This window comes from Achromobacter sp. Bel (genome assembly GCF_012928505.1).
Classification (GTDB): Bacteria; Pseudomonadota; Gammaproteobacteria; order Burkholderiales; family Burkholderiaceae_B; genus Achromobacter.
The window spans coordinates 1-56,265 of sequence record NZ_JABBJN010000026.1 but is presented as its reverse complement, the minus strand read 5'-3'; the positions used below and the strand labels follow the sequence as shown (position 1 = coordinate 56,265).

The window sequence follows — 56,265 nt, the reverse complement described above, 5'->3', positions numbered from 1 at the left end:
AAGCTGCCCAACCTGGCGCATGCGATCGACGCGTTGAAGACGGCGTATTCGATCCCGCACATCTTCAGCGCGATGACGCTGGTCTACAACACCGAGAAATTCCCGACGCCGCCAGACTCCCTGGAAGCGCTGCTGGACCCCAAGCTGAAGGGCCAGGTCGGCTTTTCGGACATTCTCTACCTGTACAACGCCGTCTTCGTGGGCCTGGGGGCGGGCGGCGACACCAAGAGCTTCGACGGCGGCAAGCGTTTCCTGACCAAACTCAAGGCCAACGCGCCGCGCATCTACCCGTCCAACGAGGCGGTCGCGTCCGCCTTCAAATCCGGTGAAATCGCCATCGCGTGCATGTGGAAGGCGCGCGCGCTGCAGTGGAAGGACAGCGGCTTGCCGCTGGGCTTCGTGATCCCCAAGGAGGGCTCGGTGCCCGTGTCGTTCGAGGCCGGGATCGCCAAGAACAGCCGCAACAAGGACGCCGCCTGGGAATACCTGAACGCGATGCTGGACCCGCAAGGCCAGATTGGCTTCGCCGAGAAAATGGGCTACGCGCCCACGGTCACGAATGCGTCGCTGCCCGACAACCTGAAGCGCGTGGGCTTCTCGGAGGCGGAAGTGAAGCTGCTGCACGCCTATGACTTGAAGCGGCTGACGGAAGGCAAGGCCGACATGCTGGAATTCTGGAACAAGGAATTTAAGGCGGGTTAAGGCGGCGGGGCCGGCACGGCCGGCCCTGTCGACGGCCTGGGTCAACCGCGCACGGCCGCCTCGATCTTGGCGACATCGATCTTGCCCATGTGCATCATCGCCTCGAAGGCCCGCTTTGCGGCGGCGCGGTCCGCGCTCGTGTAGGCGTCTGTCAGCACACGCGGCGTGATTTGCCAGGATATGCCCCACTTGTCCTTGCACCAGCCGCACTCGCTTTCCTGGCCGCCATTGCTGACGATGGCGTTCCATAAACGGTCGGTTTCCGCCTGGTCGTCGGTGGCCACCTGGAACGAGAACGACTCGTTGTGCCGGAACGCGGGCCCGCCGTTCAATCCCAGGCAGGGAATGCCCATCACCGTGAATTGCACCGTTAGCACGTCGCCTTCCATGCCCGAGGGGTAGTCGGATGGCGCTTTGTGGACGGCGTCCACCGTGCTGTCGGGAAACGTCTTCGCGTAGAACTGGGCGGCTTCCAACGCGGTGCCGTCGTACCAAAGGCAAATCGTGTTCTTGGGAATCATGAGGGGTCTCCTGTTGGCGGCCACCCGTCACCGCTCGACATCCGATCAACCGGCGCGTAGGGCGTCAACGGGTTTCGAATATTGAGGATACTGCCGTCCATTCCGTGCGTCGCCGTTGCCAAATCCCCGTTTCAAAAGTCACGTTCTTGCCAAAAATCCTTGTGTTGAATATGAAATGTTATATCATTTATCAGCTATTTGTAATGATATAACATCCAAGAGAGCAAAGATGAAAGGCAAGAAACTAGGGGCGGTTGAGGGAAGAGGCGGGGCCAAGGGCCTGATGGCCGGCCGCCGGGGGGCGTTGAAACCCCTGGTCTGCTCACTGATGCTGATCGCCCCGGCCGCGCAGGCCGAGGGCGAAGCGGAATCCCATCGCGCCAAGACGCTGGCCCCCATTACCGTGTCCGCCAACCCGCTGGGGCTGGACTTGAACAGCACGACCTTGCCTGCCTCGGTGCTGGAAGGCGATGCGCTGATCGAGCAGCGCGCGGGCACGTTGGGCGAGACCCTGAAGAACCTGCCCGGCGTCAACAGCGACACCTTCGGCGGCGGCGCAAGCCGGCCGGTGATTCGCGGCCAGACCGCGCCGCGGGTCAAGGTGCTGTCCGACGGCTCGGAAGTCATGGATGCGTCGAGCATTTCCCCCGACCACGCCGTGACGGTCGAGCCCATGCTGGCCGAGCGGATCGAAGTGCTGCGCGGCCCGGCGACGCTGCTGTACGGGGGCGGCGCGATCGGCGGCGTGGTGAACGTGGTGGATAAGAAAATCCCCACCGCTGTGCCGGAAAAGGGCATCGAGGCCGAAGCCGAATTGCGCGGCGCGACCGGCACCAAGGAACGCGCGGGCGCGGTAGGCATCACGGCGGGCGAAGGGCAGTTCGCCGTGCGCGTGGAAGGCATGAAGCGCCGCACCAGCGACTACGACGTGCCGGACTGGCCGGGCGGCAAGCTGGAAGGCTCGTACAGCGAATCCACCCAGGGTTCTGTCGGCATGTCGTGGATCACGCCGCGCGGCTACGTGGGCCTGGCGTTCACCCACCTGGAAAGCAAGTACGGCCTGCCCGGGCATAACCACGAGTACGAAGGCTGCCACCCGCACGGCACCCACCTGCATTGCGGCGGGCACGATCATGACCACGAAGAAGAAGAAGGCCATGACCATGATCACGAGCACGAACATGGCGGTGTGCCCTACGTGAAGCTGCGCAGCAACCGCCTGGATTTGCGCGCGGAATACCAGGACCCGTTTGCCGGTTTCGAAAAGATCCGCGTGCGGGGCGGCCTGACCGACTATCAGCACGACGAGATCGAAGGCGGGCAGGTCGGCACGCGCTTCAAGAACAAGGGTTACGACCTGCGCCTGGAGTTGCAGCACAAGCCCATCGCCGGCTGGCGCGGCGTGGTGGGCGTGCAGAACGCGTACAGCGATTTCCGGGCCGAGGGCGAAGAAGCGTTCCTGCCCCGCAGCCGCACGCGTTCGACTGGCCTGTTCGTGCTGGAGGAATACCAGCTGAACGACTGGCGCTTCGAAGTGGGCGCACGCCAGGACTGGCAGCGCATTTCGCCTGAGGGTGGCGCGGCGCGCAGCAGCCTGGCCGGCACGTCGCTGTCGGCTGCGGCCATCTGGGATTTCGCACCGCAGTATTCCGTGGCGTTGTCCTTGTCGCGCTCGCAACGCCTGCCCAATGCGCAGGAACTGTATGCGGACGGCGTGCATCTGGCCACCAATACCTACGAGCTGGGCAATGCGGACCTGGGCCGCGAGACTTCGCACAACATCGACCTGACCCTGCGCAAACACTCGGGCGACACGACGTTCTCGGCCAGCGTGTTCCACAACCGCGTGAAGAACTACATCTACGCGAATACCCTTGACCGGTATGAAGATTTCCGCCTGATCGAATACACGCAGCGCGACGCGGAATTCACGGGCGTCGAGGGCGAACTGCGCCACCAGTTCACCCCAGTGTTCTCGGCGGCGGTGTTCGGCGACTACGTGCGCGGCAAGTTGACGGGCGGCGACGGCAATCTGCCGCGCATCCCGGCGGCGCGCGCGGGTGTGCGCGGCAATGTGACGTGGCAACAGTGGTCGGGCGGCGTGGAATACGCGCGTGTGTTCTCGCAGAAGGACATCGCGTCGTACGAAGACAGCACCCCGGGCTACAACCAGGTCAACGCCGTGGTCGCCTATCGCGGCCGCTACGGCGCCACGGGGTACGAAGTCTATCTGCGCGGCACGAATCTGCTGAACAAACTGGCGTACAACCACGCGTCGTTCATTTCGTCGGTGGCTCCGCTGCCGGGCCGCAGCGTATTGCTGGGCGTGCGCATGACGTACTGACCCGCCCGCGGCGTCCCGTGCGGACGCCGGCAGCCATCGACCGCCGGGGCCATGCGCCCCGGCTTTTTTTCGTCGCGCCGGACGGCGCTAGGGGTAGACCCCGATACCGGTCCTGTTGACGTTCATCGGCGCCGTTTCTAGAATCTGATTTGTGATCACATATCAAAAACAGCGTCCGGCATCCGTCGGCACGCGGGCAGCGGCGAAGCAGGCATGACCCAACAACTATTCAGTGTCCGAGACAAGATTGTTTTGATTACCGGTGCCGCGGGCGGCATCGGCGCAGCGCTCAGCCGGGCCTTTGGCCAGGGCGGCGCGACGCTGGTGCTGGCCGACCTGGCGGGGGAAAGGCTGGACGCGCTGGCGTCCGAGCTGCGCGAATCCGGCGTGAAGACCGGAGCCATCGCGCTCAGCGTGGAAAACCGTGAGGCTTGCGCAGACGCGGTGGCGGACGTGGTGGCGCGTTACGGCGGCGTGGACGTGCTGGTCAACTGCGCCGGCGTCAACACGCGGATGCGGCCTGAGTTGTATGCCGAAGACGTGTGGGACCGCATCGTGGACGTCAACCTCAAGGGCACGTTCAACATGTGCCAGGCCGTGCATGCGCCAATGAGCCTGCGCGGCAAGGGCAAGATCATCAATATCGGCTCGATTCTGGCCTTGGCCTCCAACGCCGTGACGGCGGCCTATTCCGCCAGCAAGGGCGGCGTGCTGCAGCTGACGCGTTCGCTGGCGTGCGCCTGGGCCGCGGACGGCATCACCGTGAACGTGATCCAGCCGGGCTGGATCGACACGGCGCTGTCGCGGCAGGCGCGGGTGGATATCCCGGGCCATGCCGAACGGGTGGTCGCCACCACGCCGCTGGCCCGTTGGGGCGAACCCGAAGACCTGGTCGGCGCAACCCTGTTCCTGGCCAGCGCTGCGTCGGACTTCGTCACGGGCGCCAGCCTGGTGGTGGACGGCGGCGTGACCGCGCATATCTGAACGGCGGGCAGCCGGCCCGCCAGAGGCCGGCTCCGCACAAGGAGACGACATGCTTTTCGAGGACATCGGACAGACGACAGAGGCGCGCACGCTGGGGGTGCAAGACAGCGATTGGGCGCAGCTGACACGCGCCGAGGCCATGCGGATGACGACCTTGTTCCTGGCGGCGCGCCGCTTCGAGGAAAAGATCCTGCAACTGGACAAGTTGAACCTGGTGCACGGGCCGGCGCATTCCAGCATTGGCCAAGAAGGCGGCGCGGCGGGTTGCATCGCGGCGCTGCCTGTCGATACGCTGATGAACGGCACGCACCGCGCGCACCACCAATGCGTCGCCAAGGCGGTCAACGCGCTGTATGACGATGCCTTCGACCCGGTAGCCACCGGGCTCACCCCGCGCATGCGCCAGGAAATACAGGGCCTGATGCACGAGATCCTGGGCTTGAAGGACGGCTGGACGGGCGGGCGTGGCGGTTCCATGCACCTGCGTCGCGCCGACTTGGGCATCATGGGCACCAATGCCATCGTCGCCGGCGGCATTCCCATTGCCTGCGGCCACGCGTTCGCGGAAAAGCAGCGCGGATCGGGCAAGCTGATGGTCACGTTTTTCGGCGACGGCGCGGTGCATCAGGGGGCAACGCACGAAGCCATGAACCTGGCGGCGCTGTATGGCCTGCCCATGATTTTCTTTCTGGAGAACAACAAGTACGCGGTGTCGATGAGCGTGGAGCAGTCCACGTTCCAGACCGAACTGCTGACGCGTCCGCAGGCGCACGGCATTGCGGCCGTCAAGGTGGACGGGATGAACCCGTTCGCCGTCTGGCTGGCCACGCGCTGGGCGCAGGCGCATATCGAACGCGAAGGGCGGCCGGCCTTCATCCTGGCCGAGGTCTACCGCTACTACCATCAGAGCTCGTCGATTCCCGGCAGCGCTTTCGGCTACCGCACGCGCGACGAGGAAAACGCCTGGAAGGCGCGCGACCCCTGGCTGTTCCTGCAGCGCGAACTGACCGCGCGCGGCATCCTGGACGCCGACGCGTTGACCGCCATCGATGCCACCGTTACCGACGCGGTAGAGGCGGCCGCGGCATCCTGCGTGGAAGGCGCGGGCTCAGCCGCCCGCATCCGCGCAGACCTCTGGCCGGCCGCCGCAAGCGTGGACGATCACCTGACCAGCGACATGCATGAATTCGACGGCGCGCGCTTTGCGGAGGCCGAGGACTTCGATGCGGACGATATGGAAAGCCTGTCCTACATCGAGGCCGTGTCGCGCACCATGGGCGCGCGCATGGCCGAGGACGAGCGCATCCACGTGTTCGGCGAAGACGTCGCCAACATGGGCGGCGGCACGGTTGGCGCCACGCGTGGCCTGACGGACACCTACGCGGGCAGGCTGGTCAACACCCCGATTACCGAGAACGGCTTCTGCGGCCTGGCCACGGGCGCGGCGCTGTCGGGGCTGCGGCCCGTGGTCGAACTCATGTACAGCGATTTCTTCCTGGTGGCGGGCGACCAGCTGCTGAACCAGGCGGGCAAGATCCGCCACCTGTTCAACGGCACGGCCAACGTGCCGCTGGTGCTGCGCACGCGCATCCCGGGCGCGGAGGGCTACGGTTCGCAGCATTCGATGGATCCGGCCGGTGTGTTCGCGCTGTTTCCGGGCTGGCATATCGTGGCGCCGTCCAACGCGTTCGACTATGTGGGCCTGATGAATTCCGCGCTGCGCTGCCAGGACCCGGTGCTGGTGATCGAACCCCAGGAACTGCACAAGCGCAAGACGCTGGTGCCGAAGACCCTGGACTACTGCATTCCCATCGGCCGCGCCAAGCGCGTGCAGGAAGGCGACCAGATCACGCTGCTGGCCACGCTCAGCATGGTGGAACGCTGCCGGCAGATCGTAGAGGAAACCGGCGTTCGCGCCGACATCATCGACCTGCGCACCCTGTCGCAGCGCGATATCGACTACGACACCATCGGGCGTTCGGTCATGAAGACGGGCCGCGTGGCGATCGTCGAACAGACCACGCGCGGCGCCAGCCTGGGTGCGTTGATCGCCGACGAGATCCAGCGCCGCTATTTCGATTATCTGGACCAGCCGGTGCAACGCGTCACGGGCCGCTGGGCGCCGCCCACGGTGTCGCAGGCGCTGGAACGCGCGGCGCTGGCAGGCGAAGACGACCTGCGCGCCCTGATCGCCGGCATGCTGCGCGACAGCGCGCTGGACAAACACAACCCAGGAAACGTCCATGCCTTGCGCGCTTGAAGGAAAAACCATCCTGATCACGGGCGCGGCCGGTGGCATCGGCGGCGAAACCGCCCGCGTCTGCGCCGAGCAGGGCGCCGCGCTGGTGCTGGCCGACCGCGAGGCGCCCGAGGCGCTGGCCGCTGAACTACGCGGGCAGGGATCGGCGGCACAGGCGATCGCGTTCGACGTGACCGATCGCGTCGCGGCGGAAGCCGCCGTCCAACGCCTCGAGCGGCTGGACGCGCTGGTAGCCAACGCGGGCTATTGCCCCTGGGATGACTGGAACGCCGACGGCTGGGACGACGTGTTCCGGCAGGTCATCGACATCAACTTGCTTGGCGTCATGCACCTGACCCGCGCGGCGCTGGCCAAGATGGCGGCGCAGGGCAGCGGCCGCATGGTGCTGGTGTCGTCAGTGGCGGCGCGCATGGGCGGCCTGGCGGCCAGCCCCCACTATGTGGCGGCCAAGGGCGGGACACACGCTTTCGTGAAATGGCTGGCGCGCAAGGGCGCGGAGTCGGGCATCACCGTCAACAGCGTGGCGCCGGGTGCGACTGCCACCACCATGGTGCGGGGCGCGGACCTGGATGCGAATAGAATTCCCCTGCGACGCATGGCCCAGCCCCGCGAGATCGCCTTGCCCATCGCCTTTTTATGTTCGGATGGCGCAAGCTACATTTGCGGCGCCACGCTGGATGTAAACGGTGGCGTCTACATGAATTAGGCGCGAGAACATGGACAACAGCATCCTGGAAGGCCTGCTCGACAAGCAGGAACGCGTGACCGTCGCGGATCAGATCTATCAGCAGACGCGGCAGCTCCTGATGAGCGGCGCGGTGCCGCCCGGCGAAAAGATCACCTTGCGCGGCCTGGCCGCCGCCTTGAACACCAGCCCGATGCCGGTGCGCGAAGCCGTGAACAAGCTGGTGGCCGAAGGCGCGCTGGAAATGCTGCCCAGCCGCGGCCTGCGCGTGCCGAAACCCAGCCTGCCGAAGTTCCGCGAGATCGTGCGCATCCGGTGCTGTCTGGAAGGCTTTGCCGCGGCCGAAGCCGTCAAAGTGATCAGTGACGAGACCGTGGCGCGCATCGAGCGCCATGCCCACGAGTTCGACAAGCTGGGGCACCAGCGCAAGATCGACACCTTGAAGACGATCGAAGCGAACCGGAACCTGCATTTCACGCTGTACGAAGCGGCGGCAATGCCGCTGCTGGTCACGATGATCGAGAACATCTGGCTGCAGATCGCGCCCCTGTTCTCGCTCAGCATGAGCAGCAAGGACCGCAAGTCGGAAAGCTGGGAATCGTTCAGTCACCACGACGCGCTGCTGGCGGCGCTGCGGCGACGCGACGCCGAGGGCGCGCGCGACGCGGTGGTGGCGGACATTTCCGATGCGGCAGCTTATATCGAGAAGACGGGCAATTTGGCCATCACCTGAAGCGAGTAAGACATGGATATCGAAGTCGTGATGCCCGCCATCGGCGCGGGTACGACAGAGGGCAGGATTCTCCAGTGGTTGAAGCAGTCCGGCGACCCCGTCAAGGTGGGCGATATCCTGGCCGAGATCGAAACGGACAAGGCGGTCATTGAGCTGGAGGCCGTGGACAGCGGCGTGCTTGACCGCATCCATGTCGAAGCGGGAGACACCGCGGTGCCGGTGGGCGACGTGATCGCGACCTTGCTGGCAGAGCAGGGCGCGCCTCGCGAGGCGCCTGCCCCCATTGCTGAACCGGCCGCGCCCGTGCTGGCCATGCCGGCGCCGCCGGCGGCGAAACCGGCGGCAGCCCTTGCGCCGTCCACGGCCGCCGTCGTACCGCCGGCGCACCGGCTCTTCGCCAGCCCCTCGGCGCGCCGGCTGGCCCGCATCATGGACGTGGACCTGCATGCCCTGACCGGCAGCGGTCCGAACGGACGGATCGTGCGCGTGGACATCGAACAGGCCGCGCAGGATCGTCCAGCGGCGGATGCCAGGCCGGCAGCCAAGATGCCCGCTCCAGGCCAAGGCACGCTGACTCCGCACACCCCGATGCGCGCCACGATCGCGCGCCGCCTGACGCAGTCCAAGCAGCAGATTCCCCATTTCTACCTGACCGTGGACTGTCGCATGGACGCGATGATGGCAGCGCGGGAATCATTGAACGACCGAGCGCAGGCCAGCCCCGATCCCGTTCGCTATTCGCTGAATGACCTGTTGCTGCTGGCAGTCGCCCGCGCCGTGGCGCGCGTGCCCGAGATCAACGCGCAATGGACCGACGGGGGCGTGCTGCGTCAGGAGCAGGTCGACCTGAGCGTCGCGGTGGCGCTGGAGACGGGCCTGATCACGCCGATCCTGCGCGATGCCGGCCGCATGGGGCTGCGCGAACTCTCGGCGCAGGTCCGGCAGTTGGCGGACCAGGCACGCAGCGGCCGGCTGCGGCCCGACCAATACGAAGGCGGCAGCCTGACCGTATCGAACCTGGGCATGCATGGCGTGAAGTCGTTCGCGGCGATCATCAATCCGCCGCAGTCAGCCATCCTGGCCGCCGGCGCCGTGATGCGCCAACCGGTGGTGGATGGGGACACGCTGGCCATCGGCCACGTGATGAGCCTGACGCTGTCCGCTGATCATCGCGTCGTGGACGGCGCGCTGGGCGCACGGTTCCTGAAGGAAGTCCGGCATTTCCTGGAGCATCCCATCGAATTGATTCTCTAGCGTGTTGAGTGGGAAGGTTGGCAGTGTCCACATCAGCAGCGCGCAGGGTGGACCGCGAACGGCGTACAGACCGATGGCGGCGGTAAGTCGAAGCACCATTACATAAAGTCTGGAGACAAAGCAATGAACAAGCAGAATCCGCTGACGCGCCTTGCGTTGGCTGCCGCCTTGGCAATGGCCGCGCAGGGCGCCTGGGCGCAAAACGAAATCAAGATCGGATACAACAGCGACATGTCCGCCAGCGGCTCGGCCGACTTTGGCGTGTCGGCGCTGTCCGGCGCGCGGCAGGCCGCCGAAGAGATCAATGCCGCGGGCGGCGTGCTGGGCAAGAAGATCGTCATCGTGCCCCGCGATGACGTGGGATCGCCACCCAAGTCCATTCAGAATGCCAACGAACTGGTGGACAACGAGAAGGTCGTCGCGATGCTGGGCGGCGTGAACTCCGGCAACATGCTGGCGTGGCTGCACATCGTGCAGCAAAAGAAGATCCCGACCATCTCGCCGTCGGCGACCGCCACCGAGATCACCAACCGCTACAGCAAGGAACCGGCCAACTACATCTTCCGCGTGTCGATGCGGGACCTGGACCAGATCACGCTGTTGGCGGCCTACGCGGCGCGCGCGACAAAGAACAAGAAAGTCGCCATCATCGCCGACACGACCGGCTACGGGCAGCAGGGCGCCAAGGACGCGGCCGCCGTGTTGCAGTTGCACGGCATCACGCCGGTGGCCAACGAGAAGTTCGGTCCGAAAGATACGGACATGAGCTCGCAACTGAACAAGATCAAGGCGTCGGGCGCCGACACGCTGATCGTCTACGCGCTGGCGGATTCCAACGGCCATCTGATGCGCAGCCAGGAGAAGATCGGCTACTACCCGACCACGCTGGGTTCCTGGTCCAACCTCAGCCCCCCGTTCCTGCGCATCGCGGGCCCGGAGCTGGCCAAGAAAATGATCTTCTCGGCGTCCATCACGCAGGACTCCACGCCGCAGTCCAAGGCGCTGTACGACACCATCATGAAGAAGGAGGGCAAGCTGCCCACCTACGTGTTCGCCGCGCACGCATATGACTCGGTGAAGATCCTGGCGGCGGCCATGACGCAGGCCAAATCCACCGATGGCGAAAAGGTCCAGCAGGCGCTGGAGAACCTGGGTCCGGTGGACGGCGTGATCAAGCGCTATGCGCCCGCGTTCACCAAGGCCAACCACGAGGCGCTGTCGTACAAGGACTTCCGGCTGGTGCGCTGGATCGACGGCAAGGTGGTGTCGGTGGACGACGCCGTCACGCAGGCCATCAAGCCCGAAGACCTGAAGCAGTAAGCGGGCGCGCGGCCAGGCTCTAGGCCTGGCCGCGGCTCAGGTGGTTGACGAAGAGCTTGGCGGCGGTGGGAAGCGAATCGAAAGACCGCACGCAGATCTGGATCTTGCGGCGCGCCCAGGGTTCGGCCAGCGGGATGATGCGCAAGTCGAACATGACCGAGTAGCGGCGCGCGATGTCCAGCGGCAACACACCGATGCCGAGTCCCGAGTTCACCATGAAGCACAGCGCATCAAAGCCCGTGACCTGCACCTTGAGCCGGATGGCGCGCTTTTCGTCGTCGGCGGCATGGGACAGGATGCGGTTGATGGCGCTGCCGCGATGCAGGCCGATGAAGTCGTGTTCCAGCGCGTCGGCGAAGCAAAAGCCCGGCTTGTCGCGCAAAGGGTGGTCGGCGGGCACGACCAGCGCCAACGTGTCTTCGCGGTAGGGGTGGATCTCGACGTCGCCGTCGGGCGCATCGCCGGAGAAGATGCCGACGTCCGCGGCGTTCTCGGCCACGGACTTGATGATGGTGGACGTGATCTTCTCTTCCAGGTCCACCTGCACGTTGGGGTAGTCGTTCAGGAACAGCTTGATGTCTTGCGGCAGGAACTGCGTGATGGCGGAAATGTTGGCGTAGACGCGGATGAAGCCGCGCAGGCCGCGCGAGTAGTCGCGCATCTGCACGGCGATCTCGTCCAGCTCGTGCAGGGCGCGGCGCGCCATGGTGGATAGCGCGATGCCGGCCGGGGTGGGGCGGATGCCCTTGTTGGTGCGGATCAGCAGCCGGATCTTCAGGTTCTCTTCCAGCTCGCTGATGCGTTTGCTGATGGCGGCCGCGGCGATGTGTTCGTGTTCGGCCGCTGCCGCGATGGTGCCCTGTTCGACCACGCTGATGAAAAGCTTGAGGGAAGTGGGGTCTAAACGCATGGCGGCAGGCGAAGGCGGCAAGGGAACGGCCATTGTAGCGAGCCACAAGCTTGCCATCGCGTTTGGCGATGGCGGCATCGTTAATGACTGCTATTGGGGACGGCAAGCCCGTTGCTATTCTCCCCAAAAATAGCGACCGGCCTGCCTGTTTGAGCGGACGGCGCAAGAAGGATGGATGGAGCGCAAAGCAATGAATCTGCAGAATAGCCAGCTGCTGCGGCAGCAGGCGTACATCGGCGGCGCCTGGTGCGACGCCGACAACCGGGCCACCATCACGGTGCGCAACCCCTTTGACGCCAGCCCCCTGGGCACGGTCCCGAACCTGGGCCAGGCCGAAACCGCGCGTGCCATCGCGGCCGCCGATGCCGCGCTGCCCGCATGGCGAGCCAAGACGGGCAAGGAACGCGGGGCCATCCTGCGCCGTTGGCATGCGCTGATCGAAGCCAACAGCGACGACCTGGCCCTGCTGCTGACGCTGGAGCAAGGCAAGCCGCTGGCCGAGGCCCGCGGCGAGTTGAACTACGCGCTGTCGTTCGTGGAGTGGTTTGCCGAGGAAGCCAAGCGCGTCTATGGCGACGTGTTGCCGCACACCCGCAGCGACCAGCGCATGCTGGCCATCCGTCAGCCGGTCGGCGTGTGCGCGGCCATCATCGCGTGGAATTTCCCGTCGGCGCTGGTCACGCGCAAGGTCAGCCCGGCGCTGGCCGCGGGCTGCACCGTCGTGCTCAAGCCCTCTGAACTGACGCCGTTCACGGCGCTGGCGCTGGCCTGGCTGGGCGAGCAGGCGGGCATCCCGGCGGGCGTGCTGAACGTGGTCATCGGCGACCCAGCCCCCATCGGCACGGAACTGACGCAGAACCCCACGGTTCGCAAGCTGACTTTCACCGGCTCGACCCAGACCGGGCGGCTGCTGATGCAGCAAAGCGCGTCGAACATCAAGAAGCTGTCGCTGGAATTGGGCGGCAACGCGCCGTTCATCGTGTTCGAAGACGCCGATCTGGACGAGGCGGTGCAGGGGCTGGTGATGTCCAAGTTCCGCAACGCCGGCCAGACCTGCGTCTGCGCCAACCGCGTCTATGTGCACGCCAGCGTGGCAGACGCGTTCAACGACAGGCTGCTGGCCGAGATCCGCCGCATGAAGGTGGGCGGCGGTCTGGAAGACGGCGTGACGCAAGGCCCGCTGATCGACCAGCGCGCGGTCGACAAGGTGTCGCGCCTGGTGGCCGACGCCACCGCGCACGGCGCCACGCTGCTGGCGGGCGGCAAGCTGCGCCAACCCGGCACCCTGCTGTATGAACCGACGCTGCTGACGGGCATCACGGATGCCATGGAATTGGCGCACGAAGAGATCTTCGGCCCGGTGGTGGGCATCAGCACCTTCGATTCCGAAGCCGCCGTGCTGGCGCGCGCCAACGACAGCGCCTCCGGCCTGGCCGCCTATTTCTACACCGCCAACCTGGAACGCGTCTGGCGCATGATGGAAGGGCTGGAGTACGGCATCGTGGGGGTCAACACCGGCGCGGTCTCCAACGAGGTCGGCCCGTTCGGCGGCATCAAGGAATCGGGCGTGGGCCGCGAAGGCTCGAAGTACGGCATCGAAGAGTTCCTCGAAATCAAGTACGTGTGCCTGGCCGGCAAGTCGTTCAACGCGCCGCGCTAACCCTTCCGGAACCCTGACATGAGCCAAGCCCAGCACGCGTCCCTGCGGGACGCCGATTCGTTCGACTATGTGATCGTCGGTTCCGGCGCGGCCGGATCCATCCTGGCCAATCGCCTGTCGGCCAACGGCGCGACCGTTTGCGTGCTGGAGGCCGGCCCGCCGGACAACAGCCCGTTCCTGCATATCCCCGCCGGCTTCATCAAAGCGGTGTTCAACAAGAAGTACGCCTGGCAGTTCTCAAGCGAAGGCACCGCGCAGACCAACGGCCGGCGCGTGCCGATCCCGCAGGGCCGCACGCTTGGCGGCTCCACCTCCATCAACGGTCTGGTCTACAACCGCGGCCAGGCGGCCGATTTCGACCACTGGGCCAGCCTGGGCAACCCCGGCTGGGCGTATGCCGACGTGCTGCCGTACTTTAAGTCGATGGAGCGCCGGGAGGGCGGCGACGACCGCTACCGCGGCCGCCAGGGCGAACTGCCCGTCACCGACATCGACTGGATCCATCCGCTGTGCGAGGCCTTCATCGCCGGCGCCGTCGAGCAAGGCCTGCCCCGCAATCCCGACTACAACGGCGCCGACCAGGCCGGCGTGGGCTACTTCCAGCGCACCATCAGCAACGGCTGGCGCATGAGTACCGCGAAGTGCTTCCTGAAACCCGCGATGGCGCGCAAGAACCTGGACGTGCGCACCATTGCGCAGGCCACCCGCGTACTGTTTGACGGCACGCGCGCCGTGGGCGTGGCCTATTGCCACCCCGCGCATCCGGCTCGGGTGCGTGCCGTGCGGGCCAACCGTGAAGTTATCGTGGCTTGCGGCGCGATCAACACACCCAAGCTGTTGCAGCTGTCCGGCCTGGGGCCGGCGGATCTGCTGCGCGAGCACGGCATCCCGGTGGTGCGCGACCTGCCCGGCGTGGGCGAAAACCTCAGCGACCACTACTCCGTGCGCATCGTGGCGCGCGTGAAGAACAGCCAGACCATGAACGAGCTGGTCAAGGGCCTGAACCTGGCGGGCCAGATCAGCCGCTGGCTGTTCAAGCGGCCCAGCATCATGGCGCTGAGCCCCTCGCTGCTGCATTATTTCTGGAAATCCCGGCCGGAATTGACCGCGCCCGACCTGCAAGGCGTGTTCACGCCCGCCAGCTACAAGGAAGGCTACGTCGGCGTGCTGGACGATTTTCCCGGTATGACGGCGGGCGTCTGGCAGCACCGTCCGGACAGCCGCGGCCAGGTCCGCATCCGGTCGGCCGACCCGCTGCAAGATCCGGTCATCCTGGCCAACTACCTGGCGGACGAACGCGATCAGCAGACCCTGGTGCGCGGTATCCGCCTGGCGCGCCGGTTGTTGCAGTCGCAGGCGCTGGCGCCGTACTTCGACAGCGAAGCGCTGCCCGGCCCGTTGTGCGAATCCGATTCCGAGCTGCTGGATTTCGCGCGCCGCTTCGGCGTGTCGTCCTATCACGTCAACGGCACGGCCCGCATGGGTCCTGCGGACGACAAGTACGCCGTGGTGGACGCGCAGCTGCGCGTGCACGGCGTAGAGAACCTGCGCGTGATCGATTCGTCGGTCATGCCTTCCATGCCGTCGGCGAACATTTGCGCCGCCACGATGATGATCGGCAACAAGGCGGCCGACCTGATCAGGAATTCCTGAAAACCCAAGATGCGGTCACCCGAGTGACCCGTTAGGAGACAACGTGTACACCAAGCATTTCCCCAAGACCATGAAGGCCCTGCTGCTGTCGGCGGCCCTGATGGGCGCCAGCGGCGCCGCGCGGGCCGACGACATCAAGATCGGCTTCAACAGCGACATGTCGGCCACCGGGTCGGCGGACTTTGGCATTTCGGCCCTGGCCGGCGCGCGCCAGGCGGCCGACGACCTGAATGCCGCCGGCGGCGTGCTGGGCAAGAAGGTCGTCATCGTCGAACGCGATGACGTCGGCGCCCCGCCCAAGGCGATCCAGAACACGAACGAACTGGTCGACAACGTCAAGGTCAACGCCATGCTGGGCGGCGTGAACTCCGGCAATATGCTGGCCTGGCTGCACATCGTGCAGCAGAAGAAGATCCCGACGATTTCGCCCGTGGCGACCGCTACCGACATTACCGGCCGCTACGCCAAGTCGCCGCCGAACTACGTGTTCCGCGTGTCCATGCGCGACCGCGACCAGATCGCGCTGCTGGCCGCCTACGCGGCGCGCGCCAGCAAGTCGGGCAAGGTGGCGATCATCGCCGACACCACCGGCTACGGCCAGCAAGGCGCCAAGGACGCGCTGGAGATCCTGGCGCTGCACAAGATCACCCCGGTCGCCAACGAGAAGTTCGGTCCGAAAGACACCGACATGAGCTCGCAGCTGAACAAGATCAAGGCCTCGGGCGCGGACACGCTGATCGTCTACGCGCTGGCCGACTCCAACGCGCACGTCATGCGCAGCCTGGAGAAGATCAACTATTTCCCGACGACGCTGGCGTCCTGGGCGAACCTGAGCTCGCCGTTCCTGCGTATCGCGGGCCCGCAGCTTGCCGGCAAGATGATCTTCACGGCGTCGATCACCGAAGATTCGTCCAAAGAATCCAAGGCGCTGTACGACACGCTGATGAAGCGCGACGGCCGCGTGCCGACCTATGTGATGGCCGCGCAGGCGTATGACTCGGTCAAGCTGATCGCAGCCGCCATGGAGCAGGCCAAGTCGACCGACGGCGCGGCGGTGCAGGCCGCCTTGCAGCAGCTGTCGCAGGCGCAGGGCGTCATCAAGACGTACCAGCAGCCGTTCTCGGCGGACAACCACGAGGCGCTGTCGGTGAAGGACTTCCGCCTGGTGCGCTGGATCGACGGCAAGGTGGTCACGGTTGATGACGAGGTCACCCGCGCCATCAAGCCCGAAGACCTGAAGCTGTAAACGAGCAGGACAGCGGTACATCAAGGATCTCTCCCCTGACGCGCAAACGCGGTGGGGGAGTCGTCAAAAGGGGGCCTTCAGCATGCAAATACTACAAGCCATATTGAGTGGATTGGCCATGGGCAGTGTCTATGCCCTGGTCGCGTTCGGTTTCAGCATCACCTACACCACGACCAAGACGTTCAACTTCGGCCAGGGCGCGTTCCTGGCCCTGGCCAGCCTGATCGGCATCAGCGCGATCCTGCTGGTCACGCAGGGCAAGCTGATCGGCTTTCCCAGCCCTGAAGACGTGACCTGGGGATCGTTCCTGTTCGCGCTGCTGGCGGCCATGCTGGTCCTGGGCCTCTTGGGATTCGTGCTGTACATCACCGCCATCAAGCACTTCGTGGGCGAAGCGGGGCTGTCATGGGTAATGAGCACCATCGGCTTTGGCATCATCATCCAGAACCTGGCGCTGCTGATCTGGGGCCCGGCCCCGATCGCGGTGGCCTCGCCGCTGGGTGAAGGCATCATCACGATCTTCGGCACCGGCGTGCGTCCCCAGGAAATCCTGGTGTTCTGCACCACGCTCGTCCTGATGATCGTGTTCGACTGGGCGCTGCACAAGACGAAGATGGGCAAGGCGGTGCGAGCGGTGGCGTTCAGCAAGTCCACCGCCAGCCTGATGGGCATCAACGCCAACGCGGTGGCGGTGGCGGTGTTCGTCATCAGCTCGGCGCTGGCGGCGATCGCCGGCGTGATGATCGCGCCGATCGCGACCGCCTCGGTGTTCGTGGGCACGCTGCTGTCGCTCAAGGCGTTTTCGGCCGCCATCCTCGGTGGGCTGGAGAATCCGCGCGGCTGCATCTTCGGCGGCTTCCTGATCGGCTTGCTGGAATCGCTGATCGGCCTGTGGTATTCGAACCTGCGCGAGATCGCCGTGTTCGCGCTGATCATCGTGGTGCTGTATTTCCGCCCGGCCGGCATCCTGGGCCGCGTGCATGCGGAGAAGGTGTGAACATGTCCAAACTTCTCATTCCGCTTGTCATCGCCGCCCTGGCCGTGGGTTTCGCCTATTCGGGCCTGAACGATTTCTATCTGTTGATCCTGTTCAACATCGGGGTCTATTACATCGCCGCCACCGGCTTCAACATTCTGGTCGGCCAGACCGGCCAGAAGTCGCTGGGGCACGCCGGCCTGTTCGGCGTGGGCGCCTATACCGTGGCGCTGCTGACCGTGAACTACCAGGTCAATCCGTGGCTGGCGCTGCTGTGCGCGGCGGGCGTGTCGGCCGTCTTCGGCGTGGCCATCGCGATCCCGGCGCTGAAAGTGAAGGGTCCCAGCCTGGCCATGGTCACCATCGCCTTCGGCTTGCTGATCGAAAAGATCGTGTCCGAATGGACCGACGTATTCAAGGGCCAGGAAGGCTTCTACGGCATCACGGGGCTGACCTTCAACGGCGCCACGCTGGACAGCCGTCAGTGGGTAGTCGTGGTGGTCCTGCTGGGCCTGGCGTTGCACGCGATGACCTCGCTGCTGCTGAACGGGCGCTTCGGCCGGGGCTTCGCCGCCGTACGCACGTCCGAGATCGCCGCGGAAAGCGTGGGCATCAGCGTCTACCGCTTCAAGATCCTGGCGTTCGCGATCAGCGCCATCACCTGCGGCATCGCGGGTGGCCTGGTGGCGCAGCAGAACCAGTACATCAATTCGGACTTCGTCAATTTCAACCTGTCGGTGTTCTTCCTGGTGCTGGTGCTGTTCGGCGGCCGCACGCCGGTCGGTTCGTTCCTGGGCGCGGTGGTGCTGACGGTACTGGACGCCATGCTGGCGCGCTGGCCGGAAGTGCAGCATTTCGCCTACGGCCTGATTCTGTTGTTTGCGCTGTACGCCATGCCGGAAGGCCTGGCCGGCCTGCTGCGCCGTGTCTTGCCGCAACGCGGCCAGCGCGACGCCTTGGCGCGCAGCGCGTCCGCTGTCGAATGGAAGCCCCAGCGCGCGGTGCCACCCGCCGCGGGCCGTGCCGCGCCAGAGTTCCTGGAAGTAAAGGACCTGTACAAGGCCTTCGGTGGCGTGGTTCCCACCAACAAAGTCTCGTTCTCGCTGGCGCAGGGTTCGATCGTGTCGCTGATCGGGCCCAACGGCGCGGGCAAGACCACGACCTTGAACCTGCTGTCCGGGCTGGTCGCGCCGGACGCGGGCAGCATCCGCTTCAAGAACAAGCAGATGGTGGGCCTGTCGGCCAACGAGATCGCGGCGTCCGGCATCGGCCGCACGTTCCAGAACCTGAAACTGTTCGACGGCCTGACGGCGCTTGAAAACGTGATGGTCGGCTTCTACCGGGTGCAGAAGTCCGGCTTCTTCTCGAACTTGCTGGGGTTGCCCGCCAGCCTGGCCGAAGAACGGCGCATGCGCCAGGAGGCGTTCGCCATCCTGAAGTTCTTCGACCTGGACCGCTATGCTGACGACGCCGCCAACAGCTTGCCCTATGGCTTGCAGCGCCGGCTGGAGATCGCCCGCGCGGTGGCCGCCATGCCCGACCTGCTGCTGCTGGACGAACCCGCGGCGGGCCTGAACCCGGCCGAGACCGACCAGCTGACTGACCTGATCGTCAAGCTCAAGGGCATGGGCCTGACCATCCTGCTGATCGAACACCATATGGATCTGGTCATGGCGATTTCGGACCACATCGTCGTGCTGGACTATGGCGTGAAGATCGCCTCGGGCCTGCCGAACCACATCCAGGAGAACCCGAAAGTGATCGAAGCCTACCTGGGCGCGCCCGCATAGGAGACCACCATGAGCCGATTACTGGATATCAAAGACCTGGCGGTCAGCTACGGCGCCGTCAATGCATTGAAGCGGGTGTCGCTGCATGTGGACACGAACGAGATCGTGACCATTATCGGCGGCAACGGCGCGGGCAAGAGCACGATGATGCGCGCGCTGTCGGGCATCGAGAAGTCCACGGGGTCCATCGCGTTCGCCGGGCAGGACCTGGGTGGCGTCAGCGCGCACAAGCGGGTGGGGCTGGGCATCGCCCACGTGCCGGAAGGCCGCCAGGTGTTCCCGGACCAAACCGTATTCGACAACCTGATGCTGGGCGCCTTTCTGCGCAAGGAGCCGCCGGCGGAACTTGCGGTCGAGATCGAACGCTGCTTTGCGATGTTCCCGCGCCTGAAAGAGCGCCGGGACCAGTACGCGGGCACGCTGTCGGGCGGCGAACAGCAGATGCTGGCCATCTGCCGTGCGCTGATGAGCAAGCCGCGCATCCTGATGCTGGACGAGCCGTCCCTGGGGCTGGCGCCGCTGATCGTGGCCGAGATCTTCAAGATCATCAAGTCGTTGAAAGAGCGCGGCATGACGATCCTGCTGGTCGAGCAGATGGCCAATCAGGCGCTGGCGATCTCGGACCGCGCCTATGTGCTGGAGGTGGGCGCCATCGTCATGGAGGGCACCGGCCAGGAATTGTTGGCCAGCGAGCGCGTGCGCGAGGCCTATCTGGGAAAACACAAGAGCTGACGAGGCAATCATGTCATCCAAACCTTTGAGCGGGATCCGTGTGCTGGAGTTGGGCCAGCTGATCGCCGGCCCCTTCGCCGCCAAGATGCTGGGCGAATTCGGCGCCGAGGTGATCAAGATCGAGCCGCCCGGCAAGGGCGATCCCCTGCGTAACTGGCGCCTGATCCACGACGGCACGTCCGTCTGGTGGCAGGTGCAGTCGCGCAACAAGAAATCGGTCAGCCTGGACCTGCGCCAGCCCGAGGCGCAGGACCTGATCCGCGCCCTGGTCAAGGATATCGACGTCGTGGTCGAGAACTTCAAGCCGGGCACGATGGAAGGTTGGGGCCTGGGCTGGGAAGACCTGCGCGCGATCAATCCGCGTCTGGTGATGCTGCGCGTGTCGGGGTATGGCCAGACCGGCCCGTACCGCGACCTGCCGGGCTTTGGCGCCATCGGCGAGGCCATGGGCGGCCTGCGCCACCTGAGCGGCGAGCCGGACCGCACACCCGTGCGCGTGGGCATTTCCATCGGCGATTCGCTGTCGGCGCTGCATGGCGTGATCGGCATCCTGCTGGCGCTGCGTGCGCGCGACCAGAACGGCCAGGGCCAGATGATCGACGTGGCGCTGTACGAGTCCGTCTTCAACATGATGGAGAGCCTGCTGCCGGAATACGCCGTGTTCGGCGAAGTGCGCCAGCCGGCGGGCAGCAGCCTGCCGGGTATCGCGCCCAGCAACGCCTACCGCTGCCAGGACAACAAGTACGTGCTGGTGGCAGGCAACGGCGACAGCATCTTCAAGCGCCTGATGGGCGTGATCGGCCGCCCGGATCTGGCCGAATCTCCGGAACTGGCCAACAACGCCGGCCGCGTCAAGCACGTGGTGATGCTGGACGACGCCATTTCGCAATGGACCGGCCAGCATCCGCTGGACGAGGTCCTGGCCCGCCTGAACGAAGGGCAGATACCGGCCGGCAAGATCTACGACGTGGCCGACATCGCTACCGATCCCCACTACCAGGCGCGCGGCATGATCCTGGACGGCGCATTGCCGGACGGCACGCCGATCAAGCTGCCGGGCATCGTGCCCAAGCTGTCGGAGACGCCGGGCGAGGTGCGCAGCGCCGCGCCCGCCCTGGGCCAGGATACGGACGACGTGCTGGCCGGCCTGGGCATCGACGAGGGCAAGCGCGCCGACTGGCGCGCGCGCGGCATCATCTGAAAAGGACCGCCATGAACGAACCGAGCGCAACCCGCAAGAAGCTGTACATCCAGGACGTGGCGCCCCGGGACGGCTTCCAGAACGAAAAGCAGTTCATCGAGACGCAGGACAAGATCGACTTCATCAATGCGTTGTCCCAAAGCGGATTCGCCAAGATCGAGGCCACGTCCTTCACGTCGCCCAAGGCGATCCCCGCGTTGCGCGACGCCGAAGCCGTGATGCACCAGATCGACCGCAACCCGGATGTGGTCTACACGGTGCTGGTGCCCAACGTGCGTGGCGCGCAACGGGCGCTGGAGTGCAATGTGGACGAGGTCAACCTGGTGATGTCCGTCAGCGAGACCCACAACCGCGCCAACCTGCGCATGACGCGTGAGCAGTCCTTCGAGCAACTGAGCGACGTGGTCAACGTGGTGCGCGGCAGCCGGGTCGCGGTCAACGTGTCGTTGTCCACCGTGTTCGGCTGCCCGATGGAAGGCGACATCAACGCCTTCGACGTGCTGGAACTGGTGGGGCGCTTCGCGGCCTTGGGGGTGGATGGCGTGACCCTGTGCGACACGACCGGCATGGCGTATCCCACGCAGGTGGGCAAGATCAGCCGCGAGGTTCGCCGGTTGTTCCCGGACCTGACCACGACCCTGCACTTCCACAACACGCGCGGCATGGCGCTGGCCAACACGCTGGCGGCGCTGGAGGCGGGTATCGATCGCTTCGACGCGTCGCTGGGCGGGTTGGGCGGCTGCCCGTATGCGCCAGGCGCCAGCGGCAACGTCTGCACGGAAGAGCTGGTGCACATGCTGGAGCTGATGGGTTACGACACGGGCGTGGACCTGACCCGCATCCTGGGTATCGCGGCGACCCTGCCCGCGCTGGTCGGGCACGACATCCCCAGCCAGATCTTGAAGGCGGGGCCGCGCCTGACGCTGCATCCGGCGCCCGACTTCGGCGTCTGAATCCGGCGCCCGCTTTGGGCGCTTGATGCCCACGGAGGGGTTCTGGCGGCAGACGCCCGAGCGGCGCGTGGTGTGCTAAGTTGCCGGGAATGCCGCCCGGCCCGGAGCCCGCCATGCTGAAATTCGCCGCTAATCTGTCGATGATGTACCCGGAACACGCGTTCCTGGACCGCTACGCCGCTGCGGCGGCGGATGGCTTTCTGGGCGTGGAATGCATGTTCCCGTATGAAGCGCCCGCGGCCTTCGTGCGGGAACGCATGGATGCGGCCGGCGTGTCGCAAGTCCTGTTCAATGCACCGCCCGGCGTGGTCAGCCAGGGCGAACGCGGGCTGGCCGCCTTGCCCGGCCGGCAGGCGGAATTCCAGGCCGGGATCGAACAGGCGCTGTCCTACGCGACGGCATTGTCCTGCTCGAATGTCCACGTGATGGCGGGCCTGGCGCCGGCCGACGTGCCGCGCGAGGCCCTGCTGGACTGCTACCGCGAGAACCTGGACTGGGCCGCGCGCCAGGCCCGTTCGGCGGGCGTCACGGTGTTGATCGAACCCATCAACACGCGCGACATCCCCGGCTATATCCTCAACCGCCAAGACGATGCCCATGCGGTCGTGCAGGCTGTCAACGCGCCCAATCTGAAGGTACAGATGGACCTGTACCATTGCCAGATTGTCGAAGGCGACGTCACCGCCAAGCTGCGGGAATACCTGCCGACCGGACGCGTGGGGCATCTGCAGATCGCCGGCGTGCCGTTGCGCCACGAGCCGGATCGCGGTGAACTGGATTACGGCTGGGTCTTCGGTGTGCTGCGCGAGCTGGACTACCGGGGGTGGATCGGCTGCGAATACCGGCCGGCAGGCGATACCTCCGCCGGCCTGCGCTGGCTGTCCCCCGCCCGGGGTTGATGGACGCGACGATTTCAGGAGACCAGGTCATGAGTACAAGCATCATCCGCCGCGCGTTGCTGGTCGCGGCGCTGTCGGCTGCCGCCGCGTTTTCCGTCAATGCGCTGGCCGCGGAATATCCGGACCACCCGATCCGATGGCTGGTGCCATTCAGTCCCGGCGGTGGCAGCGACCTGGCGACCCGCATCGTCGCCAAGCACGTGGGCGACTCGCTGGGCCAGACCGTGGTGGTTGAAAACCGCCCCGGCGCCGCCACCATCGTTGCCGCGCAGGAGACCGCCCGCGCCGCGCCGGACGGCTATACGCTGATGACGGCCGGCATGAGCACGCTGGCGCTGAATCCGTCGTTGTACAAGAACCTGCCTTACGAGCCGTTCCGCAACCTGGTGATGGTGTCCACGCTGGTGAACCTGCCCATCGTCCTGGTGGCGTCGCCGGCTTCCGACCTGACCACCATGACCGACGTCTTGATGTATCTGCGTAGCGGCAAGCAGGCCAGCTACGCCTCGCTGGGCGTGGGCAGTCCGCATCATCTGGCCATGGAACTGTTTCTGCAGACCTTCGGCGGGCAGGCCACCGCTATCCCCTACAAGGGCACGCCGCCCGCCTTGCAAGACGTGGCTTCGGGGGTTGTGCCCCTGATGATGGCCGACCTGGCCGCGGCACGGCCGTTGATCCAGGCGGGCAAGCTGCGCGCCATCGCCGTACCGGCCGCGCAACGGTCGGCGCTGCTGCCCGACGTGCCAACCTTCGGGGAGGCCGGCGCCTATCCCCTGGAAGCCGCAGCGTGGCAAGGCGTGGTGGCCCCGGCCAGGACGCCCAAGCCTATCGTGGAAAAGCTAAGCCGCGCCATCGTGGCCGCGCTGCAGTCGCCCGACGTGGTCAAGCAACTGACCTTGCAAGGCATGGAACCCGCCGGCAGCACGCCGGACGCGTTCTTTGCCTACGCGAGCGAGGAACGCGACCGCTGGGGCGCGGTGATCCGCCAGCAGGGCATATCGGCCGACTGACGGCGCATGCCTTAGTCGGGTGCGGGCACCTGGGCCTTGCGGCTGCGTTGCGCGGTCGCCGCGCAACCGGCCGACGCCACGATGATCCCGCAGATGGCCAGCCATTGTGTCTGGGTCAGGTGTTCGTTCAGCACGATCACGCCGGCCAGCGCGCCCATTGCGGGTTCCATGCTGAGCAGCACGCCGAAGGTCTTTTGCGGCAAGCGCCGCAACGCCACCATTTCCAACGAGTACGGCAGCGCACTGGACAGGATGCCCACGCCGATGCCGGCCAGGATCAGCTTGGGGTCCAGCAGGGCCATGCCCGCATGGGCGGCGCCCACGGGCAGCGCGACCATCGTGGCCGCCAGCAGGCCCAGCGACGTCGCCTGCCCGCCGTGCACGTTCCCGGCCATCTTGCCGAAGATGATGTAGAGCGCCCAGCAGACCGCGGCGGCCAGTGCGTAGGCGATGCCCGTCGGGTCCAGGTCGTGGATGGATTGGCCGGTGGGGATCAGCAGCACCAGTCCGGCCAGCGCACAGGCGATCCAGACGAAATCGATCGCGCGCCGCGACAAGACCACCGCCAGGGTCAGCGGCCCGGTGAATTCAATGGCGATCGCAATGCCCAGCGGCAGCGTGCGCAACGCCATGTAGAACAGCAGGTTCATGCAGGCCAGCGTGACGCCATACAGGGCGATCCTGGCCGCGTTCTGGCGGGTCAGCGGAAAGCGCCACGGACGCCAGAACGCGATCAGGATGATGGCGCCGATGACGATGCGGTAGGCGGTGGTGCCCTGCGCGCCCACTTCGGGAAATAGCGACTTGGCGAACGAGGTGCCGATGCACAGCGAGGCCATGGCGCCAATCAGCGACAGGGTGGGAAGCAGGGTGGAGGCCGAGGCGTTGTGCCCGGAATTCAGCGTGGCGGCGGTCATGGCGGCGGGGTGAAGCTCAATGCGTTGAGGCAGTGCGGGAGATCAACAGGGCGTGGACCAGGCATCAAGGGCTTGGGTTCGCGGCGGTGGAGTAAAGCACAAACAACGCCAGGCCGACCATGATGGCGCCCAGCAGGCCTTGCTGCATCCGCAGGAACCACGGATTGCGCCCGACCCAGCCGCGGATGCGCGACGCGCCATAGGCGAAGAAGCTGCCATAGGGCAGGCTAAGCACCTTCATCGTGATGCCCAGCACCAGCATCTGGATCCAGACCGGCCCGTTATCGGGGGTGGTGAACTGCGGCAGGAAGGCGATCATGAACAACAGCACCTTCGGGTTCAGCAGATTGGTCATGAAGCCCTGCCAGAAGGCGTCGCGGGCGTCGCCCGGCCGGGCGCTCAAGGACACGTCGGCCGACTGCGCGCAGCGGATGATCGCCTTGACGCCCAGGTAGCCCAGGTACAGCCCGCCCGCCGCCTTGATGCCCACGAACAGCGCCGGAAAGGCGCGCAGCACGGATGCCAGGCCCAACACCACGGCCGGCACCTGGATGAAGCCGGCCGCCACGTTGCCCAGCACGCTGTGGAAGGCGGGCCGGAATCCTTGCGTCATGCCGCGCGACAGCGTCAGCGCCATGTCCGGGCCGGGCGTGAGTTTGAGCGCCGCGTCGGCGGCGAGGAAAAGCAGGAAAAGCTGGAGTGAGGGCATTGCGGGATACGGCTGGAAATCCCGCGTGGCGGGTGGCAGGCTCCCAGTGTAAGCAAGGCGCCTGACTATTTCCTGCGTCCGGCGGGCCCAAAATGAAGTTTCCCGTCGAAATGGGGCCGGATTCCGTCGCCGCCGGGATTAGAATCTGGCGATGGCCGTCTCTGGCCAGATCCCCATGCGTTCCGAGACCCCATGGAACTAGACGATTTCGACCTCCAGATCCTGCATAGCCTGCAGGAAGACAACCAGCGCACCAGCCAGGACGTCGCCGAGCGCGTGAACCTGTCGCCCGTGTCCTGCCTGCGCCGCATGAAGCGGCTGCGCGAGTCCAAGGTGGTCACGGCCGACGTGTCGGTGGTGGATCCCGCCGCCGTCGGGCGGGGGATCATGATGGTGGTGCTGGTGTCGCTGGAGAGCGAGCGCGCCGACAAGCTGGATCAGTTCAAGCGCGCGATGCAGGGCGCGCCCGAGATCATGCAGTGCCTGTCGGTGACGGGCGAGGTCGATTTCGTGCTGACGCTGACGATGTCCGACATGGCTGAATACGAGGTCTTCGCGCAGCGCCACTTCTGGGGCGACGCCAACGTCAAGCGCTTCTCCACGCTGGTCGTGATGAACCGCGTGAAGAACGGCCTGACGGTGCCGGTACCTACATCGGCTTAAGCCCCAGCGCCTGGATCATTTCGCGGTACTTGGCCACTTGCGCCACCGCGTAGGCGTCGGCGTCCTGCTGGCTCATCGGCCGCAGCAGCAACCGGCCTTCGGCTTCCATCCGTTCGCGCAGCTCGGGCTGCTCCAACGCATATCCCACCGCACGGCGCAAGGTGTCCACCGCCAGCGCCGGCGTGTCCTGACGCACGTAGTAGCCGCCCGCGATCGTGTAGACGAAGTCCGGGATGGTGTTGCTTTGCGAGATCAGCGGCAGCTTGGCGAGCGGGGCGGGCAGGGTGCTGGAAAAGCTGGTCAGGATCTTCAACTGCTGCTGCGCCGCCATGCCTTCCATGGCCTGCTGATAGGGCAGGACGGCGAAATCGACCTGGCGGCCGATCAGGTCCTGCAAGGCGGGCGCCGCGCCGCGATACGGCACGTGCAGGAATTCGGCGCCCACGCGTCGTCCCAGGTACTCGGTCATGATGTGGTACAGCGACCCCACGCCGACGCTGCCGAAGGTCAGCGGTTTGGCGCCCGGCCGCTTGGCATAGGCGATGAAGTCATCGACGTTCGAGACGGGCAGGTCGGCGCGCGCCAGCAGCACGATGGTGGCTTCGCTGATGGGCTGGGCCAGGCGGAAGTCTTCGGGCTTGTAGCGGGCCGCCGCGTTCAGGAACGGGCTCAGGATGACTTCGTTGGCCGAACCATGCAGGAAGGTGTAGCCGTCGGGCGCGCTGGTCAGCACGCGGCGCGCACCCAGCATGCCGGCGCCGCCGCCCACGTTTTCCACGACGACCTGCTGCTTCAGCGCACGGGCGATGTGCACGCCGAACTGGCGCGCCGACGCGTCGCTGGCGCCGCCGGCGGGGTAGGGCACGATCAGGCTCAAGGGCTTTTCCGCGGGGTAGTCCGCGGCGTGGGCCAGCGGGGCGGCGGCGCAGGCCGCCAGGCAAATGGCGGCCGCCCGGGCCGGTAGGTTCCAACGCATGCTGCTTCTCCCTTGTCATTGCTGTTTTAGAGGCAACCGGGTACCCGGACTGCTTCACGCAGTCTAGGCAGCGGCGTTTGCCCGCATCAATGTCGGGCGACGGGTCGGATCATTGTGATTTCCGCAACGATGCGCGCAGCCGGCCTGGGGCGGCACGCGCAAGCGTGGCCGGCTCGGGCGCGCAGGGTTCAAGCGCCGACGTGTCAGGCGCGCCGGGCCTCCAGGGCGGGAAACGTCTTCAGGATGTGGCGCAGCATGTTGGCGGTCGCGGGCGGCAGGTGGCGGCCGGCCAGGCTGATGACATGGGTGCGGCTGTTGTTCAAGATGGGATTGGCCAGCGGCAGCGACACCATCTGGCGGAACTGCGCGCCCTTGAGCGGCATGGACAGCGGGTTCACGACATAGCCCAGCCCCTGGCTGGCGAACTCCCACAGGATCTTGAACGAATTGGTCAGCAACGCGGGCTTGAGCTTGACGTTCTCGTCCAGCTCCGCCGCCTGGATGTGCTGGCGCACGCCGAACGATTCGTCCATCGCGGCCCAGCCGTATGGCGCCAGGTCCGACAGCCGCAATGCCCGGCGCGTGCGCGCCAGCGGGTGGTCCTTGTGCACGTGGACGCGCATCGGGGCCGCGCGCGAATAGTGCGACCGCAGGCGTACGTCGTTGGGCGGCTGGAAGGCCAGCGCGATCTGCGCGCGTTCCTCCACGATGCAGCGCACGGTCTCGTTGGTGCCGGCCACGTGGATGCTGTAGGTGATGTCAGGATGCTCGCGCACGAACGACAGCAGCACGGGCTCCAGCAGCATGTCGACGAAGCCTTCGCCCAGCGCCAGTTCCACGTGGCCGCGGGTGGCGCTCTTCAGGTTGTTGACCTCGGCCTGGAACGACTCATTCAAATCTTGCTGCCGGCGCGCGAACAGCGCCACCAGGCGCCCCGCATCGGTAGGCACGACGCCGCGGCCGCGGCGTTCCAGCAGGGTCAGACCCGTGTCTGCTTCCAGTCGGGCGATGGCGCGGCTGATGGCCGACGGATCGGTATTCAACTGGTCGGCCGCCGCGCGCAACGTGCCGGTTTCGATGACTTGCAGCAGACACAGCGTCCGCTTGAACTCCAGGACATCATCCATCAGGGCTTCCTTGCCGCGGTCTTGGCGTGGGATTGGATCGTTGCAAAAACCGCATCGATAAGACTTGATCATTGCTATCGGCTTTGTACCCGCGCCTGTCTATAGTCGGTAGCCGTATTTCCCCCAAGCCGCTTTACGGAGACCCCGCCCCATGGCCATTGTCGAATCGCCCGTCAGCCCCGACCTGCTGCGTCAAATGCGCGAATGGCGCCGCGACCTGCACGCGCATCCTGAAACCGCGTTCTGTGAATTCCGCACGGCCGACCTGGTGGCCCGCGAACTGGAACGGGCTGGCGCCGTCGTGCACCGCGGGTTGGGCCAGACCGGCGTGGTGGGCTCGATGACGCGGGGCGCGGGGCCGGTGATCGGCCTGCGCGCCGACATGGACGCGCTGGACATGCAGGAACTGGGCGACGCCTCGCACCGGTCCACCATCGCCGGCAAGATGCATGGCTGCGGCCACGACGGCCATACCGCGATGCTGCTGGGCGCGGCCCATCATCTGGCGGGCGATCCCGGCTGGCGGGGCACGCTGCACCTCATCTTCCAACCCGCCGAAGAGCATGCGGGCGGCGGTCTGGCGATGGTGCGGGACGGGCTGTTCGACCAGTTTCCGTGCGACGCCGTCTTCGCGCTGCACAACTCGCCCAACCTGCCGTTCGGGACGATGGCGACGCGCGTGGGCACGGTGATGGCCAATTGCGATACCTACGAGATCACGGTGACCGGCAAGGGCTGCCACGCGGCGCAGCCCGAGCATGGCGTGGATCCCATCGTGGCGGCGGCGCAGGTGGTCGCCGCCATGCAGACCATCGTCAGCCGGAACGTGAAACCCACCGACGCCTTGGCCCTGAGCATCACGCAGATCCATGCCGGCGATACCTGGAACGTGGTACCCAACAGCGTGCTGCTGCGGGGCAGTTGCCGCACGCTGACCGCCGCCACGCGCGACCTGGCCGAATGCCGGCTGCGCGAGGTGTGCGCGGGCGTGGCGGTGACCTCGGGCGCGTCGATCGACGTGCAGGTGTTCCGCGGTTATCCGGCTTGCGTCAACACGCAGGCCGAAGTGCAGCTGGCCGCCCGGGCGGCGGCGCGGGTGGTGGGGCCGGAACGGGTGGACACGGCCTGCACGCCGCGGATGGGGTCGGAAGATTTCGCCTACATGCTGGAGCAGCGTCCAGGCGCGTACGTATTCGTCGGCGCGGCGCGCCCCGGGCACGACAATCCGCCTGTGCATAACCCGTACTACGATTTCAACGACGACATCCTGCCGCTGGGCGCGCAGTACTGGGTGGAACTGGTGAAAGAGGCAATGCCGGCGTAGCCCGCCCCATGGGGGTTCAGCCCGGCGCCGCGTCCCCGGGCCGGGGTCGTGCCGCCAGCGTGGCGCTGGCGGCGTCTGAAATGCTGCGCAGATGCAGGTCGCGCTGCGGGAACGGGATCTCGATGCCGGCCTGCTTCAGCGCGCTGTACATGCCCGTCAGCATGTCGCTGCGGATGTCGATCCAGCGGTCGAAATCGGTGGTCCAGGCGCGCAGGCTGAAGTCCAGCGTACTGGCCCCGAAACCCATGAACAGCACGACCGGCGCGGGGTCGGCCTCGATGCCCGCCGTCTGCCGCGCCACGTTCGCCAGCAGGGCGATGACTTCGCGGGGATCCGAGCCGTAGGCCAAGCCGATACTGACTTCGATGCGCCGGCTGCGGTCCAGCATCGTCCAGTTGGTCAGCTTTTCGGACAGCAGCGTGCCGTTGGGCACGATTACGTCGGCGCCGTCGAAGGTCTTGATCCGCGTGGCCCGCATGCCGATGTCGCGCACCTGCCCGGACGTGCCGGTGATGTCCACCACGTCGCCGGGTTGGATGGGCCGTTCGAACATCAGGATCAGCCCGGATACGAAGTTGTTCACGACGCCTTGCAGCCCGAAGCCGATGCCCACGCCCAGCGCGCCGAACACGATGGTCAGCTGGCTGGTCTGGAAGCCCGCCGCCGACAGCGCGATGCCCAGCCCCAGCAGCAGCACCAGGTAGTACGTCAGCGACGCGATGCTGTTGCCCACGCCGCGCGGCAGCGCCATGCGCGTCAGCACCTCGTCGTGCAGGACAAGGCGTATCGTGCGTGCCGCCCAGAACGCGATCACCACCGAGATCAGGAACACCAGGACGTTGCCCAGGCTGATCGAGATCTCGCCCACCGCCAGGGTGTAGGAAAGCACTTCTGCCACGAACGCGTAGGTCGCGCGCAAGATGCGGAAGCGGTCCATGGCGTAGACCGCCCAGCCCACGGCAGCGGCGGCCGTCAACAAGCGGATCAGCAACTGCACCAGCGGCGGCGCATGGTCGCGCGCCAGCCGGAAGCGCGAGATCCCCTGGCGCGTCAGCAGCAGTTGCAGCAGCGTGGTGATGACGGTCACGCCCGCGTAGAGCACCAGCCCGAAGTAGCCGCAGCCGATGACGGCGCTGGTCAGCATTTCCGCCAGCGATACGTTGCCGAACAGGTTGGAGGCCAGCGACACGCACAGCAGCAAGGCGGCGCCCCAGGCGATGGCCCGCAGGGCGTGCACCAGCCGTGTCGAAGCGGTGGGCGCCAGACGGTGGCCGCGGTGCAGTAGCCACAGGATGGCGACCAGCGCGGTGGCGGTCAGCGCCACCGTGGAAAGCCGGTAGAACAGCGTGTTGGCCAGGAACAGGAATCCCAGCCTTTCGGCCAGGAACAGGGCGGTGATCACATGCGGCCACCGGTCCATCTGCCGCCGGGCGGAAGGCGGCAGCAGGCGCAGCACGGGCACGGCCGCCAGCACCAACGCGACCTGCTGGACCATCAACGGCGCATCCGGCTCCAGGGCCAGTACGCCTAGCATCGACAGCAGCAGCCAGGTGGACAGCGGACGGCCCAGCACGCCGGCGGCGGTCTCGCTCATGACGCCCGCACGGATCGCGTCTCGGCTCTTGCGGGCCAGCCACAGCAACAACGGCAGCAGCAGCACCTGCAGCACCCGCAGGGCGCGCTGGTTGCCGCTGTCGGCCGCGGCGTAGTCCCGCGCGAAGTGCACTTCGATGTCCAGCCCGGTCCGCAGCAGGGCCATCGTGCTTTCGCCCGCTTCCTGCGTCCGGCCCAAGGCCCACAAGGGTGGGGAGTCCACGCGCATCAGGCGGGCGTCGATGTCGTCGATCGCGTCGGTGACCGAGCGTTCGCCGGTCTTGACCCGTTCCTCGACGGAGTTGGCGCGCTGTTCCAGCTCGACCTGGCGGGAGAGGGGGCCGGACAAGGCCTGCCTGGCCGCGTTCAACTGCGCCAGGACCGCATCTACGCGGTCGGCCAGCGCGGGCGGCAGGTTGGCCGCGTCGGGGGAGTCCTTGACGGCCTGCCAGGCGGCGTGGCGCCGGAACAGTTCGGCGGCGTCGCTGGCGTACCAGGACGTGGCCTGCCGCAGGTCGGCGTGCCAGCGCGCCAACCGGCGGGCGTCGAAGACCCAGTGCCGTTCCAGGCTTTCCACCCGCATGATGGGCAGGGTGCGCAACTGGGCCGGCTGGAATTCATAGAGCTTTTCGTCGGCAGACTTGGCGATGGCGTCCAGCGCGGGCGTGAGCGCGGCGCCCGGGTCGGCCGCCGCTACGCGTTGCATCACCCCTTCGGCGTAGCGCACGTCGGCATCCGCCCGCAGGGGGATGTCCGCAATCTGGATGACGGGGGGCGGCGCCTGCGCGGGGGCGGGGGCCGCCGCCGCGGCCTGCGCGCTTGCCTGGGCGGGCAGGCCCAGGAGCAGGCCCAGGATCAGGCCGAGGATCTGGCTAAGAAGCTGGCTGGAAAACCAGCCGGGTAGCGGTCCGAACAGGGCATGGAGGATTCGTGCTCGGACGCGCATGTCGCGACTCCGTTGGGATGCTGCGAACCGGGGGGGCTACTCACTCTAGCGCATCACCAGTCCGCCGTCCACGAACAGCACTTGCCCGGTCATGAATCCGCTCCAGTCCGACGCCAGGAACAGCACCGGGCCGGCGACGTCTTCGGGCCGGGCGATCCGCCGCAGCGGTGTGGCGGCAGCCAACTGATCGCGGAACGCTTCCTGGGTGCCGCCGCTGGCCTGAGTCGGGTAGACCAGGCCGGGGGCGACGCAGTTCACCCGGATCCCGAAAGGACCCAGTTCCGACGCCAGGTTGCGGCTGAACGCCACCAGTGCGGCTTTCGCGGTGGTGTAGTCGTGATACGGCACCACCGGATGCTCGATGAGGTTGGTGGCGATGTTGACGATGCAACCTTGCGCGCGCTGTTTGAAATGCGGCAGCGCGGCACGGCAGACGTTGAACGCCGCGCCGACCGCGCCGTCGAATTGCGACTGGTAGTCCTGCCACGCGATATCGTCGAACGCGGTTCGCTGGCGCGGATCGAAGGCGTAATGACGCAAGGCGTTGTTGACGACGACATCCAGCCGGCCGGCGTCCCGCACGATGCCGTCCACCATGGCGCGCACCGCCTCGGGCGAGCCGACGTCGGCCTGCACGGCCCAAGCGTCGCCGCCGACGGCCTGGCACTGCGTCACCACGGTCTCGGCCGCGTCGGCATTGCTCAGGTAGTTGACGACCACCGTCGCGCCTTCCCGCGCAAAGCTGCGCGCGATCTCGGCGCCGATGCCGCGGCTGGCGCCGGTCACCAGCACCACTTTGCCTGTGAACTTCAGGGCGGCGCTCATGTCAGGCTGCCGGCAGCAGGCTGGCGTCGACGGCGGCGGACACGTCGATGCGGTTCTGGATCAGGCCCAGCTCGAGATAGGCATCAGCGGCCTGTTGCAGCAGGTCCAGATCCAGCGTGCCCAGCGGGCGGCCGCCGGAGGCGATCGACGCCGCATTGCGCAGCCGGATCACTTCCAGGTTGATGGCGCGGTCGGTGCCGTCGATGGCGCGCTTGCCGGCCAGCGTGGCGGCCTCGTCGGGTTGGGCGATCATCCATGCGGCGCTGTCGCGGTAGGCTTTCAGGAAGGCCCGCAGCAGCGGTTGCTTCTGTTGGAGGACCGCCTCGCGCACCACGAACAGGTCGCTGGAAACGTTGAGAGTGTCGGCCACGTTCATCACGTTGACCTCGCCCAGGCCGCGCCGGCGACCGACAAGCAGCCCGGTGTCGGTGGCCGCGGTGGCGTCGACCTGGCCCTGCAGCAGCGGCGCGAAGTTCAGTACGCCAGTGACGACGATTTCAACGTCGGCTTCGGTCAGGCCGGCCTGGTGCAGCAGCACCAGCAGGTTCTGGCGCGTGCCGCTGGCCAGGCTGTAGACGCCGATGCGCTTGCCCTTCAGATCCGCCGGCCTCGTGATGCCGGCCGACTTCAGCGACACCACATTGAAGACGTTCTGCGGATAGATGTCGTAGATGGCCCGCAGCTTTTCACCCTTGTCCAAGGCCATGAAGAACGAGCCGGGGTCGGTGAACGCCACGTCGGCCTGGCCGCTGAGGATATTGCGGATGGCGTCGCCGCCGCCCGCGCCCGGCAGGTAGACCAGTTCCACGCCCTGCGCCTTGAAGAAGCCCTTGTCGGGTTCGGCCAGCACGTTGGTGATTTCGCTGATGGGCTTGCTCCAACCGGCCAGCGTGACCTTGCCGGAAGCGGCGGCTTGAGCCGCCTGGGCGCCGTGGGCGCGCGCGGCCAGCGGCGTCAGCGACGCCGCGGCGAGGCTCGCGGCCGCGGCCAGTAGTGCGCGGCGGGTAGGGGACGGGAGCATGGGAAGAGTCCTGGAAGAAGTCATGGATGGTCGGCGTAGGGGCGCAGCAGGCGCCGTTCCAGTACCAGCGTGGCCTGATAGCCCAGCAGTCCGATGGCGGCGATGGCGGTCAGCGCCGCGAACATGAGGGGGGTATCCATCATGCCTTGCGCGGCGATGATGACGGCGCCCAACCCGCGGCTGGCGCCGATGAATTCGCCCACCACGGCGCCGACCAGCGCCAGCACCAGCGCCACGCGCAAGCCGGCCAGAATGCCTGGCAGGCCCGCAGGCAGCTTCAGGCGCAGCAAGGTCTGCGCGCGCGAGGCGCCCAGCATGCGGAACAGCTGCAACCGGTTCGGATCCACCTGCCGCAGGCTGGTCAGCGTGTTTTCCATCAAGGGGAAGAAGCAGATCAGCGCGGTCATGACGACGGTGGGCGCCATGCCGAAGCCGAACCACAGCACGAACAGCGGGGCCAGCGCCAGCTTGGGGACAACCTGGCTGACGATGACGTAGGGCTTGAGCACGCGATCCAGCAAGGCCGATTCCGCCAAGGCCACGCCCATCGCCAGGCCGGCCGCGCCGCCCAGCGCCAGCCCCAGCAGCATCTCGGCAAGCGTTGCGCCGATGTGCGGCCACAGATAGCCGGTGGCAAGGCTCGTCCACAGTGTCGTGGCCACGGCGGAAGGGGCGGGCAGCACCAGCGCGGAAATGCCCGCTTGCCGGACAACCGCCTCCCAGGCGCCGATCAAGACGACCAGCAGCGCGGCCGCCAAAAAACGTGACGTGAAGGCGGGCTTCATGGGCGGGTCCCGTTCATGAATTCGAACACCTGTGCGCAATACGCATTGAAGGCGGCGCCGTGCCGCATGGACTGCGTGCGCGGCAAGGGCAGGTCCACGCGCACGTCGGCCACCATGCGCCCCTGGTGCATGACCGCAACGCAGTCGCCCAGGTAGACGGCTTCGCTGATGTCGTGCGTGACGAACAACACGGTCGTCTTGCGCAGCCGGCACATCCGCATCAGATCGTCCTGCAGCTCGCCGCGTGTGATGGCGTCCAATGCCGCGAAAGGCTCGTCCAGCAGCAGCAGGGCCGGGCGAAGGATCAGCGCCCGCGCCAGCGCCACCCGGCTTTGCTGCCCGCCAGACAGTTGCCGGGGGTAATGCTGCGCATGGTCGGACAGGCCCAGCATCGCCAGCAGTTCGTGCGCGTGCGCGGTGTCTTCCGAGGAGGGGCGGCGTTGCAGCGACACGGGCAGCAGCACGTTGTCGATGACGCGGCGCCATTCCAGCAACGTAGGCGCCTGGAACACATAGCCCAGCTGCGGGCCGGGGGTGGCGGCCGTGCCGTCCCACAGACGGATGCGGCCGGACTGCGGCGTCAGCAGGCCGGCGGCCAGCTTCAGCAGCGTCGTCTTGCCGCAGCCGCTACGCCCGACCAGGCAATGGATCCCGCCAGCCTCCAATCGCCAATCGATGCCGTCGACAATGGGTGGCCGGCCCGGGTACGTATAGACCACCCGTTCGATGTCCAGAAAAGGCAGGGCCAGAGCGGCGTTCATGGCTCGTAGGACGCGAACGGATCGGCCGCGGCTTCGGCAGAATGCTCGATTTCGGTCATGCGAACGAGGTCCAGCAAATTAAAGCGGCCATCGTGATGCCAGCCCGCTTCCGGCACGCTCATCGCGCCGATGGCGCTCACGCGGGTGACGCCCGCCGCGCCCAGTTGTTCAGCCAGGCGGTACAGCTCTTGCGGCGTGGCGGCCACGCCGGCGGTCTGCAGGAATTCGCGACGGGCCGCCACCTGCCGCGCCACCTCGTCCAGCGCGTCGATGCCGGCCACCGTGATGCTGCGCTGCAGGGCGGTCGGCGCCAGGGAGGCCGCCTCATCGACGTAGGCCACGCTCCATGCCGTTTCCAGGTCGCCGATCAGCGCGTCCGCGCCGCCTGGGGCCAGCGTCCATTCGATCGACTGCCGCCATTTCGCCAGGGCGGCGGATTCTTCCAGGTCCAGCGCGCGCCGCGGAAAGCGCCGCTGCAGATTCGACAGCTCGCCCGCCAGGTAGCCCGCGAAATCCCGCGGCGAAATCGGACCGCCGCGCTGCACATAGAAAACGTGCGGCGAATAGCATCCCTGCTGGTCGTAGCGCATCACGTCCCACGCCGCCCGCCGGGCCAGGGCGGGCGCTTTCTGGGCATCCAGCGCCATCGCGCTGACCACGCCGAAACCCAGCTTGTGCCCGTGCGCCAGAAAGCGCGTCGTGACCGGCAGGCGGCGCTGGATGGCGTGCAGTGCGTGGTTGCCGCCGTAGGCCACGACCGTATCGGCCTGGGCGTAGAGCGCCGACGCGTCTTCGTCGCCCGCGCCGCGCCACCACACCACGGCCAGGCAATCGGCAAGCGGCGGGTGCACCTCGGCCAGCAGCCGGGCGAACCAGCCCGCGAACAGCGGTTCGGCGCTGGGCAGTTTTCCGATGTTGCCGGCCTTCACCAGCAGCCCGCAGACCAGGCTCCACAACGCCAGCGCGGGCACGTTGCCCGCCCAGCTGTGCGCCAGCAATTGCGGACCGTAGGCGCGCACCGCACCGCCCTTGGCGGCAGGCTGGAAGCCGTCCAGCACTTTGGGGTTGGCGAAGTCTTCGGCCACGAAGCGATGCAGTTGCGGCGCGCGGAACGTCTTGAAAAAGCCGGTCAGGCCCAGGCGCACCATCTCGGCGTCGTAGCCGCTGACGATCGGCAGCAGCGCGTCGGCCTGCCGCCGGTACGGGTCGTTGGGATCTAGCAGGCGGGCGATGGCGCGGTCGATGACCGCGATGATCTCCGACACCGTCATCGTCTTCAGATGCAGCGCGCTGGCGTGTTTGACGCGCTCGGCAAGCGCCTGCATCTGCGGCGCGGTCAACACTGGCACTGCGACGTCGACGCGCTGGCCGTCCTGCTCGAACGGCAGGGTCTGCCATTGGACATCGGCCGCGGCCAGTCCCGGCAGGTATCCCGCCTCGACCCGGACCGAGTTCATGGCGTGGCCAACCGGATGAATTCTTCCACCGCCAGCGAGCATCCCTTGGCTTGCGCGCCCTCGGCGCGACCCAGCAGCAGGAAGCCGCCGTCTGCCGGCAGGCCGACGTCTTCCGTCAGGATGGTGTTGACCGAATTGAAGTTGCCCAGGTCGCAGTGCGCCAGGATGCCGCGTTCACCGGCCGGCACGGTGCGTCCAGTGGCCGGATCGACCAGGCGCGAACGGATCCAGTGCGGCCCCGACTTGACCGACGGCACGACGGCATTGCCGTCGTCATAGAACTGCGTGCTCAGTTCCGTCATGCCGTACATGTTGATGCACAGCGCGCGCGGCACGCCCAGCAGGTCCGACAGTTCTGAATAAAAGGTGTCCAGCGGCAAGTCGCGCGACTGCCCCTTGTAGCCGCCGGTGTCCAGGATGCGGCTTCCGGGCGGCAGCTGGAACGAGCGGCCTTCCTTGCGCAGCGCGTCGATGACATGCACGAAGCTGAAGCTGGCGCCCAGCAGCGCGTAGGGCTCACCGCCGCGTTCGGCCTCTTCCAGCCGACGCCACAGGCCGTCCAGGTCGATGCCCTGCGGCGACATGAAATAGCGGCTGTCTTCGGTGCCGAAGGCGGACTTTGCCAGCGCCAGATAATGCGCCAGCGACGAATTGGGCATCGCGATTTCGTCCGGGAACAAAATGCCCATCGGCAGGCGGGCCGTGCCCTGCATGACGCGCTTGTCGAAATTGCGGGTCATGGACAGGTCGTACACGGCCAGGTGCGGATGGAAATGCCGCCCGCGCATATCGGCGCGCGTCGTGCCGCTGGTCATGAACACGCGCTCGTCGGGCCGGGGCGGCTCGCAGCGCAGTTCCATTGCCTTGAAAGCATCGATGGGCACGGCCGGAATGTCGCTCCACGTCTTCACGTTGCGCACCGTCGCGCCGCGGCGCTGGCAGAAACTGCGATAGGGGGCGCTGGCGCCGTACTGATAGGCGAAGAGGCGCAGCGCGAGCTGATCGAACTGCTCGTCGGTGCAGCTATCCTGGGCGATGAATTCGAGTAGTTCCGCGACCGGCGGGGCGACGTTGTTCATGGGCGTTCGTGGCAATCCTGTACAGGGAAGCTCCGAAGCCCGCCTGCGCAAGCGGCGCAGGGGCGCGGCAGGACAAGGCGAATGCTCTTCTTACGCCGGCATGAACCGGGTCAAGTTCGCGGGTCTGAATCTCAGCACTGGCGTGCACCCCGGAGCAAGAGCGATTTTACCCTGCAATGGGCGCGTGCTCGCTGCAAGCAAAAAGCCCAGTCGCAATTGAGGCGGACTGGGCTGTGTGCATGAATCTTTGGTGGCCTGGGGCGGAATCGAACCACCGACACAAGGATTTTCAATCCTCTGCTCTACCGACTGAGCTACCAGGCCAATACCTGAACAGGTACGTTTGCAAAAAGCCCAGCGCGGGGCTGGGCTTTTTTTGGGATTCGGTATCGGTCGCCCAGAGGCAACCGCAATCCCAATAATTCTTTTGGTGGCCTGGGGCGGAATCGAACCACCGACACAAGGATTTTCAATCCTCTGCTCTACCGACTGAGCTACCAGGCCAACGAAGTCCGCAACTATACACAATTTTCTTGGGCTGTGCCAGCCGGTCGGCAAAAATCCCGATGCCTCCTTGTCGGGGAGGCCCCGCCAAGTGTTGGGTGAATGGCACGGATGAGTGCGGCGCAGCGTCGCGGCCGGGGGGCGGATTGGCCTGGGGATAACCCGCAGGGGTATAATCTTTAACGGTCTGCTGTTACGGCTTGGGGAACTTTCCGCAGTATCGTCCCCACCCCTGACGCATTGTTCTTGGTGGCAGTTCTTCACGCTAACTCATGTCGGTAGCTGTCCTTGCCTTCGGTCTGAATCACACGTCCGCGCCGGTTTCGGTTCGCGAACGCGTGTCCATGCCCGTCGATCTGGTCAAGCCCGCGCTGGAAGGCCTGCGTTCGGCGTTTGGCGGCTCGGTCCGCGAAGCCGCCATCCTGTCCACCTGTAACCGCACCGAAATCTACTGCGCCGCTGACGGCCACGTTGCCGATCAGTTGCCCGCCTGGCTGGCTGAACACAACCGCCTGGACGCCGGCACGCTGCGCCCGCACCTGTACCGCCACCATCAAGACGACGCCGTCCGCCACGCTTTCCGCGTGGCAAGCGGCCTGGATTCCATGGTGCTGGGCGAAACGCAGATCGTGGGCCAGATGAAGGACGCCGTGCGCGCCGCCGGCGAAGCCGGATCGCTGGGCACCTTGCTGCACCAGATGTTCCAGCGCACCTTCTCGGTGGCCAAGGAAGTGCGGTCGCAAACCGCCATCGGCGCGCAATCCGTGTCCATGGCCGCCGCCGCCGTCCGCCTGGCCGAGCGCGTGTTCGGCAACCTGGACCAGGCCCGCACGCTGTTCATCGGCGCGGGCGAAATGATCGAATTGTGCGCCACGCACTTCGCCGCGCAGCGCCCGCGCAGCATGGTCGTGGCCAACCGCACGGCCGAACGCGCCGAAATCCTGGCCAACCGCTTTTCGGCCAGCACCATGAAGCTGTCGGACCTTACCGACCGCCTCTCGGAATTCGACGTCATCGTGTCCTGTACGGCAAGCTCCCTGCCCATCCTCGGGCTGGGGATGGTGGAACGGGCTACGCGCCTGCGCCGCCACCGTCCGATGGTCATGATCGACCTGGCTGTCCCGCGCGACATCGAACCCGAAGTCGGCCGCCTGGACGACGTCTACCTGTACTCGGTGGACGACCTGGGCCGCCTGGTGCAGACGGGCACCGACGCGCGCCGCGCCGCCGTTGTGCAGGCCGAAGCCATCATCGAAACCCGCGTCCAGGGCTTCATGCACTGGATGCAATCCCGCGAAGTGGTGCCCGTCATCCGCGACCTGCACCAGGCCGCCGAAGATGTCCGCGCCGCCGAATTGGAACGCGCGCGCCGCCTGCTGGCGCGCGGCGAATCGCCCGAAGCCGTGCTGGAACAACTGGCGCACGGCCTGACGCAAAAATACCTGCACGGCCCGCTGGCGGCGTTGAACCGCAGCGAAGGCGACGATCGCAAGCAACTGCTTGCCTGGATGCCGCGCCTGTTCCCCGGCCGCGATTCCCGCCGTTAGCGAATCTGTCCCACGTCCCGCCTCCTGGCGGGCGTTCGTCTTGTGGGCGCCCGCTATTCCTGTCTTTTCTTTGGTCAATCCCCCATGAAATCTTCCATGCGCAGCCGGCTGGAGCATCTGTGTCACCGCCTGACCGAGGTGGACGCGTTGCTCGCCCAACCGGAAACCGCGTCCGATATGGACCGTTTCCGCAAGCTTTCGCGCGAACGCGCCGAACTGGAGCCCGTGGTCGAGGCGTTCACCGCCTTTGCCCGGACCGAGGAAGACCTGGCGACCGCACAGGAAATGCTGTCCGATCCCGACATGAAGGCCATGGCCGAAGACGAGATCAAATCGGGCCGCGGCAAGCTGGAAGACCTGGAAAGCGCGTTGCAGCTGTTGCTGCTGCCGCGTGACCCCAATGACGGCCGCAGCGTGTTCCTGGAAATCCGCGCAGGCACGGGCGGCGACGAAAGCGCGCTGTTCTCGGGCGACCTTTTGCGCATGTACACGCGCTACGCGGAAACGCGCGGCTGGCGCGTCGAGCTGATGTCGGAAAGCGCGTCGGAACTGGGCGGCTACAAGGAAGTGATCGCGCGCATCGATGGTGACGGCGCCTACGGGCGCCTGAAGTTCGAGTCCGGTGCGCACCGCGTGCAGCGGGTGCCCGCCACCGAAGCGCAGGGCCGCATCCATACGTCGGCCTGCACCGTGGCCATCATGGCGGAAGCCGACGAGATGTCGGAAATCGTCATCAACCCGAGCGATCTGCGCATCGACACGTTCCGCGCCAGCGGCGCGGGCGGCCAGCACATCAACAAGACCGATTCGGCGGTGCGCATCACCCACTTGCCTACCGGCCTGGTGGTGGAATGCCAGGACGACCGTTCGCAGCACCGCAACAAGGACAAGGCCATGCAGGTGCTGGCGGCGCGCCTGAAAGACAAGGAAACCCGAGAACGGCAAAGCAAGGAAGCCGCGGAGCGCAAGAGCCTGATCGGCACGGGCGACCGTTCCGAGCGCATCCGCACCTATAACTTCCCGCAGGGCCGCGTGACGGACCACCGCATCAACCTGACGCTGTACAAGCTGCAGCAGATCATGGAAGGCGATCTGGAAGAGCTGACCGGCGCGCTGATCGCCGAACACCAGGCCGAGCAGCTGGCGGCCCTGGGCGACGACATCTGAGGCGCGCGCCATGACGACGCCCCAGTTGAGCAGTCTGCTGGCCGACGCCCGGCTGCCGCGCCTGGAAGTGCGCATGCTGCTGGAGCACGTGCTGGGCAAGCCGCGCGCGTGGCTGCTGGCGCATGACACCGATCCGCTGGATCCCCAGGTGGCGGCCGCCTACGAGGCGCTGCTGGCGCGGCGCCTGGCCGGCGAGCCCATGGCCTATCTGCTGGGCCACCGTGAGTTCATGGGGCACCGGTTCCGCGTGACGCCCGATGTGCTGATCCCGCGCCCCGATACCGAGGTGCTGGTCGAGACCGCGCTGGAATGCGTGGCCGGCGTGGCGGGCCCCGCCGTGCTGGACCTGGGCACCGGCAGCGGGGCGATTGCGATCTCGATCGCGCTGGCCCGCCGCGATGCGCGGGTGATGGCCTCGGACGTCAGCGCCGCCGCGCTGGCGGTGGCCGCCGGCAACGCCTGGGAGCTGACCGCGTCCGTGCGCTTCGTGGAAGGCAGCTGGTACGGGGCCGTGCCGGCGGGCGAAGGTTTTGACCTGATCGTGTCGAATCCGCCCTATGTGGCCAGCGACGATCCGCACCTGGACCAGGGCGACCTGCGTTTCGAGCCACGCGGCGCGCTGACCGATGGGGCGGGCGGCCTGGAAGACCTGGGCCGCATCGTGGCGGGGGCCGGCCGGCACCTGAAGCCGGGCGGCGCCCTGTGGATGGAGCATGGCTGGGACCAGGCGCAGGCGGTGCGCGACCTGCTGGCCGAGGCCGGCTTCGAAGACGTGCGCAGCCGCCAGGACCTGGCCGGGATCGAGCGGATCTCGGGCGGGCGCTGGCGGTCCGCCGGGCGCTGATTCGCGCGGCTTGTTACAGATTTTCCCCTGAATTTCCGGCATAGGCCGGCGCCGCATCCGGGTAATCCGGGCGGTTTCCCCGGCTGTACCTATAATTGGCGTATTCCGTTATGCCTGTCCAAGAGACCACCATGAGCGACGTTCAAGAATTCATCCGCGAAACCGTGACCCAGCACCCCGTCGTGCTGTTCATGAAGGGCACCGCCCAATTCCCGCAGTGCGGCTTCTCCGGCAAGGCCATCCAGATCCTGAAGGGCTGTGGCGTGAAGAAGCTGGTGACCGTCAATGTGCTGGAAGACGACGAAGTCCGCCAGGGCATCAAGGAATTCTCCAGCTGGCCCACCATCCCGCAGTTGTACGTGGCGGGCGAATTCATCGGCGGCTCGGACATCATGAACGAGATGAACGAATCCGGTGAACTGAAGACGCTGCTGGAGCAATCCGGCGCCACGGCCTAAGCCGCCCATGCGGCGACTGGTCATCGGCATCACGGGCGCCACCGGCGCGCTCTACGCGGTGCGCATGCTGCAAGCGCTGCGCGGCGTGGACGATGTCGAGACGCATCTGGTGGTGTCCGCGTCCGGCGTGCTGAACATCAAGCATGAACTGGATGTCAGCCGCCACGACATCTATGCGCTGGCCGACCACGTGCATTCCGTGCGCGACGTGGGTGCCACGCTGGCCAGCGGCGCGTTCCAGACGGCGGGCATGGTGATCGTGCCGTGCTCGATGCGCACGCTGGCGGCCGTGGCCCACGGCCTGTCCGACAACCTCATCACCCGCGCGGCCGACGTTACCTTGAAGGAACGCCGGCGCCTGGTGCTGATGGTGCGCGAAACGCCCTTCAACCTGGCGCATCTGCGTAACATGACGGCCGTGACCGAAATGGGCGGCATCGTGTTTCCGCCGCTGCCCGCCTTCTACCACCGGCCGGCCTCCATCGAAGAGATGGTGGACCACACGGTAGCGCGCGTGCTGGAGCTGTTCGACATCGTCGTGCCCGGCCCGCACTGGGAAGGCATGAAGTAGGGATCCCGCAGGATCCCTGTCGCGCCGGCTTATTGCAGCCCGCTCACTGCAGCCCGCTTACTGCACCAGTCCCAGCCCGTTCAGCGCCGCCAGGTTTTCCGGCCATTGGCGCGCGCGGGCGTTCTGCAGTTCGATGCGGGCCCAGGCCATCCAGCCCGCCCATTCGATGCGCTTGTCCCATGCGGTGCCCCACGCCTGCAAGGCCGCCAGCCCGGCGGCTGCATGCTGCTCGGCGGCATCGAAATCACCCGACGTCAACGCCAACTGCGCCAGCAGCAGGCGCGGTTCACCCACCCACGGATTGTGCGCGACCGCGGCTTCCAGCAGATGGCAGGCGCTGTCCATTTCCGTCAGCGGATGCATGCGCGTGATGACCTGCCAGTACAGCGCGCTGGCAGCGGCTTCGTCGCGCGGGCTGAGCGTGGCGCGGCACTGGTCGAACGCGGGCGGGACGGGGATGCCGGTGTCGGCCGGCATGCGCGACAGCGGCGCCAGCAGGTGTGACAGCATCGACAGGATGTTCGACGGCGGCTTCAACGGGCCGGGCCACAGCGACGACGCCCAATTCGTTTTCAGGTCGCGGCGTTGCTGCTGCGGATAGCCGGCGAAGATCTCGTCCTGCCAGCTGTGCCATTGTTCGCCGATGTCGGCGGCGGACACCACGATGAAGGCGGCGACCTGGCGCGGCGTCAAGGTGAACACCTGGCCGTCGGCGCCTTCCAGCGTCAAGCCATCGCTGCCTGCGCCCTGGCCTTGCAGCACGGCCTGCACGAATTTCGTGCGCGGCATCGCGCAGAACAGGCTGACCCATTCTTCAGCTTCCGTGCCCAGCACGTCACGCAAGGTCGAGCGCTCGCCTTCGCGGTCGAACAGCGTCAGGTCGACGTATTCATTGCCGTAGACGCTGTGGAACAGGCCCAGCAGGCGTACTTCGCGCGGCTGGTCCCATAGCGTCAGCGTGCGGTACACGCCCAGCAGGTGATGCTTGAAGGTGCCGGCCTTGTGCCAGTCTTCGCCGGCGCTGCGCGCGAACAGCAGGTCCAGCAGCGCCGGCAGGTCCGCATCGACGGCGGCATAGTGATCGGCAAGCAGGGCGCGGGCCTGCGGATGGAGGTCGTTGGACGTGGGCATGGCGTTGGCGTGATGAATGATTGCAGCCGCTATTGTGTCCGCATGGCGCGGGCTTGTCATGGCCACGCGTCTTATATGGTTTTGCGCATATCAATATGAATATTCATCGCTTCCGGTTTTGAAGAGCCGTCACTAGAATCGCGGGTCATTCTTCCTTTCTGTAGAGTCCCACCATGCGCCTTCGCCATTCCCTGGCCGTTCTTGCCTCGTTGATCAGTGTTGCCGCCGGCCCGGCCATGGCGCAGGACGCCGAACTGAAGGTGGGCGTGACCGTGGGCCCGCACGCGCAGATCGGCGAAGTGGTGCAGCAGGTGGCGGCCAAAGACGGCCTGAAAGTGAAGTTGATCGAGTTCAGCGACTTTATCCAGCCGAACGCGGCGCTGGACGCCAAGGAGCTGGACCTGAACATCTACCAGCACAAGCCCTTCCTGGATTCGCAGAACAAGGCGCGCGGCTACAAGCTGGTGCCGGTAGCGACAGCCGTGGTGCAGCAGATGGGCATCTATTCCAAGCGCCTGAAGTCGCTGGATGACCTGCCGCAGGGCGGCAAGGTGGCGATTCCGAACGACCCGACCAACGGCGCCCGCGCGCTGCTGGTGTTGCAGGCCGCCAAGCTGATCAAGCTGAAGGATGGCGTGACGGTGACGGCCTCGCTGTTCGATGTGGTCGAAAATCCCAAGAACCTCAAGTTCATTGAAATCGAAGCGGCGCAGCTACCGCATTCGCTGTCCGACGTGGATGCGGCCGCCGTGAATTCGGCCTACGCCATCCCGGCCGGCCTGTCGCCCGCCAAGGATGCGCTGGCGCTGGAAAGCAAGGATGCGCCGTTCGCGGCGGTGGTGATTGCCGCGCGCGAAGACAACAAGAACGATCCGCGCATTGCCCGGTTCATCAAGGCGTATCAGTCGGATGAAGTGAAGGCGTTCGTGGCCAAGCAGTTCCCTGGCGCTTACTCCACCTCCTGGTAAGCGGCGCCGCGCCTGGCGGCAGGGCCGTCAGGCGTATTTGCCCGTCAACCCGCCATCGACGAGCAGTTCGGTGCCAGTGATGTAGGACGCCTCGTCCGAGGCCAGGAACGCTACCGCGTTCGCGACTTCCCAGGGCGTGCCCATCCGGCCCATCGGCACCTGCCTGTCGCGCGCGGCCATCGCCGCTTGCAGATCGTCCGGGTCGAACATGCGCGCGACGTTCTGCGCCACGCGCGGGGTGTCGATCAGGCCGGGAATGACAGTGTTCACGCGGATGCCGTCGGCGGCGTACTGCTGCGCCGCCATGCGCGCGAAGTGGATCACGGCGGCCTTGCTGACGCTGTAGGCCAGATGCGGATAGCCGGTGTACCGGATGCCCGCGATGGACGACACCGTGACGATCGCGCCGCCGCCCTGGGCGCGCATCAAGGGCGCCAGCAGGCGCGTGGCAATAAGCAGGCTGGTCACGTTCACTTGCTGGATGCGGTCCCAGTCTTGCAGCGAGATCTCCTCCGGCCCGCCCACTTTGCCGATGCCGGCGTTGGCTTGCAGGATGTCGATACGCCCGTAGCGGCGCAGCGCGGCATCCACCGCCGCTTGCATGGCGTCCGGGTCGGCCACGTCGGCCTGCACCGCCAAGGCGCTGCCGCCGGCCAGCTCCACTTCATGCGCGGCGTCTTCCGCGGCGGCCAGATGGGCGTCCAGGGCCACCACGGCCGCGCCTCGCCGTGCCAGCGTCACGCAGCTGGCGCGGCCGATGCTCCAGCCGGCGGCTGATGTGCCGGCCCCGGCCACCAGCGCGATCTTGCCTGCCAGGCGCGTGTCGGCGCCGGCCGCCGTCATGCGGATTCCCCGCCGGCTTGCTGATGCGTCTTGCCTTCGCCCACGTAGGGGATGGCGTGGTCGATGGTTTCCCAAATGTAGCGGCCCGACGGGCTTTGCTGTTCTTCGGCCACGTGCGACACCAGGCCGGCGGCGCGCGAGATCACGGCAAACCCGCGCATCAGGTCGGTCGGCACGCCGATCTCGCTGAGCAGCGCCGCCACCGCGCCCGTGGCGTTGATGGTGATGTGCTTGCCATAGGTTTCGTCGATCGCCGTTGCCAGCAGGCGCAGCGCCTTTACCGACGCGCCCTCCAGGTCCGGTTCGGCTTCGGCCAGCGCCAGCAGCTTGATCGATCGCGGGTCGTCGGGCTTGTGCAGGTGGTGGCCGAAGCCGGGCAGGGCGCGGCGCTGTTCGCGGAACTCGCGTGCGATGGCAAGCGCTTCCGTCCGGCCGTCTGCCGCCTGCTTGATGCGGTCCAGCAGTCGCGAGCAGTTCTCCATGGTGCCGACGAACTGGCTGCCCACCGCCATCAGGCCTGAGGCCACCGCGCCTTGCAGGTTTTCCGGCGCGCTCATGTAGATCAGGCGCGTGGCGATGGCGCTGGGCGTCATGCCGTGCTCCATCAGCGTCACCAGCACGGCATCGACGATGCGCATGTCCACCGGGCGCGCGTCGCGGCCCAGGATCTGCATGATCATGACTTCGGTGAAGGTCTTCTTGCCGATCAGGTCTTCGACCAGGTCGACGTCGCGGTACGACATCCCCGTCAGGTGATGGGCGCAGAGTCGGGTTTCGGGCGGGTTCATGGCGTTTCCTTTTGCGCGGCGTCGCGCACGGCGTTCTTCAGGACCTTGCCGACGCTGGAGCGCGGCAGGCTGTCATGGATGTGGAATTGCTTGGGCGTGGCCACCGGGCCCAGCAAGGCGCGTACGTGGGCCTTGAGCGCATCGGCGTCGGCTTGCGCGCCGGGGTGGAACTGCACGGCGGCGTGGACGGCTTCGCCCCACTTGTCGTCGGGCAGGCCGAAGACCGAGCATTCATACACGGCGGGGTGCGACGACAACGCGTTTTCGACATCCACGGGATAGACGTTGAAGCCGCCGGTGATGATGACGTCGCGCAGGCGGTCCTTCAGGAACAGATAGCCGCGCGCATCGATCAGGCCGGTGTCGCCGGTGTGAAGCCAGCCGTCGACCAGCGTTTCGGCGGTCTTTTCCGGCAGGCGCCAATAGCCCGTCATGGTCAGGTCGCCGTGCACCACGACTTCGCCGATTTCGCCGCGCGGCAGCAGGGCGCCGTCCGCGCCCATGATGGCCACGTCCGACAGCCAGGTCGCGCGGCCGACCGAGGCGCGGTTCTGCGGCGCTTCCAGGTCGGCGGGCCGCAGCACGGTGGCGATTTGCGGCGCTTCGGTCTGCCCGTAGGTGGTGCCCAGCACGGGGCCGAAGAAGTCGCGCGCGCGGTCGATCTTCTCGGGCGGCATCGGCGCGCCGCCATAGATCAGGTTGCGCAGGGCGGGGAAGTCCGCGCGCGACACGCCTTCCTGCGCCATGATCATGTAGATCAGCGTGGGCGGCATGAAGCTCAGCGTGCCGCCGCGCTCGCGGAACGCCGCCGTGATGGTGGCCGGGGTGATGCTGTCCAGCAGCAAGTGCGCGCCGCCGCAGGCCAGCACGGGCAACAGGTAGGTGCCCGTGCCGTGGGTGATGGGGGCGGACACCACGTAGCGGTCGTCGCGGGTCAGCGCCCAGCTGGCGATCTGGTTGATGATGCCGGCGTTCCAGGCGCGGTACGGCTGCATCACGCCTTTGGGCAGGCCGGTGGTGCCACCGGTGAACTTGATGGCTTGCGTGGCGTCGCGTGACAGCGCATGGCGCACCGGCTCGTGGCCGGCGTATTGCCGCAGCAGGGCGTGCAGGCGCAGTTCGTCGCCGTCGCCGCCATTGCCGCCGTCATCCGGCGGGCTCGCCTGACCGTCTTCCAGGTTGATCCGCGCGCTGTCCGAGGGCGGCGCCAGGGGCGCTCCGACCTGGTCGACGATGACGATGGAGGGTTCGGTGGCGTCCAGGATGCGCCCGATCTCCCGCGCGGTGCTGCGGTAGTTGAGCGGCACCCAGACCTTGCCGCTGGCCAGCACGGCCAGCAGCGCCAGGATGTGCCGCGCCGAGTTGCCGGCGCAGATGGCGACCCGGGTCTGCGGTTCGGGGTCCAGGCCCTGCAGCGCGGCCGCCAACGCCCGCGTGTCGGCAGCCAGCCGCGCATAAGTGACGGCGCCTTCGGGGCCATCCAGCGCGATGCGTTCGGGATACTGCTCCGCCGCTCGGAAGAAGAAATCGATCGGGTACACCTGTGCTCCTTGAAACCTAGTTGGCCTTGATGTCGGCGCGTTTGACCACGGCGCCCCATTTGCCGATTTCGCTGTCGATCTTCTTGGCGAAAGTCTCGGGCGTATTGGGCGTGGGGGGCGCGTAGAAGCCGGACTGCTGGTAGGACGCCTGCAGCGCCGGACTGGCCAGCGCCTGGTTCAGCGCCTCGTTCAAGCGCGCGATGACGGGCGCGGGCGTGCCGGCGGGCGCCACCAGGCCGAACCACGATTCCACGTCGAAACCGGTCAAGCCGGATTCGGCCAGCGTGGGCACATCCGGCGTGGACGGCAGCCGCTGGGGCGAGGTGACGCCGATGGCGCGCAACTTGCCGGCCAGCACGTGCGGCAATGACGACGGCAGGTTGTCGAACATGGAATCCACCTGGCCGCCCAGCAGGTCGGCCACGGCGGGGCCGCTGCCGCGGTACGGCACATGCAGGATGTCGGTGCCCGTCTCCATCTTGAACAGTTCGCACGACAGGTGGATGGACGAGCCGCTGCCGGAGGACGCGCACGTCAGCTTGCCGGGATGTTTCTTGGCATAGGCGATGTATTCCTGCACGGTCTTGACCGGCACCTTGGGGTTGACGACCAGGATGTTGGGGATGGTCGCCACCAGGCCGACGGGCTTGAAGTCCTTGATGAAGTCGTAGTTCAGCTGGCTGTACAGCGTGCGGTTGATCGTGTTGGCGATGGAGCCCATGTACAGCGTGTAGCCGTCCGGTGCTGCGCGCGACACGATTTCGGCGCCGATATTGCTATTGGCGCCGGTCTTGTTTTCGACCACGAACGTCTGGCCCAGCGCCTCCGACAGCGACTTGGCCATCAGGCGCGCGACGATGTCGGTGGCGCCGCCCGCGGCGTACCCCACGACGAGGGTCACGGGCCGTTCCGGATAGGGTTTGGCCGCAAGGGCAGGGGGGCTGACGGTCAGCGCGCCGCCCAGGGCCGCCGCCAGGGCGGCCAGCCGCCTGGTGAGTGTCTTCATGGTTGTCTCCGTCCTATTTTGTCTAATATTTGGACAGATCTTTGTCTGCCCGATTTCATATTGGGCTTTGATAAGGCCGTCATCAACGCAACGTGTCCAAAATATGAACAAGCCGGAATCGGAAACCTCGGGGCCCGTCGTCCTGCGCCGTGGGCTGCGGGTGCTGGGCGTATTGCGCCAGGCTGGGGCCGTGGGCATGCACGTGGTGGACATCGCGCGCGCGGCGGGCATGCAGCGGTCCACCGCCTATCGCTATCTGGATGTGCTGGTGGAAGAGGGCTATGCGCTGCGCGAGTCCGAAGCGCCGCGCTGGGCGTGATGATGGCGGGCGATCCGCATGCGCAGGCGGTGCGCGGCCTGCGTCCGGTGCTGCGCCAGATCAGCGATGTCACCGGCGATTCCGCGTTTCTCATCTGCCGGGCGGCGAATGACTCGCTATGCCTGCACCGCGAGGTGGGCAACTACCCGGTGCAGGTGCTTGCGGTGACGGTGGGGCATCGTCAACCGTTGGGGGTGGGGGCGGCGGGGCTGGCGCTGCTGGCGGCCTTGCCGCCGGCCGAGGCCGATGAAGTGGTGGCGCAGAACGAGCGTGCGCTGCGCGCCTACGGCGGCATGACGGGCGTGCAGATGCGGCGTTTGGTGGGGAACACCCGGGACCGGGGCTGGTCGGTAGTGGGCAACGCCGCGGTGCCGGGTGTGCTGGGCGTGGGCGTGGCCTTGTGCGACGCGGGCGGCTACCCGCGCCTGGCGGTCAGCGTGTCCAGCCTGATCGACCGGATGCAGGCGCCGCGCCAGCGCAGCATCGCGGAATTGATCCGCGGCCAGCTGGCGCAAGACGAGTTCAGGCGGCTGCCGGGGGCGGCGCCCGATACGTCTTCTGATAGTGCACGGTGAAGGTCTTGAACGCGTCCAGGGCCTTTTTTGGATCGTGCCCGGGCTTGACGAGGAAGCTGTTGAAGCCGACGCGCGCCTGGTAGTGGATGGTGTCGATCATCACGTCGCCGATCGCGCGCAGTTCGCCCGTCCACTGGTATTGCGTGCGCAGCAGTTGCGCCAGCGAGTAGCCGCGGCCGTCGGTGTAGTTGGGGAAGTCCACCGCGATGAAGGCGATGCCGGAAGGGTCCAGCGTGCCGTCGGCCTCGGCCAATTCGCGCAGGTCGGCGTCGGGTTCCAGCCGCACGGCAACGGGATGCCGATGACGGCGCAAGGTCGCGCGGGAAGTCTTCCAGACGGACAGGGGCACGATCCAGCCGGGTTCGTCGCTGGGCACCTGGCCTTCGGCGGCGACTTCGGGTTCGGGCACGAAGGGGCGCGCCGTGTCGGCTTGCAAGCGGCCGTCCAGGATCAGGTGCGGGCCGGGGGCGTCGTGGGCGTACAGGTCAGGCATGGGCGGCCTCGGCGCTTTGTGCGGGTTTGGCGAAGGCGGGATCGGCGTAGACGTCCTGTTTGAAAGGGTCGATGCCGACGCGATCCACCACGTCGATGAAGCGTTCGATTTCGCTGTCGCGCAGGCCCAGGTAGGTGCGGATCAGGCGGTCGACCACGCCCGGCACCTGGTCGCGGGCGAACGACGGGCCGATGATGCGGCCGACGGCGGCGCCGCCGCCGCGCGTGGATTCCAGGTCGGGCAGGGGCTTGGCGCCGCCGTTCTGGCGGCCCCCCAGCGTGACCTGATACCACTCTTCGCCGGCCTTATCGACGCCCAGGATACCGATGTGCCCCACGTGGTGGTGGCCACAGGAATTGATGCAGCCCGAGATGTTCAGGTCCAGCTCGCCGATCTCGAACAGGTAGTCCAGGTCGTCGAACTGGCGCTGGATGGCTTCGGCGACAGGGATGGAAACGGCATTGGCCAACGCGCAGAAGTCGCCGCCCGGACAGGCGATGATGTTGGTCAAAAGGCCGATATTGGGCGTGGCGAGGTTCAGCGTTTCCAGCTTCTGCCAAAGCGCGTGCAACTGCGAACGGCGCACGTCGGCCAGGATCAGGTTCTGCTCGTGCGAGACGCGCAGTTCGCCGAAGCCAAAGGCGTCGGCCAGGTCGGCCACGGCATCCATCTGGTCGGCGGTGATGTCGCCCGGCGGCACGCCGGTGGGCTTGAGCGATACGCTGACGGCGGCGTAGCCAGCGACTTTGTGCGCGTGCACGTTGGTGCGCAGCCAGCGCGCAAAGCGCTTGTCGGCGGCGGCCAGCGCGTCGGTGTTGTCGGCGTCGGTGGCGGCGGCCGCGTCATATTGCGGCCAGACGAAGCGCGCCTTGATGCTGTCGACGAATTCCTGGGTGATGGTGTCGGGGCCGCCCTTGATGAGCTGCCACTGTTCATCGACCTGCTGCGCGTAGACCTCGGGCGTCAGGTCCTTGACCAGGATCTTGATGCGCGCCTTGTACTTGTTGTCGCGGCGGCCGTGCAGGTTGTAGACCCGCAGCGCGGCCTGCATGTAGGTCAGCAGGTCTTGCCATTCGACGAAGGGGTTGATCAGTTTGCCGACGATGGGCGTGCGGCCCATGCCGCCGCCCACCCAGACGCGAAAGCCCAGCTTGCCGTCGCGCTCGACGGCTTGCAGGCCGATGTCGTGCACGCCGACCGCGGCGCGGTCCTGCACGGCGCCGCTGACGGCGATCTTGAACTTGCGCGGCAGGAAGGCGAATTCCGGGTGCAGCGTGGACCACTGGCGGATGATCTCGCACCAGACGAGCGGATCCACCAGTTCGTCCGGCGCGACGCCGGCGAAGTGGTCGGTCGTGGTGTTGCGGATGCAGTTGCCGCTGGTCTGGATGGCGTGCATCTGGACGGTGGCGAGTTCCGCCAGGATGTCCGGCACGTCTTCCAGGCGGGGCCAGTTGAACTGGATGTTCTGGCGGGTGCTGAAGTGGCCATAACCGCGGTCCCACTTGCGCGCGATGTGCGCCAGGGTGCGCAGCTGGCGCGACGCCAGCATGCCGTACGGGATGGCCACGCGCAGCATGGGCGCGTGGCGTTGGATGTACAGGCCATTCTGCAGGCGCAGAACGCGGAATTCATCTTCGGTGAGCTGGCCGTCGAGGAAGCGGCGCGTCTGGTCGGCAAACTGCGCCACACGCTGCTCGACAAGCTGCTGGTCGACGGGGTCATACACGTACATGTCTACTGCCCTTGAAGTCTTCTCGGTCTGAGTCCCTTTGCGTCCGGCGCAGGGCGGCGGGAAAAGGGGATTCATAACCGTAACAGGCAGCCGACAAGACCGTCTAAGTCATTCTCGTAATAAGAAAATAAGACCCCCACGCCGCGCACGCTACGCGCGCTTGCTGCCCCCCGAGGGGGCGGCTTCCCCCTTGGGGCGGCCCGGCGGGGGAAGGGGCCCCCACGCCGCGCCCGCTACGCGTGCTTGCTGCGCCCCGAGGGGGCGTCTTCCCCCTTGGGGCGGCCCGGCGGGGGAAGGATGCCCCCACGCTGCGCACGCTACGCGCGCTTGCTGCCCCCCGAGGGGGTGCCTTCCCCCCTTGGGGCGGCCCGGCGGGGGAAGGAGGCCCTCACGCTGCACACGCTACGCGCGCTTGCTGCCCCGAGGGGGAAGGGGCCGCTATACTATATAGAGGGTGCCTACAGCGCGGCGTTCACCGCCCAGCGGGCGATGAAGACCAGGATGATCACCAGGCAGGTGGCCAGCAGCAGGCCGGTGGCGATCAGGGGCCCGGGTTTGTTGTGGGCGATGTCGGCCTGGTAGCCGCGGCCGCGGCGTACGCCGAAAAAACCCCAGAGCACGGAGCGGACCGTGCGCAGGAAACTAAGCATATGCGCCTCCTGGCGGATGAAGGGGAGTTGGCACTGTAGGCGGTGCCGCCCGCGTCAGATAGAGGCAGATCCGCGTCAAACGACCATATCAGTTGCGGGCGCCCCGGGCGCGCCGATGCCCCGGACGATATGGTCCAGCAGTTCGCGGGCGGCCGGCGAGATGTGGCGGCCCGCCCGGCTCAGCACATGCAGGCTGCCCTGGTTCAGGATGGGGTTGGCCAGCGGCAGGCTGGCCAGCCGCTGCGCCCGCATGTCGGCGGTGACGGCGATGGGGGGCGTCAGCGCATAGCCGATGCCAGCCGCGGAAAATTGCCACAACGCCTTGAAGGAAGAGGTGGTCAATACATTGCGCAGGCGCACCTGTTCGCTGATCTCGGCGGCCTGGATGTGCTGGCGTACGCCAAAGCCTTCCTGCATGGATGCGCCCGGATAGTCGGCCAGGTCGGTCAATAACAGGGGGCGGTTCAGCCGAGTCAGCGGATGGTCCTGGCGGACGATGGCGCGGATGGGCTCGGGCCGCGAGTAATGGGTGCGCAGGCGGGCATCGTTGGGCGGCTGGAACACCAACCCTATATAGGCGCGGTCGTCCACGATGCGCTGCACGATCTCGGAGGTGCGGGCCACGTCGATATCCAGCGTGACCTCGGGGTGGCTGCGCCAGTAGCCGGGCAGCACGCGGTCGAACATCAGTTCAACGAAGCCTTCGCCCAGCACCAGGTCGATATGGCCGCGTTCGGCCTTGCGCAGACTGTCGATCTCGGAAAAGAAGCTCTCCTGGATGTTCTGCTGGCGTTTCACGTACCGGGCCAGGATGTGGCCGGCGTCGGTGGGCACCACGCCGCGTCCGCGGCGTTCGAACAGGGCCATGCCGCAGTCGCGCTCCAGCGCGGCGATGGCGCGGCTGACGGCCGACGGGTCCATGTCCAGCACTTCGGCGGCGCCACGCACCGACCCGCGGCTCATGACCTGCATGAAATAGTGGGTGCGGCGGGCGTCGAGTTTTTCATCCATGGCGGGGCTCTTCAAAGCGGAGTGCGGCGGGGGATCCACAGTGCCTACTTGGGGTTTACCCGTAAAATACCGGATACCTTGCAAAATTTTCCCAGGAAAAGGCTCTGTGTTGCATTTTACGCAACGCTAATGCGCAGGTGGTGTCATGGTTGCCCGCAAGGCCCCCGGGCGAAAATCGCGCCTGCTGCCCGCGCCGCCGCTGTCATGCGCCGCCGCGTCGCTACGAAAACTTATTCACGTTCATCAGGGGAATTCGATGTCTCACGCCAGCGTCAGCCTGGCCGCGCCTTCCATGCCGCTATCCGCCCGCATTCGCATGCTGGCCGCCATTTTGCTGGTGGTCGTCATTTCCGAAGCGATCGGCAGCGTCACGTTCGCGGTGGGCCCGGGCAAGATCGTTCTGCAACCGATGCTTTGGGCGATCTTCATCGGCGCCATCGTGGCCGCATTCGGCCAGCGCCTGCCGGCAGGCTCGGGCATCGACAAGGCCATGCAGACCCGCATCAGCGGCTATCTGCAATACGCACTGCTGCCGTTCCTGGCGAAGCTGGGCCTGATGGTCGGTGGCTCGCTGCCGCAAGTGCGCGAGGCCGGCTGGGCCCTGGTGTTCCAGGAATTCGGCCACTTCTTCGGCACGATGGCCATCGGCCTGCCGCTGGCGCTGCTGCTGGGCATCAAGCGCGAGGCGATCGGCGCCACGTTCTCGGTGGGCCGCGAACCCAGCCTGGCCATCATCGGCGAGCGCTACGGCATGAACTCGCCGGAAGGCCGTGGCGTGATGGCCGAGTACATCACGGGCACCGTGATCGGCGCGCTGTTCGTGGCGCTGATGGCCGGTTTCATCACCAGCCTGAACATCTTTGATCCGCGCTCGCTCGCCATGGGCGCCGGCGTGGGTTCGGGCAGCATGATGGCTGCCGGCGTGGGCGCCATTGCGTCCCAGCAGACGCCGGAAATGGCGCACCAGGTGGCCGCGCTGGCCGCCGCCGCCAACCTGCTGACGACGGTGGTTGGCGTGTATTTCACGCTGTTCATCTCGCTGCCCACGACCATCTTCCTGTACGGCAAGCTGGAACCCGTGCTGGGCCGTTTCTCGCGCAGCAAGGCGTCCGAAGCCGTTGTCGAGAGCAGCGTGTCGGAAGACGTGCCGGCGCATGGCGCCAAGATGGGCTTCGGCGACCGCCTGACCGCCTATCTGATCTGCGGCCTGTTTGCACTGGTGGGCAACCGCCTGGGCTACAACGTGCCGTTCCTGGACGCGCTGCCGGGCATGGGCATCATCATCCTGCTGGTGGTATTGACCGACCTGATCCTGCGCGTGGTGCCCAAGCTGCCCGCCGTGGCCGTGTTGTCGCTGATCGCCATGACGGCGGGCTGCCCCGGCGTACTGCCGTACTCGGACCAGATCATCGCCGCCGTCGGCAAGGTGAATTTCCTGCCGTTCACGACCGTGATCCTGGCCATGGCCGGCCTGTCGATCCTGAAAGACCTGCCCGCCTTCCGCAAGCTGGGCTGGAAGATCGTGGTGGTATCCCTGGCCGCCAACGCCGGCACTTTCCTGGGCGCCACGATGATCGCGGAATTCTTCCACTGATCCGGCGCGTCTAGCCTTTGGCCGACGGAAAAGCCACCTGGAAACAGGTGGCTTTTTCTTTTTCGCCGTGACCCGCAACCGGGATCAGCGCGTGTCGGGCGTGAAGCCCGGCCGGTAGCGGGCGTTGTCGGTGACGTTCTCGGTGGCGCCAATGTTGGCCACGGCGGGCACGGCGGCACCGGCCGCCTTCACGGCCACGGCGGCTTGCCATTCCTGCACCTGCGGGTTGCCCATCGCGACCCGGTAAGGTTGCAGCGGCGTCAGGCCTTCGATGGTGCCCAGGTCGTTGGCGCTGCCGGCGCGCTGCGCCAGCGGATCGGGCTGCGCCGAGAAATCGTCGACGGCACGGCGCATGCGCGCGTCGGCGTACTGGTCGCGCAGGGCGTCCAAGCGGGCTTGCGGCGGTGCGGGCGGCAGGCGCGGCGCGTCTTCGCCCACATGCGCGTTCCGGGCAAAGACGCCAAAGGCGGCGGGCGAGTCGGCGTCGCGCAGGCGGGCGACGCG

Annotated in this window: 50 protein-coding genes, 2 tRNA genes, 1 pseudogene and 1 riboswitch (1 of these 54 only partly in view); of the genes and pseudogenes, 28 read left to right on the top strand and 25 right to left on the bottom strand. The window is 66.7% G+C overall.

Features of this window, described 5'->3' with window-relative positions; translation table 11 throughout:
- Nucleotides 1–702: the 3' portion of an ABC transporter substrate-binding protein gene (locus tag HG262_RS17305; RefSeq protein WP_169272182.1), read on the top strand. 348 nt of this gene lie to the left of the window's left edge; 702 of the gene's 1,050 nt are visible here — the last part of the coding sequence; the start codon falls outside the window, past its left edge; it ends in the stop codon at nt 700–702.
- 41 nt (nt 703–743) lie between these two features.
- On the opposite strand, the gene HG262_RS17300 is transcribed toward HG262_RS17305, so the two are convergent.
- Nucleotides 744–1,223, bottom strand: coding sequence for a VOC family protein (locus HG262_RS17300; RefSeq protein ID WP_169272181.1), 480 nt, complete (start codon nt 1,221–1,223; stop codon nt 744–746).
- A 328-nt stretch (nt 1,224–1,551) separates the two neighbouring features.
- Between HG262_RS17300 and HG262_RS17295 the strand changes: the two genes are divergently transcribed.
- From HG262_RS17295 to HG262_RS17265, 7 genes are all read left to right on the top strand, one after another.
- Nucleotides 1,552–3,567 (top strand): TonB-dependent receptor, encoded by a 2,016-nt coding sequence (locus HG262_RS17295; RefSeq protein WP_248293390.1) that lies wholly within the window; start codon nt 1,552–1,554, stop codon nt 3,565–3,567.
- A gap of 213 nt (nt 3,568–3,780) precedes the next feature.
- Nucleotides 3,781–4,551, top strand: coding sequence for an SDR family oxidoreductase (locus HG262_RS17290; RefSeq protein WP_248293387.1), 771 nt, complete (start codon nt 3,781–3,783; stop codon nt 4,549–4,551).
- A gap of 49 nt (nt 4,552–4,600) precedes the next feature.
- Nucleotides 4,601–6,811, top strand: a complete 2,211-nt coding sequence (locus HG262_RS17285; RefSeq protein ID WP_169272179.1) for an alpha-ketoacid dehydrogenase subunit alpha/beta — start codon at nt 4,601–4,603, stop codon at nt 6,809–6,811.
- Entirely contained in the window at nt 6,795–7,517 is a 723-nt protein-coding gene (locus tag HG262_RS17280; RefSeq protein ID WP_169272178.1) for an SDR family NAD(P)-dependent oxidoreductase, read from the top strand. Before HG262_RS17285 ends, HG262_RS17280 begins: the two co-directional genes overlap by 17 nt.
- A 10-nt stretch (nt 7,518–7,527) precedes the next feature.
- Nucleotides 7,528–8,229 carry a GntR family transcriptional regulator gene (locus tag HG262_RS17275; protein ID WP_169272177.1) on the top strand — a complete coding sequence of 234 codons (702 nt, stop codon included), beginning with the start codon at nt 7,528–7,530 and terminating at the stop codon, nt 8,227–8,229.
- A 12-nt stretch (nt 8,230–8,241) separates the two neighbouring features.
- Nucleotides 8,242–9,483, top strand: a complete 1,242-nt coding sequence (locus tag HG262_RS17270; RefSeq protein WP_169272176.1) for a dihydrolipoamide acetyltransferase family protein — start codon at nt 8,242–8,244, stop codon at nt 9,481–9,483.
- 123 nt (nt 9,484–9,606) lie between these two features.
- Nucleotides 9,607–10,803 carry an ABC transporter substrate-binding protein gene (locus tag HG262_RS17265; RefSeq protein WP_169272175.1) on the top strand — a complete coding sequence of 399 codons (1,197 nt, stop codon included), beginning with the start codon at nt 9,607–9,609 and terminating at the stop codon, nt 10,801–10,803.
- Between the two features lie 19 nt (nt 10,804–10,822).
- On the opposite strand, the gene HG262_RS17260 is transcribed toward HG262_RS17265, so the two are convergent.
- Complete coding sequence (locus HG262_RS17260; RefSeq protein WP_169272174.1) at nt 10,823–11,713, bottom strand: LysR substrate-binding domain-containing protein; 891 nt, start codon at nt 11,711–11,713, stop codon at nt 10,823–10,825.
- Nucleotides 11,714–11,903: 190 nt separating this feature from the next.
- On the opposite strand from HG262_RS17260, the gene HG262_RS17255 reads away from it, so the two are divergent.
- The 10 genes from HG262_RS17255 to HG262_RS17210 all read left to right on the top strand — a co-directional run bounded on the left by HG262_RS17255 (nt 11,904) and on the right by HG262_RS17210 (nt 23,833).
- On the top strand, nt 11,904–13,373 hold the full coding sequence (locus HG262_RS17255; protein ID WP_169272173.1) for an NAD-dependent succinate-semialdehyde dehydrogenase: 1,470 nt from the start codon (nt 11,904–11,906) through the stop codon (nt 13,371–13,373).
- An 18-nt stretch (nt 13,374–13,391) separates the two neighbouring features.
- The gene (locus HG262_RS17250; protein WP_169272172.1) at nt 13,392–15,026 is read left to right on the top strand and encodes a GMC family oxidoreductase N-terminal domain-containing protein; all 1,635 of its coding nucleotides are present in this window, start codon (nt 13,392–13,394) and stop codon (nt 15,024–15,026) included.
- Between the two features lie 43 nt (nt 15,027–15,069).
- Nucleotides 15,070–16,272 (top strand): ABC transporter substrate-binding protein, encoded by a 1,203-nt coding sequence (locus tag HG262_RS17245; RefSeq protein WP_169272171.1) that lies wholly within the window; start codon nt 15,070–15,072, stop codon nt 16,270–16,272.
- 82 nt (nt 16,273–16,354) lie between these two features.
- Nucleotides 16,355–17,269: a branched-chain amino acid ABC transporter permease gene (locus tag HG262_RS17240; protein WP_088588861.1), complete on the top strand. Its 915-nt coding sequence runs from the start codon at nt 16,355–16,357 to the stop codon at nt 17,267–17,269.
- The gene (locus tag HG262_RS17235; protein ID WP_348984401.1) at nt 17,266–19,038 is read left to right on the top strand and encodes a branched-chain amino acid ABC transporter ATP-binding protein/permease; all 1,773 of its coding nucleotides are present in this window, start codon (nt 17,266–17,268) and stop codon (nt 19,036–19,038) included. The genes HG262_RS17240 and HG262_RS17235 overlap by 4 nt, the downstream gene beginning before the upstream one ends.
- Before the next feature lie 9 nt (nt 19,039–19,047).
- Nucleotides 19,048–19,770, top strand: coding sequence for an ABC transporter ATP-binding protein (locus HG262_RS17230; protein WP_169272169.1), 723 nt, complete (start codon nt 19,048–19,050; stop codon nt 19,768–19,770).
- Nucleotides 19,771–19,780: 10 nt separating this feature from the next.
- Nucleotides 19,781–20,971, top strand: a complete 1,191-nt coding sequence (locus HG262_RS17225; protein WP_169272168.1) for a CoA transferase — start codon at nt 19,781–19,783, stop codon at nt 20,969–20,971.
- Between the two features lie 11 nt (nt 20,972–20,982).
- Nucleotides 20,983–21,924, top strand: coding sequence for a hydroxymethylglutaryl-CoA lyase (locus HG262_RS17220; RefSeq protein ID WP_169272167.1), 942 nt, complete (start codon nt 20,983–20,985; stop codon nt 21,922–21,924).
- A 113-nt stretch (nt 21,925–22,037) separates the two neighbouring features.
- Nucleotides 22,038–22,823, top strand: coding sequence for a 2-oxo-tetronate isomerase (otnI, locus tag HG262_RS17215; RefSeq protein ID WP_169272166.1), 786 nt, complete (start codon nt 22,038–22,040; stop codon nt 22,821–22,823).
- A 29-nt stretch (nt 22,824–22,852) separates the two neighbouring features.
- Nucleotides 22,853–23,833, top strand: coding sequence for a tripartite tricarboxylate transporter substrate binding protein (locus HG262_RS17210; protein ID WP_169272165.1), 981 nt, complete (start codon nt 22,853–22,855; stop codon nt 23,831–23,833).
- 11 nt (nt 23,834–23,844) lie between these two features.
- Here HG262_RS17210 and HG262_RS17205 read toward each other — a convergent pair whose 3' ends face one another.
- Both HG262_RS17205 and HG262_RS17200 read right to left on the bottom strand, forming a co-directional pair.
- Nucleotides 23,845–24,750, bottom strand: coding sequence for a DMT family transporter (locus HG262_RS17205; RefSeq protein WP_169272164.1), 906 nt, complete (start codon nt 24,748–24,750; stop codon nt 23,845–23,847).
- Between the two features lie 64 nt (nt 24,751–24,814).
- Complete coding sequence (locus tag HG262_RS17200; RefSeq protein WP_169272163.1) at nt 24,815–25,459, bottom strand: LysE family translocator; 645 nt, start codon at nt 25,457–25,459, stop codon at nt 24,815–24,817.
- A 192-nt stretch (nt 25,460–25,651) separates the two neighbouring features.
- Between HG262_RS17200 and HG262_RS17195 the strand changes: the two genes are divergently transcribed.
- On the top strand, nt 25,652–26,122 hold the full coding sequence (locus HG262_RS17195) for an Lrp/AsnC family transcriptional regulator (protein ID WP_169272162.1): 471 nt from the start codon (nt 25,652–25,654) through the stop codon (nt 26,120–26,122).
- Here the strand turns inward: HG262_RS17195 and HG262_RS17190 are convergent.
- On the bottom strand, nt 26,109–27,098 hold the full coding sequence (locus HG262_RS17190; protein ID WP_169272161.1) for a tripartite tricarboxylate transporter substrate binding protein: 990 nt from the start codon (nt 27,096–27,098) through the stop codon (nt 26,109–26,111). The two genes, HG262_RS17195 and HG262_RS17190, sit on opposite strands and share 14 nt — an antisense overlap.
- A gap of 203 nt (nt 27,099–27,301) precedes the next feature.
- A complete protein-coding gene (locus HG262_RS17185) occupies nt 27,302–28,225 on the bottom strand; it encodes a LysR family transcriptional regulator (RefSeq protein ID WP_169272160.1) in 924 nt (307 codons plus the stop codon).
- A 151-nt stretch (nt 28,226–28,376) separates the two neighbouring features.
- Between HG262_RS17185 and HG262_RS17180 the strand changes: the two genes are divergently transcribed.
- Nucleotides 28,377–29,549: a M20 aminoacylase family protein gene (locus HG262_RS17180; RefSeq protein WP_169272159.1), complete on the top strand. Its 1,173-nt coding sequence runs from the start codon at nt 28,377–28,379 to the stop codon at nt 29,547–29,549.
- 16 nt (nt 29,550–29,565) lie between these two features.
- On the opposite strand, the gene HG262_RS17175 is transcribed toward HG262_RS17180, so the two are convergent.
- From HG262_RS17175 to HG262_RS17135, 9 genes are all read right to left on the bottom strand, one after another.
- Entirely contained in the window at nt 29,566–32,088 is a 2,523-nt protein-coding gene (locus HG262_RS17175; RefSeq protein ID WP_169272158.1) for a mechanosensitive ion channel domain-containing protein, read from the bottom strand.
- 45 nt (nt 32,089–32,133) lie between these two features.
- Entirely contained in the window at nt 32,134–32,913 is a 780-nt protein-coding gene (locus HG262_RS17170; protein ID WP_169272157.1) for a 3-oxoacyl-ACP reductase, read from the bottom strand.
- A gap of 1 nt (nt 32,914) precedes the next feature.
- On the bottom strand, nt 32,915–33,934 hold the full coding sequence (locus HG262_RS17165) for an ABC transporter substrate-binding protein (RefSeq protein WP_169272156.1): 1,020 nt from the start codon (nt 33,932–33,934) through the stop codon (nt 32,915–32,917).
- A gap of 20 nt (nt 33,935–33,954) precedes the next feature.
- On the bottom strand, nt 33,955–34,719 hold the full coding sequence (locus HG262_RS17160) for an ABC transporter permease (protein WP_169272155.1): 765 nt from the start codon (nt 34,717–34,719) through the stop codon (nt 33,955–33,957).
- Nucleotides 34,716–35,480 (bottom strand): ABC transporter ATP-binding protein, encoded by a 765-nt coding sequence (locus HG262_RS17155; protein ID WP_169272154.1) that lies wholly within the window; start codon nt 35,478–35,480, stop codon nt 34,716–34,718. Before HG262_RS17155 ends, HG262_RS17160 begins: the two co-directional genes overlap by 4 nt.
- Nucleotides 35,477–36,937: an acyl-CoA reductase gene (locus HG262_RS17150; protein ID WP_169272153.1), complete on the bottom strand. Its 1,461-nt coding sequence runs from the start codon at nt 36,935–36,937 to the stop codon at nt 35,477–35,479. Before HG262_RS17150 ends, HG262_RS17155 begins: the two co-directional genes overlap by 4 nt.
- Nucleotides 36,934–38,016, bottom strand: coding sequence for a long-chain fatty acid--CoA ligase (locus HG262_RS17145; RefSeq protein ID WP_169272152.1), 1,083 nt, complete (start codon nt 38,014–38,016; stop codon nt 36,934–36,936). Before HG262_RS17145 ends, HG262_RS17150 begins: the two co-directional genes overlap by 4 nt.
- 70 nt (nt 38,017–38,086) lie before the next feature.
- Nucleotides 38,087–38,178: riboswitch (TPP riboswitch) on the bottom strand.
- An 86-nt stretch (nt 38,179–38,264) separates the two neighbouring features.
- A tRNA-Phe gene (locus tag HG262_RS17140) sits at nt 38,265–38,340 on the bottom strand.
- Between the two features lie 104 nt (nt 38,341–38,444).
- A tRNA-Phe gene (locus HG262_RS17135) sits at nt 38,445–38,520 on the bottom strand.
- A 272-nt stretch (nt 38,521–38,792) separates the two neighbouring features.
- Between HG262_RS17135 and hemA the strand changes: the two genes are divergently transcribed.
- The 5 genes from hemA (at nt 38,793) to HG262_RS17110 (ending at nt 43,107) form a co-directional block, all read left to right on the top strand.
- Complete coding sequence (hemA, locus tag HG262_RS17130; protein ID WP_046803238.1) at nt 38,793–40,067, top strand: glutamyl-tRNA reductase; 1,275 nt, start codon at nt 38,793–38,795, stop codon at nt 40,065–40,067.
- A gap of 84 nt (nt 40,068–40,151) precedes the next feature.
- Entirely contained in the window at nt 40,152–41,234 is a 1,083-nt protein-coding gene (gene prfA / locus HG262_RS17125; protein WP_169272151.1) for a peptide chain release factor 1, read from the top strand.
- A gap of 10 nt (nt 41,235–41,244) precedes the next feature.
- Nucleotides 41,245–42,078, top strand: a complete 834-nt coding sequence (prmC, locus tag HG262_RS17120) for a peptide chain release factor N(5)-glutamine methyltransferase (protein ID WP_169272150.1) — start codon at nt 41,245–41,247, stop codon at nt 42,076–42,078.
- Between the two features lie 131 nt (nt 42,079–42,209).
- Nucleotides 42,210–42,536, top strand: coding sequence for a Grx4 family monothiol glutaredoxin (gene grxD, locus HG262_RS17115; RefSeq protein WP_006227137.1), 327 nt, complete (start codon nt 42,210–42,212; stop codon nt 42,534–42,536).
- A 7-nt stretch (nt 42,537–42,543) separates the two neighbouring features.
- Nucleotides 42,544–43,107 (top strand): UbiX family flavin prenyltransferase, encoded by a 564-nt coding sequence (locus HG262_RS17110; RefSeq protein WP_006227138.1) that lies wholly within the window; start codon nt 42,544–42,546, stop codon nt 43,105–43,107.
- Nucleotides 43,108–43,164: 57 nt separating this feature from the next.
- Here the strand turns inward: HG262_RS17110 and HG262_RS17105 are convergent, their stop codons facing one another.
- A complete protein-coding gene (locus HG262_RS17105; protein ID WP_169272149.1) occupies nt 43,165–44,238 on the bottom strand; it encodes a DUF6817 domain-containing protein in 1,074 nt (357 codons plus the stop codon).
- Between the two features lie 173 nt (nt 44,239–44,411).
- Here HG262_RS17105 and HG262_RS17100 point away from each other — a divergent pair, with 173 nt between their 5' ends.
- Nucleotides 44,412–45,206 (top strand): MetQ/NlpA family ABC transporter substrate-binding protein, encoded by a 795-nt coding sequence (locus HG262_RS17100; protein ID WP_169272148.1) that lies wholly within the window; start codon nt 44,412–44,414, stop codon nt 45,204–45,206.
- Between the two features lie 27 nt (nt 45,207–45,233).
- On the opposite strand, the gene HG262_RS17095 is transcribed toward HG262_RS17100, so the two are convergent.
- From HG262_RS17095 to HG262_RS17080, 4 genes are read right to left on the bottom strand one after another with little or no spacing between them, the layout of a single operon-like run.
- Nucleotides 45,234–46,049, bottom strand: a complete 816-nt coding sequence (locus tag HG262_RS17095) for an SDR family NAD(P)-dependent oxidoreductase (RefSeq protein ID WP_169272147.1) — start codon at nt 46,047–46,049, stop codon at nt 45,234–45,236.
- Entirely contained in the window at nt 46,046–46,837 is a 792-nt protein-coding gene (locus HG262_RS17090) for a citryl-CoA lyase (RefSeq protein WP_169272146.1), read from the bottom strand. Before HG262_RS17090 ends, HG262_RS17095 begins: the two co-directional genes overlap by 4 nt.
- Complete coding sequence (locus tag HG262_RS17085) at nt 46,834–48,378, bottom strand: AMP-binding protein (protein ID WP_169272145.1); 1,545 nt, start codon at nt 48,376–48,378, stop codon at nt 46,834–46,836. Before HG262_RS17085 ends, HG262_RS17090 begins: the two co-directional genes overlap by 4 nt.
- A 16-nt stretch (nt 48,379–48,394) precedes the next feature.
- The gene (locus HG262_RS17080) at nt 48,395–49,384 is read right to left on the bottom strand and encodes a tripartite tricarboxylate transporter substrate binding protein (RefSeq protein WP_169272144.1); all 990 of its coding nucleotides are present in this window, start codon (nt 49,382–49,384) and stop codon (nt 48,395–48,397) included.
- 103 nt (nt 49,385–49,487) lie between these two features.
- Between HG262_RS17080 and HG262_RS17075 the strand changes: the two are divergent.
- A pseudogene (locus tag HG262_RS17075) lies at nt 49,488–50,278 on the top strand (helix-turn-helix domain-containing protein).
- On the opposite strand, the gene HG262_RS17070 reads toward HG262_RS17075, so the two are convergent.
- From HG262_RS17070 to HG262_RS17055, 4 genes are all read right to left on the bottom strand, one after another.
- Entirely contained in the window at nt 50,226–50,771 is a 546-nt protein-coding gene (locus HG262_RS17070; RefSeq protein WP_169272143.1) for a DUF934 domain-containing protein, read from the bottom strand. The pseudogene HG262_RS17075 and the gene HG262_RS17070 overlap by 53 nt on opposite strands.
- Nucleotides 50,764–52,506 carry a nitrite/sulfite reductase gene (locus HG262_RS17065; RefSeq protein ID WP_169272142.1) on the bottom strand — a complete coding sequence of 581 codons (1,743 nt, stop codon included), beginning with the start codon at nt 52,504–52,506 and terminating at the stop codon, nt 50,764–50,766. The genes HG262_RS17070 and HG262_RS17065 overlap by 8 nt, the downstream gene beginning before the upstream one ends.
- 458 nt (nt 52,507–52,964) lie before the next feature.
- On the bottom strand, nt 52,965–53,156 hold the full coding sequence (locus tag HG262_RS17060; protein WP_169272141.1) for a DUF2970 domain-containing protein: 192 nt from the start codon (nt 53,154–53,156) through the stop codon (nt 52,965–52,967).
- A 75-nt stretch (nt 53,157–53,231) separates the two neighbouring features.
- The gene (locus HG262_RS17055) at nt 53,232–54,167 is read right to left on the bottom strand and encodes a LysR family transcriptional regulator (protein WP_169272140.1); all 936 of its coding nucleotides are present in this window, start codon (nt 54,165–54,167) and stop codon (nt 53,232–53,234) included.
- 256 nt (nt 54,168–54,423) lie between these two features.
- On the opposite strand from HG262_RS17055, the gene HG262_RS17050 reads away from it, so the two are divergent.
- The gene (locus tag HG262_RS17050; RefSeq protein WP_169272139.1) at nt 54,424–55,761 is read left to right on the top strand and encodes a DUF3100 domain-containing protein; all 1,338 of its coding nucleotides are present in this window, start codon (nt 54,424–54,426) and stop codon (nt 55,759–55,761) included.
- Between the two features lie 84 nt (nt 55,762–55,845).
- Here HG262_RS17050 and HG262_RS17045 read toward each other — a convergent pair.
- Nucleotides 55,846–56,265: hypothetical protein (locus tag HG262_RS17045; RefSeq protein ID WP_248293386.1), on the bottom strand; the 420-nt coding region annotated here is incomplete at its 5' end.

Coding starts and splice junctions, on each gene's coding strand:
- HG262_RS17300 (WP_169272181.1), bottom strand. CDS start 1,223: ATGATTCCCAAGAACACGATTTGCCTTTGGTACGACGGCACCGCGTTG.
- HG262_RS17295 (WP_248293390.1), top strand. CDS start 1,552: ATGCTGATCGCCCCGGCCGCGCAGGCCGAGGGCGAAGCGGAATCCCAT.
- HG262_RS17290 (WP_248293387.1), top strand. CDS start 3,781: ATGACCCAACAACTATTCAGTGTCCGAGACAAGATTGTTTTGATTACC.
- HG262_RS17285 (WP_169272179.1), top strand. CDS start 4,601: ATGCTTTTCGAGGACATCGGACAGACGACAGAGGCGCGCACGCTGGGG.
- HG262_RS17280 (WP_169272178.1), top strand. CDS start 6,795: ATGCCTTGCGCGCTTGAAGGAAAAACCATCCTGATCACGGGCGCGGCC.
- HG262_RS17275 (WP_169272177.1), top strand. CDS start 7,528: ATGGACAACAGCATCCTGGAAGGCCTGCTCGACAAGCAGGAACGCGTG.
- HG262_RS17270 (WP_169272176.1), top strand. CDS start 8,242: ATGGATATCGAAGTCGTGATGCCCGCCATCGGCGCGGGTACGACAGAG.
- HG262_RS17265 (WP_169272175.1), top strand. CDS start 9,607: ATGAACAAGCAGAATCCGCTGACGCGCCTTGCGTTGGCTGCCGCCTTG.
- HG262_RS17260 (WP_169272174.1), bottom strand. CDS start 11,713: ATGCGTTTAGACCCCACTTCCCTCAAGCTTTTCATCAGCGTGGTCGAA.
- HG262_RS17255 (WP_169272173.1), top strand. CDS start 11,904: ATGAATCTGCAGAATAGCCAGCTGCTGCGGCAGCAGGCGTACATCGGC.
- HG262_RS17250 (WP_169272172.1), top strand. CDS start 13,392: ATGAGCCAAGCCCAGCACGCGTCCCTGCGGGACGCCGATTCGTTCGAC.
- HG262_RS17240 (WP_088588861.1), top strand. CDS start 16,355: ATGCAAATACTACAAGCCATATTGAGTGGATTGGCCATGGGCAGTGTC.
- HG262_RS17230 (WP_169272169.1), top strand. CDS start 19,048: ATGAGCCGATTACTGGATATCAAAGACCTGGCGGTCAGCTACGGCGCC.
- HG262_RS17225 (WP_169272168.1), top strand. CDS start 19,781: ATGTCATCCAAACCTTTGAGCGGGATCCGTGTGCTGGAGTTGGGCCAG.
- HG262_RS17220 (WP_169272167.1), top strand. CDS start 20,983: ATGAACGAACCGAGCGCAACCCGCAAGAAGCTGTACATCCAGGACGTG.
- otnI (WP_169272166.1), top strand. CDS start 22,038: ATGCTGAAATTCGCCGCTAATCTGTCGATGATGTACCCGGAACACGCG.
- HG262_RS17210 (WP_169272165.1), top strand. CDS start 22,853: ATGAGTACAAGCATCATCCGCCGCGCGTTGCTGGTCGCGGCGCTGTCG.
- HG262_RS17205 (WP_169272164.1), bottom strand. CDS start 24,750: ATGACCGCCGCCACGCTGAATTCCGGGCACAACGCCTCGGCCTCCACC.
- HG262_RS17200 (WP_169272163.1), bottom strand. CDS start 25,459: ATGCCCTCACTCCAGCTTTTCCTGCTTTTCCTCGCCGCCGACGCGGCG.
- HG262_RS17195 (WP_169272162.1), top strand. CDS start 25,652: ATGGAACTAGACGATTTCGACCTCCAGATCCTGCATAGCCTGCAGGAA.
- HG262_RS17190 (WP_169272161.1), bottom strand. CDS start 27,098: ATGCGTTGGAACCTACCGGCCCGGGCGGCCGCCATTTGCCTGGCGGCC.
- HG262_RS17185 (WP_169272160.1), bottom strand. CDS start 28,225: ATGGATGATGTCCTGGAGTTCAAGCGGACGCTGTGTCTGCTGCAAGTC.
- HG262_RS17180 (WP_169272159.1), top strand. CDS start 28,377: ATGGCCATTGTCGAATCGCCCGTCAGCCCCGACCTGCTGCGTCAAATG.
- HG262_RS17175 (WP_169272158.1), bottom strand. CDS start 32,088: ATGCGCGTCCGAGCACGAATCCTCCATGCCCTGTTCGGACCGCTACCC.
- HG262_RS17170 (WP_169272157.1), bottom strand. CDS start 32,913: ATGAGCGCCGCCCTGAAGTTCACAGGCAAAGTGGTGCTGGTGACCGGC.
- HG262_RS17165 (WP_169272156.1), bottom strand. CDS start 33,934: ATGCTCCCGTCCCCTACCCGCCGCGCACTACTGGCCGCGGCCGCGAGC.
- HG262_RS17160 (WP_169272155.1), bottom strand. CDS start 34,719: ATGAAGCCCGCCTTCACGTCACGTTTTTTGGCGGCCGCGCTGCTGGTC.
- HG262_RS17155 (WP_169272154.1), bottom strand. CDS start 35,480: ATGAACGCCGCTCTGGCCCTGCCTTTTCTGGACATCGAACGGGTGGTC.
- HG262_RS17150 (WP_169272153.1), bottom strand. CDS start 36,937: ATGAACTCGGTCCGGGTCGAGGCGGGATACCTGCCGGGACTGGCCGCG.
- HG262_RS17145 (WP_169272152.1), bottom strand. CDS start 38,016: ATGAACAACGTCGCCCCGCCGGTCGCGGAACTACTCGAATTCATCGCC.
- hemA (WP_046803238.1), top strand. CDS start 38,793: ATGTCGGTAGCTGTCCTTGCCTTCGGTCTGAATCACACGTCCGCGCCG.
- prfA (WP_169272151.1), top strand. CDS start 40,152: ATGAAATCTTCCATGCGCAGCCGGCTGGAGCATCTGTGTCACCGCCTG.
- prmC (WP_169272150.1), top strand. CDS start 41,245: ATGACGACGCCCCAGTTGAGCAGTCTGCTGGCCGACGCCCGGCTGCCG.
- grxD (WP_006227137.1), top strand. CDS start 42,210: ATGAGCGACGTTCAAGAATTCATCCGCGAAACCGTGACCCAGCACCCC.
- HG262_RS17110 (WP_006227138.1), top strand. CDS start 42,544: ATGCGGCGACTGGTCATCGGCATCACGGGCGCCACCGGCGCGCTCTAC.
- HG262_RS17105 (WP_169272149.1), bottom strand. CDS start 44,238: ATGCCCACGTCCAACGACCTCCATCCGCAGGCCCGCGCCCTGCTTGCC.
- HG262_RS17100 (WP_169272148.1), top strand. CDS start 44,412: ATGCGCCTTCGCCATTCCCTGGCCGTTCTTGCCTCGTTGATCAGTGTT.
- HG262_RS17095 (WP_169272147.1), bottom strand. CDS start 46,049: ATGACGGCGGCCGGCGCCGACACGCGCCTGGCAGGCAAGATCGCGCTG.
- HG262_RS17090 (WP_169272146.1), bottom strand. CDS start 46,837: ATGAACCCGCCCGAAACCCGACTCTGCGCCCATCACCTGACGGGGATG.
- HG262_RS17080 (WP_169272144.1), bottom strand. CDS start 49,384: ATGAAGACACTCACCAGGCGGCTGGCCGCCCTGGCGGCGGCCCTGGGC.
- HG262_RS17070 (WP_169272143.1), bottom strand. CDS start 50,771: ATGCCTGACCTGTACGCCCACGACGCCCCCGGCCCGCACCTGATCCTG.
- HG262_RS17065 (WP_169272142.1), bottom strand. CDS start 52,506: ATGTACGTGTATGACCCCGTCGACCAGCAGCTTGTCGAGCAGCGTGTG.
- HG262_RS17060 (WP_169272141.1), bottom strand. CDS start 53,156: ATGCTTAGTTTCCTGCGCACGGTCCGCTCCGTGCTCTGGGGTTTTTTC.
- HG262_RS17055 (WP_169272140.1), bottom strand. CDS start 54,167: ATGGATGAAAAACTCGACGCCCGCCGCACCCACTATTTCATGCAGGTC.
- HG262_RS17050 (WP_169272139.1), top strand. CDS start 54,424: ATGTCTCACGCCAGCGTCAGCCTGGCCGCGCCTTCCATGCCGCTATCC.